The organism is Faecalibacterium sp. Marseille-P9312, assembly GCF_902497445.1.
In the GTDB taxonomy this organism is placed as follows: Bacteria; Bacillota; Clostridia; order Oscillospirales; family Ruminococcaceae; genus Faecalibacterium; species Faecalibacterium longum.
Window position 1 is genome coordinate 57672 of the sequence record NZ_CABVEW010000005.1, and the last position, 57671, is coordinate 115342.

49 protein-coding genes, 2 tRNA genes, 1 pseudogene and 1 riboswitch (2 of these 53 cut by a window edge) are annotated in these 57671 nt (G+C 56.6%); of the genes and pseudogenes, 32 read left to right on the plus strand and 20 right to left on the minus strand.

Features of this window, described 5'->3' with window-relative positions:
- On the plus strand, nt 1-1019 hold the 3' portion of the coding sequence (locus F3G95_RS05015; RefSeq protein WP_149794096.1) for an FAD:protein FMN transferase. 82 nt of this gene lie to the left of the window's left edge; the window shows 1019 of its 1101 coding nt (coding positions 83-1101); its start codon lies off the left edge, out of view; it ends in the stop codon at nt 1017-1019.
- Nucleotides 1020-1112: 93 nt separating this feature from the next.
- On the opposite strand, the gene F3G95_RS05020 is transcribed toward F3G95_RS05015, so the two are convergent.
- From F3G95_RS05020 to F3G95_RS05065, 10 genes are all read right to left on the minus strand, one after another.
- Entirely contained in the window at nt 1113-1889 is a 777-nt protein-coding gene (locus tag F3G95_RS05020) for a YhfC family glutamic-type intramembrane protease (RefSeq protein ID WP_188117512.1), read from the minus strand.
- Between the two features lie 65 nt (nt 1890-1954).
- Nucleotides 1955-2155, minus strand: a complete 201-nt coding sequence (locus F3G95_RS05025) for a hypothetical protein (protein WP_015563606.1) — start codon at nt 2153-2155, stop codon at nt 1955-1957.
- On the minus strand, nt 2155-3156 hold the full coding sequence (locus F3G95_RS05030) for an SPFH domain-containing protein (protein WP_149794098.1): 1002 nt from the start codon (nt 3154-3156) through the stop codon (nt 2155-2157). Before F3G95_RS05030 ends, F3G95_RS05025 begins: the two co-directional genes overlap by 1 nt.
- Before the next feature lie 220 nt (nt 3157-3376).
- The gene (gene atpC, locus F3G95_RS05035; RefSeq protein WP_015563604.1) at nt 3377-3784 is read right to left on the minus strand and encodes an ATP synthase F1 subunit epsilon; all 408 of its coding nucleotides are present in this window, start codon (nt 3782-3784) and stop codon (nt 3377-3379) included.
- Nucleotides 3784-5196 (minus strand): F0F1 ATP synthase subunit beta, encoded by a 1413-nt coding sequence (gene atpD, locus F3G95_RS05040; protein ID WP_015563603.1) that lies wholly within the window; start codon nt 5194-5196, stop codon nt 3784-3786. The genes atpC and atpD overlap by 1 nt, the downstream gene beginning before the upstream one ends.
- Before the next feature lie 161 nt (nt 5197-5357).
- Entirely contained in the window at nt 5358-6239 is an 882-nt protein-coding gene (gene atpG / locus F3G95_RS05045) for an ATP synthase F1 subunit gamma (RefSeq protein WP_149794099.1), read from the minus strand.
- Nucleotides 6226-7980 (minus strand): F0F1 ATP synthase subunit alpha, encoded by a 1755-nt coding sequence (atpA, locus tag F3G95_RS05050; protein ID WP_149794100.1) that lies wholly within the window; start codon nt 7978-7980, stop codon nt 6226-6228. The genes atpG and atpA overlap by 14 nt, the downstream gene beginning before the upstream one ends.
- The gene (gene atpF, locus F3G95_RS05055; protein ID WP_015563600.1) at nt 7970-8461 is read right to left on the minus strand and encodes a F0F1 ATP synthase subunit B; all 492 of its coding nucleotides are present in this window, start codon (nt 8459-8461) and stop codon (nt 7970-7972) included. Before atpF ends, atpA begins: the two co-directional genes overlap by 11 nt.
- A 17-nt stretch (nt 8462-8478) precedes the next feature.
- On the minus strand, nt 8479-8703 hold the full coding sequence (gene atpE / locus F3G95_RS05060; RefSeq protein ID WP_015563599.1) for an ATP synthase F0 subunit C: 225 nt from the start codon (nt 8701-8703) through the stop codon (nt 8479-8481).
- A 230-nt stretch (nt 8704-8933) separates the two neighbouring features.
- Nucleotides 8934-9617 (minus strand): F0F1 ATP synthase subunit A, encoded by a 684-nt coding sequence (locus F3G95_RS05065; RefSeq protein WP_149794101.1) that lies wholly within the window; start codon nt 9615-9617, stop codon nt 8934-8936.
- Nucleotides 9618-11160: 1543 nt separating this feature from the next.
- Here F3G95_RS05065 and F3G95_RS05070 point away from each other — a divergent pair.
- From F3G95_RS05070 to F3G95_RS05120, 11 genes are all read left to right on the plus strand, one after another.
- Entirely contained in the window at nt 11161-12348 is a 1188-nt protein-coding gene (locus F3G95_RS05070) for an iron-containing alcohol dehydrogenase (RefSeq protein ID WP_149794102.1), read from the plus strand.
- Between the two features lie 429 nt (nt 12349-12777).
- Nucleotides 12778-13920 carry a PrpF domain-containing protein gene (locus F3G95_RS05075; RefSeq protein WP_149794103.1) on the plus strand — a complete coding sequence of 381 codons (1143 nt, stop codon included), beginning with the start codon at nt 12778-12780 and terminating at the stop codon, nt 13918-13920.
- 250 nt (nt 13921-14170) lie between these two features.
- Entirely contained in the window at nt 14171-16441 is a 2271-nt protein-coding gene (locus F3G95_RS05080) for a hydratase (protein WP_149794104.1), read from the plus strand.
- Between the two features lie 233 nt (nt 16442-16674).
- On the plus strand, nt 16675-17883 hold the full coding sequence (locus tag F3G95_RS05085; protein WP_207706439.1) for an isocitrate/isopropylmalate family dehydrogenase: 1209 nt from the start codon (nt 16675-16677) through the stop codon (nt 17881-17883).
- Nucleotides 17884-17961: 78 nt separating this feature from the next.
- Nucleotides 17962-18819 (plus strand): LysR family transcriptional regulator, encoded by an 858-nt coding sequence (locus tag F3G95_RS05090; RefSeq protein WP_188117513.1) that lies wholly within the window; start codon nt 17962-17964, stop codon nt 18817-18819.
- Nucleotides 18820-19243: 424 nt separating this feature from the next.
- Entirely contained in the window at nt 19244-20095 is an 852-nt protein-coding gene (locus F3G95_RS05095; RefSeq protein WP_149794106.1) for a DUF6282 family protein, read from the plus strand.
- Between the two features lie 16 nt (nt 20096-20111).
- Nucleotides 20112-21413: a 2-hydroxycarboxylate transporter family protein gene (locus F3G95_RS05100; protein ID WP_207706440.1), complete on the plus strand. Its 1302-nt coding sequence runs from the start codon at nt 20112-20114 to the stop codon at nt 21411-21413.
- Between the two features lie 161 nt (nt 21414-21574).
- Nucleotides 21575-22300, plus strand: coding sequence for a LytTR family DNA-binding domain-containing protein (locus F3G95_RS05105; RefSeq protein ID WP_149794107.1), 726 nt, complete (start codon nt 21575-21577; stop codon nt 22298-22300).
- 20 nt (nt 22301-22320) lie between these two features.
- Complete coding sequence (locus tag F3G95_RS05110; RefSeq protein ID WP_149794108.1) at nt 22321-23637, plus strand: GHKL domain-containing protein; 1317 nt, start codon at nt 22321-22323, stop codon at nt 23635-23637.
- An 84-nt stretch (nt 23638-23721) separates the two neighbouring features.
- Nucleotides 23722-25752, plus strand: a complete 2031-nt coding sequence (locus F3G95_RS05115; RefSeq protein WP_188117514.1) for a hypothetical protein — start codon at nt 23722-23724, stop codon at nt 25750-25752.
- Nucleotides 25753-25779: 27 nt separating this feature from the next.
- A complete protein-coding gene (locus F3G95_RS05120; RefSeq protein WP_149794191.1) occupies nt 25780-27150 on the plus strand; it encodes a DUF1254 domain-containing protein in 1371 nt (456 codons plus the stop codon).
- A 53-nt stretch (nt 27151-27203) separates the two neighbouring features.
- Here F3G95_RS05120 and F3G95_RS05125 read toward each other — a convergent pair whose 3' ends face one another.
- The gene (locus F3G95_RS05125; protein ID WP_149794109.1) at nt 27204-28211 is read right to left on the minus strand and encodes a D-2-hydroxyacid dehydrogenase; all 1008 of its coding nucleotides are present in this window, start codon (nt 28209-28211) and stop codon (nt 27204-27206) included.
- A 191-nt stretch (nt 28212-28402) separates the two neighbouring features.
- Here F3G95_RS05125 and F3G95_RS05130 point away from each other — a divergent pair, with 191 nt between their 5' ends.
- The 6 genes and pseudogenes from F3G95_RS05130 to F3G95_RS05155 all read left to right on the plus strand — a co-directional run bounded on the left by F3G95_RS05130 (nt 28403) and on the right by F3G95_RS05155 (nt 34254).
- Nucleotides 28403-28624: a hypothetical protein gene (locus F3G95_RS05130; RefSeq protein ID WP_149794110.1), complete on the plus strand. Its 222-nt coding sequence runs from the start codon at nt 28403-28405 to the stop codon at nt 28622-28624.
- A 214-nt stretch (nt 28625-28838) separates the two neighbouring features.
- Nucleotides 28839-28952: pseudogene (locus F3G95_RS05135) on the plus strand (helix-turn-helix transcriptional regulator); the annotation flags it as partial.
- A 226-nt stretch (nt 28953-29178) separates the two neighbouring features.
- Nucleotides 29179-29871, plus strand: coding sequence for a response regulator transcription factor (locus tag F3G95_RS05140; protein ID WP_007890426.1), 693 nt, complete (start codon nt 29179-29181; stop codon nt 29869-29871).
- Nucleotides 29868-30899, plus strand: coding sequence for a HAMP domain-containing sensor histidine kinase (locus tag F3G95_RS05145; RefSeq protein WP_115714960.1), 1032 nt, complete (start codon nt 29868-29870; stop codon nt 30897-30899). The genes F3G95_RS05140 and F3G95_RS05145 overlap by 4 nt, the downstream gene beginning before the upstream one ends.
- A gap of 182 nt (nt 30900-31081) precedes the next feature.
- On the plus strand, nt 31082-31747 hold the full coding sequence (locus tag F3G95_RS05150) for an ABC transporter ATP-binding protein (protein WP_115714959.1): 666 nt from the start codon (nt 31082-31084) through the stop codon (nt 31745-31747).
- Between the two features lie 14 nt (nt 31748-31761).
- The gene (locus F3G95_RS05155) at nt 31762-34254 is read left to right on the plus strand and encodes an ABC transporter permease (protein WP_115714958.1); all 2493 of its coding nucleotides are present in this window, start codon (nt 31762-31764) and stop codon (nt 34252-34254) included.
- 256 nt (nt 34255-34510) lie between these two features.
- Here the strand turns inward: F3G95_RS05155 and F3G95_RS05165 are convergent, their stop codons facing one another.
- Nucleotides 34511-35551, minus strand: a complete 1041-nt coding sequence (locus tag F3G95_RS05165) for a DUF6076 domain-containing protein (protein WP_110104246.1) — start codon at nt 35549-35551, stop codon at nt 34511-34513.
- 302 nt (nt 35552-35853) lie between these two features.
- Between F3G95_RS05165 and F3G95_RS05170 the strand changes: the two genes are divergently transcribed.
- The 9 genes from F3G95_RS05170 to F3G95_RS05220 all read left to right on the plus strand — a co-directional run bounded on the left by F3G95_RS05170 (nt 35854) and on the right by F3G95_RS05220 (nt 43957).
- Complete coding sequence (locus F3G95_RS05170) at nt 35854-36078, plus strand: helix-turn-helix domain-containing protein (protein ID WP_110104245.1); 225 nt, start codon at nt 35854-35856, stop codon at nt 36076-36078.
- A gap of 145 nt (nt 36079-36223) precedes the next feature.
- Nucleotides 36224-36427: a hypothetical protein gene (locus tag F3G95_RS05175; RefSeq protein ID WP_004614949.1), complete on the plus strand. Its 204-nt coding sequence runs from the start codon at nt 36224-36226 to the stop codon at nt 36425-36427.
- Nucleotides 36428-36713: 286 nt separating this feature from the next.
- Entirely contained in the window at nt 36714-37031 is a 318-nt protein-coding gene (locus tag F3G95_RS05180; RefSeq protein WP_008816380.1) for a DUF3847 domain-containing protein, read from the plus strand.
- Between the two features lie 59 nt (nt 37032-37090).
- Nucleotides 37091-38506 (plus strand): MobQ family relaxase, encoded by a 1416-nt coding sequence (gene mobQ, locus F3G95_RS05185; RefSeq protein ID WP_085953783.1) that lies wholly within the window; start codon nt 37091-37093, stop codon nt 38504-38506.
- Nucleotides 38507-38553: 47 nt separating this feature from the next.
- Nucleotides 38554-39294: a CHC2 zinc finger domain-containing protein gene (locus F3G95_RS05190; protein ID WP_115714956.1), complete on the plus strand. Its 741-nt coding sequence runs from the start codon at nt 38554-38556 to the stop codon at nt 39292-39294.
- Nucleotides 39179-40519 carry a virulence-associated E family protein gene (locus F3G95_RS05195; protein WP_115714955.1) on the plus strand — a complete coding sequence of 447 codons (1341 nt, stop codon included), beginning with the start codon at nt 39179-39181 and terminating at the stop codon, nt 40517-40519. The genes F3G95_RS05190 and F3G95_RS05195 overlap by 116 nt, the downstream gene beginning before the upstream one ends.
- A 270-nt stretch (nt 40520-40789) precedes the next feature.
- Nucleotides 40790-40975, plus strand: a complete 186-nt coding sequence (locus F3G95_RS05200; RefSeq protein ID WP_004849804.1) for a hypothetical protein — start codon at nt 40790-40792, stop codon at nt 40973-40975.
- 107 nt (nt 40976-41082) lie between these two features.
- The gene (locus tag F3G95_RS05205; RefSeq protein ID WP_008791695.1) at nt 41083-42705 is read left to right on the plus strand and encodes a recombinase family protein; all 1623 of its coding nucleotides are present in this window, start codon (nt 41083-41085) and stop codon (nt 42703-42705) included.
- 946 nt (nt 42706-43651) lie between these two features.
- Nucleotides 43652-43957: a hypothetical protein gene (locus F3G95_RS05220; protein ID WP_149794112.1), complete on the plus strand. Its 306-nt coding sequence runs from the start codon at nt 43652-43654 to the stop codon at nt 43955-43957.
- Between the two features lie 67 nt (nt 43958-44024).
- Here the strand turns inward: F3G95_RS05220 and F3G95_RS05225 are convergent, their stop codons facing one another.
- The 3 genes from F3G95_RS05225 to F3G95_RS05235 are packed head-to-tail and all read right to left on the minus strand — an operon-like array spanning nt 44025 to nt 48412.
- Complete coding sequence (locus F3G95_RS05225; protein WP_149794113.1) at nt 44025-45386, minus strand: D-serine ammonia-lyase; 1362 nt, start codon at nt 45384-45386, stop codon at nt 44025-44027.
- 33 nt (nt 45387-45419) lie between these two features.
- On the minus strand, nt 45420-46772 hold the full coding sequence (locus F3G95_RS05230; RefSeq protein ID WP_149794114.1) for an SLC13 family permease: 1353 nt from the start codon (nt 46770-46772) through the stop codon (nt 45420-45422).
- A 47-nt stretch (nt 46773-46819) separates the two neighbouring features.
- On the minus strand, nt 46820-48412 hold the full coding sequence (locus F3G95_RS05235) for a D-aminoacylase (RefSeq protein ID WP_149794115.1): 1593 nt from the start codon (nt 48410-48412) through the stop codon (nt 46820-46822).
- Between the two features lie 304 nt (nt 48413-48716).
- On the opposite strand from F3G95_RS05235, the gene F3G95_RS05240 reads away from it, so the two are divergent.
- Entirely contained in the window at nt 48717-49271 is a 555-nt protein-coding gene (locus F3G95_RS05240; protein ID WP_149794116.1) for a helix-turn-helix domain-containing protein, read from the plus strand.
- Between the two features lie 137 nt (nt 49272-49408).
- Here F3G95_RS05240 and F3G95_RS05245 read toward each other — a convergent pair.
- Nucleotides 49409-49484 (minus strand) — tRNA-Ala (locus F3G95_RS05245).
- Between the two features lie 141 nt (nt 49485-49625).
- Nucleotides 49626-50198, minus strand: coding sequence for an energy-coupled thiamine transporter ThiT (gene thiT / locus F3G95_RS05250; RefSeq protein WP_149794192.1), 573 nt, complete (start codon nt 50196-50198; stop codon nt 49626-49628).
- Nucleotides 50199-50285: 87 nt separating this feature from the next.
- Nucleotides 50286-50386, minus strand: a riboswitch (TPP riboswitch).
- A 108-nt stretch (nt 50387-50494) separates the two neighbouring features.
- Here thiT and F3G95_RS05255 point away from each other — a divergent pair.
- Nucleotides 50495-50746: a sporulation transcriptional regulator SpoIIID gene (locus tag F3G95_RS05255; protein ID WP_015565655.1), complete on the plus strand. Its 252-nt coding sequence runs from the start codon at nt 50495-50497 to the stop codon at nt 50744-50746.
- Between the two features lie 34 nt (nt 50747-50780).
- Here F3G95_RS05255 and sigG read toward each other — a convergent pair whose 3' ends face one another.
- The 3 genes from sigG to F3G95_RS05270 form a co-directional block, all read right to left on the minus strand.
- A complete protein-coding gene (gene sigG, locus F3G95_RS05260; protein WP_015565656.1) occupies nt 50781-51548 on the minus strand; it encodes an RNA polymerase sporulation sigma factor SigG in 768 nt (255 codons plus the stop codon).
- Between the two features lie 386 nt (nt 51549-51934).
- A complete protein-coding gene (locus F3G95_RS05265) occupies nt 51935-52591 on the minus strand; it encodes a sigma-70 family RNA polymerase sigma factor (protein WP_243130281.1) in 657 nt (218 codons plus the stop codon).
- 69 nt (nt 52592-52660) lie between these two features.
- The gene (locus tag F3G95_RS05270; protein ID WP_149794118.1) at nt 52661-53494 is read right to left on the minus strand and encodes a sigma-E processing peptidase SpoIIGA; all 834 of its coding nucleotides are present in this window, start codon (nt 53492-53494) and stop codon (nt 52661-52663) included.
- An 852-nt stretch (nt 53495-54346) separates the two neighbouring features.
- Here F3G95_RS05270 and F3G95_RS05275 point away from each other — a divergent pair.
- The 3 genes from F3G95_RS05275 to F3G95_RS05285 all read left to right on the plus strand — a co-directional run.
- Nucleotides 54347-54420 (plus strand) — tRNA-Asn (locus F3G95_RS05275).
- A 716-nt stretch (nt 54421-55136) separates the two neighbouring features.
- Entirely contained in the window at nt 55137-55580 is a 444-nt protein-coding gene (locus F3G95_RS05280) for a hypothetical protein (protein WP_149794119.1), read from the plus strand.
- 436 nt (nt 55581-56016) lie between these two features.
- Nucleotides 56017-57671, plus strand: the 5' portion of a protein-coding gene (locus F3G95_RS05285) for a peptidase domain-containing ABC transporter (RefSeq protein ID WP_149794120.1). Its footprint extends 685 nt past the window's final position; only the first 1655 of its 2340 coding nucleotides appear in the window; its start codon is at nt 56017-56019; the stop codon falls past the right edge of the window.

The window sequence follows — 57671 nt, forward strand, 5'->3', positions numbered from 1 at the left end:
AGCCTGCCTCTTCGGGCGTGAGCGCCGACGCCCAGCGGTACAGCACCATCTTCTACGATGCCTTCGACACTGTCACGCAGGTCATCGCCTACTGCGACAGCGAGGAGGAGTTCTCCCGTCAGATGGACGCCCTCCACGCCGATTTGCTGGAATACCACCGTCTCTACGATATCTACAACGATTATGACGGCGTGGTGAATGTCAAGACCATCAACGACAACGCAGGCGTCGCCCCCGTTCAGGTGGATGATAAGATCCTCGGGATGCTGGAACTGGCCCGGCAGATGTACGACACCACAAACGGCAAGCTGAACATCGCCATGGGCAGCGTCCTCCGCATCTGGCACGACTACCGCGAGGCCGCCGAAGCCAACACGAACGAGGCGGACAACAAGCTGCCCGAACAGGAGGCGCTGGATGCCGCCGCCCAGCACTGCGACATCTCCAACCTCGTCATCGACGAAAACGCCAAGACCGTCTATCTCTCCGACCCGGATATGTCCCTCGATGTGGGCAGCGTGGGTAAGGGCTACGCCGTGGAGATGGCGGCACAGGCCGCCGAGGCCCGGGGCCTGAAAAGCGCCCTCATCAGCGTGGGCGGCAACCTCCGCGCCATCGGCACGAAGCCCGACGGCTCCCAGTGGTCGGGCGGCGTGGAGAACCCGTGGAACGCCTCGGACGTCTACACTGCCAGCTCTTCCTACGTCTCCGGTGTCAACATGAGCGACATGGCTCTCGTCACCAGCGGCAACTACCAGCGGTACTACGTCGTGGACGGTGTGCGCTACCATCACCTCATCGACCCGGATACCCTCTGGCCCGCCCGCTACTTTGACAGCGTGAGCGTCCTCTCCCCCGACTCCGGCGCAGCCGACTGCCTCACCACCGGCCTGTTCTGTATGTCCCTTGAGGATGGCCAGAAGCTCATCGAGTCCCTCGACGGTGTGGAGGCCCTCTGGTGTACCCCGGACGGCGAAGTCATCCAGTCCAGCGGCTGGGCCGACCACGAGAAAAAGTAACAGAAAGCGAAAGTCCCCTCTTCGTCACGGTTCTTGCTCCAATGACGAAGAGGGGACTTTTATATACTACATATCAAGAATATTTCCGCGCGTTCACTCTTCCATGCAGGCATACCTTGCCATTAGGACAGCCCCGCCGGTCACGAGTGCAGTGACAAGCTCCACCACCCAGACAGATGCCACTGCACTGAGCAGAACGGACAGCGAGTCGATGACAAAGTGGAACAGGTAGGCCCGCACCAGCTCCATGGGGGCCTTTTTGCGGATGGACTGGAACACCAGAATCGACAGGCTCAGATGGAGCACCACCGCAATGATCCGCTCTACGCCGCCTGCAAAAAACGTCAAGCTCGGTGTCGTCCACAGCGCCGAAAGAGCCGCTGCCGTGTCTGCCGCCTTCTCTGCGTCAAGAGTCGCCAGCTGTGCAGACATGGTGCCGGAATTTATCATCACGGCACTTGCGATGTTGCTGATAGATGCCACGCCGCACAGAAGCATTGCCTCCACGCCGCCGTGTCCGGCACCATACATAAAGGCATTCGGAAAGTCCATCGGCTTCACCAGAAACCTCATGGCAATGTAACGACCGGTCTCTTCAAAAAGAGCTGCCATCAGGCCGCCATAGACTGCGTATAGGATCACGCTTCCGGTCAGCGCTTCTCCGGCCAGCTGGAACACGATGCGATGGATGGCAGCTTCCAGCATCAGCACCATCACGAAGAAAACGCCGCACCCGATAAAGAACGGTGCCGTCTTCGCGCCCAGCTTCTTCTTTGCGTAAACGAAGAGGCCTATGGGAAGTGCGAAGGAGACGACAAGGGAAAACACCATGCCTGCGATGCTTGCCCCGGGTACCATACCTACTGTCATAGTCATCCTCCCTGCCGATATACCATCGGCGTTTTTGCAAGGCCTGCCCCCGGAGGGGAGCAGGGTCATTCAATATCCAGCTCCGGCGGCAGGTCGATCTGATCGGAGACGTACCGGCCGTTCTTTTTGCGCTGACGCACACACTCGGTGAGGAGATACTCGATCTGCCCGTTCACCGAGCGGAAATCGTCCTCAGCCCATGCGGCAAGGGCCTCATAGAGCTTTGCGTTCAGGCGCAGGGGGATCTGCTTTTTGGGCTCTGCCATCAGTACAGGCTGCCGCTGTTCACGATGGGCTGTGCGTCCCGGTTGCCGCAGAGCACCACCAGCAGGTTGGAGACCATGGCCGCTTTCCGTTCGTCATCCAACTCCACCACGTTGTTTTCGCTCAGCCGGTCCAGTGCCATCTCCACCATGCCCACGGCGCCGTCCACGATCATCTTGCGGGCGTCGATGATGGCGCTGGCCTGCTGGCGCTGGAGCATCACTGCGGCGATCTCCGGCGCATAGGCCAGATAGGTGATCCGGGCCTCCACCACCTCGATGCCTGCCTCAGCCACGTTTTTCTGGATCTCGTCCCGGATGCGGGCCGCCACCACCTCCGAGGAACCCCGCAGGCTGCCCTCGTCGGCCACGCCGTCTCCGGTGGTGTCCACGTTGGGGGCCACATCGTAGGGGTACACCCGCACCACGTTCCGCAGGGCGCTGTCACACTGGAGGGAGAGGTACTCCTTGTAGTTGTCCACATTGAACACCGCCTTGGCAGTGTCGGTGACCCGCCAGATCACGGCGATGCCGATCTCCACCGGGTTGCCCAGACAGTCGTTGATCTTCTGCCGGGAGTTGTTGAGGGTCATCATTTTAAGAGAAATTTTCTTGCCCATGCCGTCGCTCTGGGAGACGGCCTTTGCGCCGCCGTCCACGTCGCCGCTCTGGCTCAGTTTGGTGCCTGCCGCCGGGTTGACGGCGGTGCAGAAGGGGCAGACCCAGTAGAAGCCCGGCTCCCGCAGGGTGCCTGCATAGTGGCCGAAGAGGGTGAGCACCAGCGCTTCCTGCGGCTTGAGCACCTTGAAGCCCGGGAGGGCGATAATGCCCGCAATGTAGCCGAGGATGGCGACGACGAGCAGGAAGCCGCCGAGGGCGTTTTCCCCGCGTTCCAGATGACCGATGGCGTACACGAAGAGCGCTGTGCCCGACGCAAAAACGATGAAGCAGAGCGGCAGCATCGAGAAGCCGCTTTTTTTGGCGGTGAGAGCTTTTTCTTCCATGAAGTTCCCTCCTTTGATGGGTGTGGAAGTGATTGATTTGATATTAAAATCATATCACTTTGTGAGATAGGTGTCAAGAGGGAAAAGAAAAACCCTCTCAGTCGCACTTCGTGCGCCAGCTCCACCGAAGGGGGAGCTCATGCAGCGCCTTGGATAAAGGCAGCATGACCTTGCCCTTCGGGAGAGGTGGCATTGCGAAGCAATGACAGAGAGGGTTCTTTTATCGCTTGTATTTGGCAGCAGTCTGCAGACGCTGCATGGCGCGGTCCAGAGCGATCTTGGTCTGGTAATACTCGTGCATGCTCTGCTTATGCTGCAGGCGCTCTTCGGCGCGGATGCGGGCGGCCTCGGCACGGTTCTTGTCGATGTCCTCGGGGCGCTCGGCGCTGTCCACCAGCAGAAGCACGAAGGTGGGCGTCACCTCAGCGATGCCGTCGCCGACCAGAATCTCGCGGGTCTCGCCGTCCACAGTGAACTTGAGCATCCCCATGTGGATAGCCACCAGCACCGGGCTGTGGCCGGCCTGAACACCGTAGACGCCGTCCTTCACGGGCAGCACCATGCTCTCGCAGCTGCCCTGATAGAACTCACCGCTGGAAGCCGTGATGTTGAGGATGAAGCTGTTCATCAGGCCTCACCGCCTTTTTCCTCCGCCAGCTTGTCCGCTGCCTTCTTGCGGGCGTCGTCGAGGGTGCCTACGTTGAAGAAGGCCCACTCGGGCAGGTCGTCGCACTTGCCGTCCACGATGGCGGCAAAGCCCTTGACCGTCTCGGCCAGCGGCACATATTTGCCGGGCAGGCCGGTGAAGTTCTCAGCCACCGAGAAGGGCTGGGACAGGAACTTCTGCAGCTTACGCGCACGGGTGACGGTGAGCTTGTCTTCCTCGCCCAGCTCGTCCATGCCCAGAATGGCGATGATGTCCTGCAGTTCCTGATAGCGCTGCAGCGTTGCCTGCACCTTGCGGGCCACGCGGTAGTGCTCCTCGCCCACGATGTCGGCTTCCAGAATGCGGGAGGTGGAAGCCAGCGGGTCCACGGCGGGATAGATGCCCTGCTCGACGATTTTACGGCTCAGAACGGTGGTTGCGTCCAGATGTGCAAACGTGGTAGCGGGAGCAGGGTCGGTCAGGTCGTCAGCGGGGACGTAGACGGCCTGCACCGAGGTGATGGAGCCGTCGCGGGTGGAGGTGATACGCTCCTGCAGAGCGCCCAGCTCGTTGGCCAGCGTGGGCTGATAGCCGACAGCCGAGGGCATACGGCCCATCAGAGCAGAGACCTCAGAGCCGGCCTGCACGAAACGGAAGATGTTGTCGATGAAAAGCAGCACGTCCTTGTGGGTCTCCTCGCGGAAATACTCGGCCATGGTCAGGCCGGTCTCCGCCACCCGCATACGGGCTCCTGGGGGCTCGTTCATCTGGCCGAAGACCAGCGCGGTCTTGTTCAGGACGCCGGAGGCGTTCATCTCGCCCCAGAGGTCGCAGCCCTCACGGGAGCGCTCGCCGACGCCGGTGAAGATGGAGTAGCCGCCGTGCTCGGTGGCCACGTTGTGGATCAGCTCCTGGATCAGGACGGTCTTGCCGACGCCTGCGCCGCCGAACAGACCGATCTTGCCGCCCTTGGCGTAGGGGGCCAGCAGGTCGATGACCTTGATGCCCGTTTCCAAAATCTCAGTAGCGGGCTTCTGCTCTGCAAAGCTGGGGGCCTTGCGGTGGATGGGCCAATGCGGCACATCGTCCACAGAGCCCTTGCCGTCGATGGGTCGGCCCAGCGGGTCGAACATACGGCCCAGCGTGGCCTCGCCCACCGGGGCAGTCAGGCCGTGGCCGGTGGCGGTGACTTCCATACCCTTGCCCAGACCTTCGCTGGCCGAGAGCATGATGCAGCGCACCGTCGATTCGTTGACGTGCTGCGCCACCTCCATCGTGCGCTCGGTGCCTTCTGCGGTCACGGTCAGCGCTTCCTGCAGGGCAGGCAGTCGGCCTGCGGTGAACTGCACGTCCACCACAGGGCCGGCCACGCGAATAATTTTTCCCTGTATCATAGATTTGCCTCGTATATTTAGATGTGTCAACCTCTCAGTCTCGCATTCGCTCGACAGCTCCCCTACCGAGGGGAGCCTCTGGCGAAGAGATGAAGCTTTGCGGAATGCCAAAGCCTCTCCTCGATAGGAGAGGTGGCAGCGCGCAAGCGCTGACGGAGAGGTTATTCTTGTGATTTCACCGCAGACGCGCCGCCGATGATCTCGGTGATCTCCTGAGTGATGGAGCCCTGGCGGGTGCGGTTGTATTCCAGCTGCAAGTCGCGTATCATATCGTTGGCGCTCTTGGTGGCCGAATCCATGGCGGTCATGCGGGCGCTCTGCTCTGCGCAGAAGCTCTCGGTCATGGCACCGAAGATCATGCCGTGCATATAGATAGGAGCGGTCTGCTCGAACACCGTCCATGCGTCCGGCACCAGCTCAACTTCGCCGCGGGGGTCGCCCAGACCCTTGGGGGCGGGCTGCAGATGCTCGCGGTCCAGCGGCAGCAGACGCACCATGACCGGCTCACTGGTGAGCGCGTTCTGGATCTTGGTGTAGATAAGATAGATCTCATCCAGTTTGCCCGACTTGAAGTCGTCGATGGCGTCCACCGTGATGTCACGGGCGCGCTGCAGCGACGGGGCAGTCGCGCCGTACTGGAACTCCCGCACCAGGCGAGGGTCTTTGCGGAGGGCGCGGTAGCCCACCTGACCGATGACATAGAAACGGTCGTTTCTGTCAGCCTTTTCCAGCAGGAGTTTCAGCACGTTCTGGTTGAAAGAGCCTGCCATGCCCTTGTCTGCCGTCAGCACCAGATAGGCGCGGCGGGGATCGCCGTCCTCTCTCTTCCGCTCGTGGAAGAACGGATGCACCGGCTCATCAGGCAGATGGGGGACGACACGGGAGATGGTGTCTCTCATGCGGGTGAAGTAGGGCAGGACGTTCTGGTAGTTTTTGCGTGCCTTGCGCAGCTTGGAGGAAGAGATCAGATACATCGCGTTCGTGATCTTGCGGGTATCCTGAATGCTCTCGATGCGCTCTTTCAGCAGCTTACTGGACGCCATGACTCTCGCCTCCCTCGTAGGCCTTCCATGCGTTCAGGATGGTGTCGGTCTGCTCGGGAGTGAGCTTGCCGGTGGCCGTGATGGCATCCATCGTGCCGGACACATCTGCATGGAACTGGCGAACAAAGGCAGCGGTGCGCGCCCGCTGCTCAGCGAGAGGCACTTCGTCCAGCATCCCGTGGGAAGCCAGCACAAGGATGACCACCTGCTCGGCGTCGGTCTTGGGCTGATAGAGCGGCTGCTTGAGCATCTCGGTCAGAGCCTTGCCGTGCTCGAGCTGATGGCGGGTCTCGGCGTCCAGATCGGAGCTGAACTGCGCGAAGGACTCCATGTCCTTGTACTGAGCCAGCTCGATACGCAGGTTGGCGTTGGCCTTCTTCATGGCCTTGGTCTGGGCTGCGCCGCCGACACGGGAGACGGACAGGCCCACGTTGACAGCCGGGCGATTGCCGGCGTTGAACAGAGCGCTCTCGAGGAAGATCTGACCGTCGGTGATGGAGATGACGTTGGTGGGGATGTAAGCGGACACGTCGCCTGCCTGAGTCTCAACGATGGGCAGCGCGGTGATGGAGCCGCCGCCCAGTGCATCGCTCATGCGGCAGGAGCGCTCCAGCAGACGGGAGTGCAGATAGAAGACGTCGCCGGGGTAAGCCTCACGGCCCGGAGAGCGGCGGAGCAGCAGGGAGATGGCACGGTATGCCACCGCGTGCTTGGAGAGGTCATCGTAGACGATGAGGACGCTCTTGCCCTGCGCCATGAAATACTCGGCCAGAGCCGTACCGGCGTAAGGTGCGATGTACTGCAGCGGGGCGCTGTCGGAAGCGGTAGCCGCCACGATGGTGGTGTAGCTCATCGCGCCGTGCTTCTTCAGGTCTTCGGCCACGCGGGCGATGGAAGAAGCCTTCTGGCCGATGGCGACGTAGATGCAGAGCACGCCGGTGTCCTTCTGGTTCAGGATGGCATCGGTGGCGATCGAGGTCTTGCCGGTCTGGCGGTCGCCGATGATCAGCTCGCGCTGGCCGCGGCCAATGGGGAACATGGAGTCGATGGCGAGGATGCCGGTGTGGAGCGGCGTATCCACGCTCTGGCGCTCGAGGATGCCGGGGGCCTGCTTCTCGATGGGGTTGTAGCCCACAGCCTCGATGGGGCCTTTGCCGTCGATGGGCTCGCCCAGCGGGTCGATGACGCGGCCAAGGAAGCCGTCGCCCACCGGGATGCCGGCGCGCTTGCCGCTGCGGGTGACCATGGTGCCGACGCCGACGGTCTCAGCGCCGTCGAAGAGCATGATGCCCAGACGGCCCGGCTCGACGCTCTCCACCATGCCCTTGGCGCCATTCTCGAAGGTGACGATCTCGCCGTAGACGGCGCGGTCCATGCCTTCCACTTCCACGATGCCGTCGGCGGAGGAGATGACCACGCCGCCCTCTTCGCTGGTAGCGGCGGGCTTGTAGTCCTCGATGCGGGTCTTGAGGGTGGCCAGAGAGGGCTTGTCGGCCATCATCTGGTCGATGGCGTGGCGGCCGGAGTTATCGAAGACGCGGTCGCCGATCTGCAGCACATAGCCGGAGAGGAGGCTGTCGTCCACCGTGACGTTCAGGATGACCTCGGTGGCGTCGTACAGCTTCGCGACCTCTTTCTTGATGCGCTCCAGGTCCTCCTCGCGGGGGGTGCGGGCGGCACGGAGGTCAGCTTTGACGATGCGGTTGGCCGAGAAGAACTCGGTGCTGAATTCACTTGCCATTTTCAGCCCCCGCTTTCTCCAACAGGTCGTCCAGCAGGCGGGCGTCGTCCTGCTCGTTCAGGTTGCGGGCCAGCAGCTTCTCGCACATGGCGCGGGCCAGTGCAGTGGTCTGGGCGTCAGCCTGACGCAGCTTGTGCTGGCGCTCGGCCTCGGCGGCAGCTTTGCCCTCGGCCAGGATGGCGTCGGCCTGCTGCTGGGCGTCAGCCAGCAGCTGCTGCTTGTCCTTTTCGGCCTGCTGCTCGTAGGCAGTGCGGCGGGCAGCAGCCTCGGTGTCCACATTGCGCAGCTTTGCCTGCGCGTCGTTCAGGGCCGCAGCGGCCTCCTGCTTGGAGGTCTCGGCGGCGTTCAGTGCGTCATCCACCTGCTTCTGGCGCTGTGCGATGATGTTCATGACGGGCTTGTACAGGAACTTGCGCAGCAGCAAAAACAGAACCAGAATGTTGACGACTGTATACAGAAGGTTCAGATTCAGAGTCAGCATTCGTCATGCCTCCGTGATCAACCCAGGAACAGGATGATGAGCAGAGCAACGACGAAGCCGAAAATTGCAGTACCTTCGGCCAGAGCTGCACCCAGCAGCAGGTTGGTCTGGATCTTACCGGAAGCTTCCGGCTGGCGGCTGATGGCCTCCGTTGCCTTGCCGGTGGCAATGCCGATGCCGATGCCGCCGCCGATACCAGTCAGCGCTGCGATGCCAGCGCCCAGAGCTACGAGTCCGTTCATAATTATTTCTCCTTTATAAATCAGTATTCTTCTTGAGGCTCCCCCTCTGGGGGAGCTGGCGCGAATGCGCCTGAGAGGGCAAGCCGCCTTTCCCAGAGCTTCCATACAGCGATAAGAACATTCTTCGTCAGAGCGAGGTCATCGCTGTGTTTTCTGCTTTTTGTCAGCATCCTTGCCCTCTCCGTCATCTTCGATGACACCTCTCCCAAGGGGAGAGGCTTTTGAGATGTTTACTCTTCTCCACCAATACTCTCTTTCATGAACAGCGAGGTGAGGAAGACAAAGACATAGGTCTGGATGAGACCATCGAACAAATCAAAGTACAGGCTGAAGACGGCCGGCACGAACACCGGGACCACCAGCTTGATGAGCTCCATGATGACGAAAGCGCCCAGCACGTTGCCGAACAGTCGCATACACAGGCTGGTGGGGCGGATGGCGATCTCGAGGATGTTCATGGGGGTCATGATGGGGGTGGGGGCGGTGAGGCTCTTGAGGAAGCCCTTGCCACCCCGGGCATGGACGCCGGAATACTCGATGAGGCAGATGCTCATGAGTGCCAGCGCAGCGGTGACATTCAGATCCTTCGTGGGGGGCTTGATGCCGAACACGCCGATGAGGTTCGCACAGGCGATATAGAGAGCCACCGTCATAAGGTAAGGCACATACCGTCTGCCCTGCTCGCCCAGCAGGCCCGTGAAGAAGTTGTCGATCATGGTGACGACCAGCTCAAGGATGGCCTGCCGCCTGGAGATGTGGTCCACCTTGAGGTTCCGGGTGAGCAGGATGGAGACGATGACCAGAAACAGCATGATGCCCCAGCTGACCACCACGGATTCCGGCACCTGCAGGCCGCCGAGGGAGATCATCTCCACATTCAGCTCCTCTTTCAGGGCCGCAGTCAATGCGTTCATCTCTTTGCCTCCTTTCTGAGCAGAGTCTTATCCTGAAGCGTAAAGGTATCGTTCGTTTTCACTCTATCTCCTTTCGTTTCTTTTATTAAAGCAGCTGTGCTGAAAATCAAAGAAGGTGCGTTTGTTTTTATGGAAACACACCCTCTTTCTGCGCTCAGCGCAGCCCTTTTGCGTCTGGTATCATAGCACGATTGGTGCAGTTTGATAAGCCCTTTTGTCGATATTCTACTTTTTGTTATATCTTATTTCACACCTCAGCCGGGGATGTTGTGCATCTTGCTTAATAATGCACAGTCAAACTGTCCATTTTGACCAAATTCTTAGTCATTCCTTAGTGGTTCGTTTCATTTTTGAGGTAAAACGAAACCCTTTCGGCAGAATTATGCATTCCATGTATATCTGATATATAAAATTCATATAGCTGTCAAGTGTGTGATACATGAAATTTTCTTAATCGGCGGCTTATTCTTATTAAGTAATATTACCTGTTTAATAATATAGGCTCACCGGGCGTTCTGTCCACCGCGGCGGAAGATAGCACGGAAGAAGTTTGGCAGTTCTTGCGCAGAGGTTTTCCACAAAAGGCCCTGCGGGCCGTCCAGACTGCGCAGGGAGGCTGTTTCAGTCGTGCGTTTGTATGAACAATACAGTTTTTTTGTCATTTCTTGAAAAAATATATATAATTCATTGTGCATTCTGCGAATGGACAAACCGCGCCCGCGCGTGTATAATAAAGCCAGAAACCAGAGAAGTACAGCAGAAGCTCAAATGAGAGCTAACCCCGCTGACTTTAAGCAGAAAGGAGCGAAGACCGATGGTCGATATGGAACCCGCACAGTACGCACAGACTGTCGGGGTTCGCTGAGAAGCAAAACAGAGGCTCACCACAAACGGGATGCTTCCCCCGTATAAAAACACAACAATAAGAGCCGTTCTTGAGCATCAATAAAGCGAATAACAGAACAGTCTGTGAAATAAAATCCCTCGCGTTCAAATAGATCCGCCGAAGGTGATCCCAATGAAGAAAGCTTTTGCACGGAACGTCTTATTTGAATAACTCCAAAGGAGAAACTCCGATGTACTAAGTAATGACACTCCCTTCGCAAATCTAACTCGAAAGAATGTGGTAATATGAAATTCATCTCTGTGATTCGTATCCCGCACTCCAACAGTTAAGAAAAGGGTCATTCCAATGTACTAAGAAATTCATTCCCCTGCCAATCGTTCTTCACCGTTTCAAAGGAGAATCTTCTATGAAACGTCCGGTACAGACCGAAAAATGAAGAAATCGAGGTCAAGAGGCTATGACTCCGAAGAAGTAAGCATCCTGCCGACTGAGGGCTTGCAACCGCCTCGAGTCGGCAGGTTTTTTGTCTGATGTTTTCCAATGAAGCCTGCATCCTCCCGTTTTCCTGCCGGGAGGATGCGGGTTTTGTTTTGTCCCGGATATTTTGTGGCGGCAGGCGCAGGGCCTGTAGACTTTCGAATCTATTTCGTGTATACTTTTGCTCAGAAAGCAGCACTTACAAGGAGGCAGACCACTATGGCAAGCAATTTCGAGTTCTACTCCCCCACCCGGGTCATCTTCGGCAAAGGCACCGAACAGCGCGTGGGCGCGCTGGTGCGCGAATACGGCGGCACCCGTGTCCTCATCGTCTACGGCGGCAAGAGCGCCGTCCGCTCCGGTGTGCTGGACCGGGCCGAAAATTCTCTGGCCGAGGCCGGCATTTCCAGCTGGACGCTGGGCGGCGTCGTGCCGAACCCCCACCTCGACAAGGTCTACGAGGGCATCCGCATCGGCAAAGAGAACAGCATCGACTTCCTGCTGGCCGTGGGCGGCGGCAGCGTCATCGACACGGCCAAGGCCATCGCCTACGGCCTGGCCGAGCCGGAAAAGGACGTCTGGGAGCTGTACGAGCACACCCGCACGGCCAGGAAGTGCCTGCCGGTGGCCAGCATCCTGACCATCGCGGCGGCGGGCAGCGAAACGTCCAACAGCAGCGTCATCACCCGGGTGGACACCCACCAGAAGCGGGCCTACAACGACGACATCAGCCGCCCGAAGTTCGCCCTCATGGACCCCGAGCTCACCAAGACCCTGCCCGACTATCAGACCGAGTCCGGCTGCGCCGACATCATGATGCACACCATGGAGCGCTATTTCACCAATGGCGGCAATATGGAGTTGACCGACGTGCTGGCCGAGGGCCTGCTGCGCACCGTGATGAAGAACGCGGTCATCCTCCACACCGACCCGGCCAACTACGAGGCCCGGGCCGAGGTGATGTGGGCGGGCAGTCTGTCCCACAACGGCCTGACCGGCTGCGGCATCGCCTGCGGCGACTTTATGTCCCACAAACTCGAGCACGAGATGGGCGGTATGTTCGACGTGACCCATGGCGCGGGCCTCGCCGCCCTCTGGCCCAGCTGGGCGCGGTATGTCTATAAGGACTGCCTGCCCCGCTTCGTCCGCTTTGCCCGGAACGTCATGGGCGTGACCACCGACGGCACCGACGAGGAAATTGCCCTGAAAGGCATCGAGGCCATGGTGGACTTCTACCACAGCATCGGGATGCCCGCCAGCTTCCACGAGCTGGGCATCGACCCCACCGACGCGCAGATCGACGAGATGGCCCGCCGCTGCCTCGAAGCTTGCGGCTCCGCCCTCGGCTCGGCCAAAAAACTCGATCTCAACGACATGATCGCCATCTACCACGCCGCCAACCACTAAGAAACTTTTTCTCATCTCCGCCCGGCACAGAGTATTTTGCTTACTCTGTGCCGGGCATTTCGTTGTCTTTTGTGTGCTTCATCCTGCTTTTTGGCAAAGAAGTGGAAAAGAGATGGGGGAAAAATAAAAGCATTTGCCTGAACTCGAAGTATAAACGAAGCGCATCCCTTCTCCATACAGAAGCAGAAGGGGTGCGCTTTTCTATGTCTGCCGAAAGTTTTCAACAACACAAAACTTCATCCTCTCATCACAAATTTCCATCGTCCTTTTTTTGAGGGCTGTCTGCGAAGCAGACAGAGAGGGCGATCCATTCTTATAAAGAATAGATGTCTATAAAATTTCTATATTTTACAAAGGTTTCGTTTTGTGGTTTGATGGAGCCAGAACGAACGGGATTCCAAAAGCTTCTGAACGAAAGGACGAAGATATATGCGTAAATTTCCTTGTGTATTCATGCGCGGCGGCACGTCGAAGGGCTGCATGTTCCTGGAAAGCGACCTGCCCGCCCGCGACCAGTGGGACGACATTTTTGTGCAGGCCATGGGCAGCCCTGACCCCAAGCAGATCGACGGTATGGGCGGCTGCGTGTCCAGCAACAACAAGATCGTTGTCGTCCGCAAGAGCGACCGCCCCGGCATCGACGTCGATTACATCGTGGGCCAGTCCATCGTGGGCCAGTCCAAGATCGACTACAAGAGCAACTGCGGCAACATGACCGCCGCCACTGCTCCCTACGCCGTGGAGATGGGCCTCGTGGAGAACCTGACCGAGCCCACCACTGTGGTGCATATGTTCAACCTGAACACCAACAAGACCATCGACGTGGAAGTCCCTATCAAGGACGGCCAGTTCAACAACGAAGGCACCTGCTCCATCGCAGGCGTGGACGGCACCGCTGGCGAACTGAAGGTCAACTTCCTCGACCCGGCAGGCGCCAAGACCGGCAGGCTCTTCCCCACCGGCAACGCCAAGGAAATGCTGGATCTGGGCGAGCTTGGCACCATCGAGGCCACCATTCTGGACGTCTCCAACCCCATGGTCCTGGTCCGCGCTGCCGACCTCGGCATCACCGGCACCCAGCTGCCCGCTGAGGTGGACGCCGACAAGGCTCTGGCCGCAAAGCTGGAAGCCATCCGCGGTGCTGCCTGCGTCAAAATGGGCTTCGCCAAAGACCCTGCCGACGCCACCGCCAACAGCCCCGCAGTCCCGAAAGTCGGCTTCGTGACGGCTCCTGTCAGCTTCACCGACATCAGCGGCAAGTCCGTCGATGCCTCCGAGATGGACGTCTGCGCCCGCGTCATCAGCGTGTTCAAGTGCCACAAGGCCTGCCCGCTGACCAGCGCTTCTTCCATCAGCGTGGCCGCATTCGTACCCGGCACTCTGGTCAATGAGCTGGTCGCTCTCAAGCCCGGCCAGCAGACCGTCCGCATCGGCCATCCCTCCGGTGTCATGACCATGTACCCCTATCTGGATGACCCCACCAAGCCCCTGAACGACATCGTCGTCTCCGGCGTGGCCGTCCAGCGCACCGCACGCCGCATCATGGACGGCACCCTGTACATCCGTAAGTAAGCGGCCTGAAGTTACCATCCATCATCTCCTATATCTTCTACATTCTTTTTCTTCTTGCGCAAAGCGGCTCGGAAATTTTTCCGGGCCGCTTTTGCTTTTGGCTATCCATCAACTTTTGGAATGATTCTCAATCGAAATCAAATATTTTACAGAATAACCAGACTGCGGTATCATAGTGCCAGAAGGAAGGCCGACCACCAAGAAAGGCCATGAAAATAAAAAAGAGAGTTCGAGAAAGGAAGCACACATTATGCTCAAACTGTATGACAACGGCATCTACCTCGTTCACGGCGAGACCATCTGCTCCTGCCCCGAAGAGGCAGCTCAGAAGTCCGGCATCACCACTACGAAAGAGGAAGCCGCCAAAGGCACCATGGCCTACGGCATCCTGAAGGCTCACAACCAGAGCGACGACATGGACCAGCTTCGTCTGAAGTTCGACTCCATGACCAGCCACGACATCACTTATGTCGGCATCATCCAGACGGCCCGCGCTTCCGGCATGAAGCGATTCCCCCTGCCCTACGTCCTGACCAACTGCCACAACAGCCTCTGCGCTGTCGGCGGCACCATCAATGAGGACGACCACAAGTTCGCCCTCTCCGCTGCCCACAAGTACGGCGGCATCTACGTCCCTACCAACATGGCAAACATCCACAGCTACAACCGTGAGACCATGGCAGGCGGCGGCCGCATGATCCTCGGCTCCGACTCCCACACTCGTTACGGCGCTCTGGGTACCATGGCTGTCGGCGAGGGCGGCGGCGAGCTGGCAAAGCAGCTGGTGGGCCGCACTTATGACTTCGCCCGTCCCGGCGTCATCGCCATCTATCTGACCGGCAAGCCCCGCCCGGGCATCGGCCCCCACGACGTGGCCCTGAGCATCTGCGGTGCTGTCTACAAGAATGGCTACGTCAAGAACAAGGTCATGGAGTTCGTCGGCCCCGGCGTGGCAAATCTGCCCATCGAGTTCCGCAACGCCATCGACGTCATGACCACCGAGACCACCTGCTGGTCTTCCATCTGGGTGACCGACGAGCAGACCCAGCGCTACTTCATGGTCCATGGCCGTCCCGAGGCTTACAAGAAGCTGGCTCCTGCCGATGTGGCTTACTACGACGGCTGCGTCTACATCGACCTCGACACCGTCGAGTCCACCATTGCAATGCCCATGCACCCCTCCAACACCTACACCATCCACGAGCTGCAGGCCAACGCTGCCGACATCCTCCATGCTGTGCAGGAAGAGGCCAACAAGCAGATCAAGGGCGCTAAGATGGACCTCGACAGCAAGTTCCACGACGGCGCTGTCTGGGTGGACCAGGGCGAGATCGCTGGCTGCGCCGGCGGCACCTTCGACAACATCTGTGCTGCTGCTGACATCCTGCGCGGCAAGAGCTGCGGCAACGGTGTCTTCACTCTGAGCATCTACCCCGGCTCCATGCCCGCACTGGCCGAGCTGTACAAGAATGGCCGTGCAAGCGACCTTGTCAACGCCGGCGCCATCATGCGTGAGTGCTTCTGCGGCCCCTGCTTCGGCGCAGGCGACTGCCCGGCAAACGGCGAGTTCTCCGTCCGCCACACCACCCGCAACTTCCCGAACCGCGAGGGTTCCAAGCCGGGCGAGGGTCAGATGTCCAGCGTGGCACTGATGGACGCACGTTCCATCGCCGCCACCGCAGCCAACGGCGGCAAGCTGACCGCCGCCACCGACCTGGATGTGGAGTACACCAACCCCGAGTACCACTACAACGCTTCCCTGTACGAGAAGCGCGTCTACAACGGCTGGGGCAAGGCTGAGCCGGACGCAGAGCTGCGCTTCGGCCCCAACATCAAGGACTGGCCCGAGATGCCTGCTCTGACCAACGACCTGCTGGTCAAGGTCTGCTCCTACATCACCGACCCCGTCACCACCACCGACGAGCTCATCCCCTCCGGTGAGACTTCTTCCTACCGCTCCAACCCCGAGCGTCTGTCGGAGTTCGCACTGAGCCGCCGTGACCCCCAGTACGTGGGCCGCAGCAAGGTCATGCGCCAGATCGAGCGCGACCGTGAGGCCGGCAAGGCTCTGCCCGAGGAGGTCATGAAGGTCTATGAGGCCCTGACCAAGGCCGGCATCGCCAACGACCCCGCCAACACCGACATCGGCTCCACCATCTTCGCCAACATGCCCGGCGACGGCTCCGCTCGTGAGCAGGCTGCTTCCTGCCAGCGCGTCATGGGTGCTTCTGCCAACTTCGCAAAGCAGTACGCCACCAAGCGCTATCGTTCCAACTGCATCAACTGGGGCATGACTCCCTTCCTCGTGGAGAACCCCGAGGTCTTCGAGCTGGGCGACTACATCTTTGTCCCGAGCATCCGCGAGGCTGTTCTGGAGAACAAGGCAAGCTTCTCTGCTTACGCTGTCAAGCCGGACGGCACCGTCACCGAGTTCCCTGTCTCCACCGGTGCGCTGACCGAGGCTGAGCGCCAGATCATCGCTGATGGTTGCCTCATCAACTACTACCGCAATAATCAGTAATCTCTGCCCGCCGACCCGAGGGGAGTTTCCCAAGCAAATGTCCAGAGAAGTGGGGCCACGGCGCGAATCGTTGGGGCGAAACCGTGGGTCTCAGGTCCCATTTGCAGGGAAACTACCGGAGTGGGCGGCAGTGCAAACTTAAAATATCATCAAACAACTGAGGGCAGGGGCTGTCCCCGCCAAGGCTGCGGGGTGCAGCCCCTGCCCCTTTATTTTTGAAAAGGAGAACACTTATGTCTGAATACATCACGACTGCTCTGCAGGAAGAAGAGATCAAGACCGCACAGGAAAAGCTCGCTGAGCTCATCCGCTCCGACTTCGCCCGCATCGACCGCATGAAGGCTGACGAAGAAGTCACCGACTTCTCCAAGCTCGACACCATCACCATCGGCGTCATGCCCGGCGATGGCATCGGCCCCCTCATCATGACCCAGGCTCTCCGCGTCCTGAACCAGTTGCTGGCTCCCGAGATCGCCAGCGGCAAGGTGAAGATCCGCATCATCGAGGGCATGACCTTCGAGCGCCGCGTGGAGCTGGGCGAGAGCCTGCCCGCCGATGTCCTCGCCGCCTGCAAGGAGTGCAACGTCCTTATCAAGGGACCCTTCACCACGCCCCGCGCCGGTGATAAGTTCCCCGACGGCACCCCGATGCCCAACATGGTCTCCGCCAACAGTCTGCTCCGCCGCAGCCTCGATCTGTTTGCCGCTGTCCGCCCCATCAAGATCCCGGAGAAGAACATCGACTGGTGCTTCTTCCGCGAGAACATCGAGGGCGAGTACATCTGGGGCAACAAGGGCATTCAGGTCAACGATGACCTCGCCATCGACTTCAAGGTGCAGACCAAGCAGGGCAGTGAGCGCATCGCCCGCGCTGCTTTCGAGTACGCCCGCAAGAACGGCAAGCACAATGTGACCGCCATCACCAAGGCCAACATCGTCAAGCTGGCCGACGGCAACTTCCTGAAGGCTGTCCACCACATCGGCGAGACCGAATACCCCGACATCGAGGTGCAGGAGCGTCTGGTGGATGCCATGACCGCCAAGATGGCAGACCCCGAGTTCACCAAGGGCTGCGAAGTCTTTGTCCTGCCGAACCTCTATGGCGACATCGTGACCGACGCTGCTGCTGAGATGCAGGGGGGCTTAGGCAGTGCCTCTTCCTCCAACATCGGCAACAAGTACGCCCTGTTCGAGGCCATCCACGGCACCGCTCCCTTCCTCATCAATCATGGCCGCGGCCAGTACGCGAACCCCTGCTCCCTGATCCGTGCCGCCGGCCAGCTGATGGCCCACATCGGCTACGGCGACCGCACCGCAAAGCTCGAGAAGGCGCTGGACATCTGCTGCAACACCGAAAAGAAGCTCGTCGTCACCACCGACAAGGACGGCGCTACCAGCGAGGAGTTCACCACCTACCTGCTGGATACCCTCAAGTCTCTGTAAATGAGTACGCACGGTCTTGAACTTCCGTCTATAAAACGATATACTGAAAGAAATACCACGAAAAGGACGGAACATCACATGGACGAAAAAGACCTGCAGATCTTCCTGACGCTGGCTGACACCGGCAACCTGACCCGCACAGCGGAAAAACTCTACCTTGCCCAGCCCACCCTGAGCAAACGGCTCCAGAACATGGAGTCGGAGCTTGGCGCGACGCTGTTTCTGCGCAGCAAACAGGGTGTCACCCTGACCCCTGCCGGTGAAGAGGCACAGAAAGTCATCCAGCGCACTGTTCAGGACTTCAGCACTCTGCGGGAACAGTTACAGCTGAGAAAAAACACCATCTGCGGCACCCTGCGCATTGAGGCGTCCATCGACTACTCCAAATACCGCCTGCCGCAGGTGCTGGCCGCCTACACGTCCCAGCACCCGGACGTCACCCTCAAAGTCTCCACTGACCACAGCCGCGACTGCATCAAGAAGCTGCAGGACGGCAAATTCCACCTCGCCATCGTGCGGGGCGAATACGACTGGGACGAGGGCAAAATCCTGCTCGAGCGGGAACCGGTCTGTCTCATCCGCAGCCGGGAGAATGCCGATGTCCCCCTGAACGAGATGCGGTACATCGGCCGGGACGCCAACCCCGAGCATATGAGCATGAAGGCCCGCTGGCTGATGGAGCACAAGATGGAGCCCCGCTCCCAGCTGAATGTGGACGGCCTGTCCACCTGCGTCGCCATGGTGAAGGCGGGCCTCGGCTGGAGCATCGTGCCGGAGATCTGCCTGAACTATTTCGACGGCATCTCGGAGCCTCTTTTCTTTGCCGACGGCACGCCGCTCTCCCGCTCTACTTATCTGCTCTACCGCAAGCGCGAAAGCGAGCTGCCGCAGGTGCGGGAGTTCATCCGCATGGTCTGTACCATGAGCAAACATTAAAGAGATCTATTGATTCTTCCCTTCCGATCGTTCCAAGTCCCCTCTGCACTTCAGGGCGCAGGGGGGACTTTTCTTTACCGTCTCTTTGCTTTTTTGCGACATTTCGATGTTTTTGTGATAACTAACAAAAGCCTGTCGATATTTTCGTCAGTCTGCACAGCGGTTCAAAAGGGGTCCCATATTCCGCAGGATCAGTTCTATCCATTCCGTTTTTCTATGGAAATCTCATCCAATTTCCCGCATTGACTCATTTTTGACGATGTTTTCGTCCTCATGATGCATTTCCTGCATTTTTATCATTCATTTTTGGAATGGCATCAGATACAAACCCGTTATTTAACAAATCATCCATTTTCGATTATCCTAAATACAGGAAAAGTACTCCATGTACAAGAGAGTTTCGTCGAAAGGAAGCTGAAAATCTATGGAAAACGTAATGCAGGGCATCATTGATATGCACATCCATGCAGCCCCGGACGTCCGTGCGCGGAAACTGGACGATCTCGAGCTGATGGAAGCCTCCGTTCAGCGGGGTGTGCGTGCCATTGTGCTCAAGTCCCACAACGTCCCCACTGCGGACCGTGCCTATCTGGTCAACCGCGTAGCAGCTGAAAAGTACCCGGACGTAAAGTTCACCGCATTCGGCGGGCTGTGCCTGAACCGTCCGGTGGGCGGTCTGAACCCCGACGCGGTGGAAACTTCGCTGAAGCTGGGCGCAAAGGTCATCTGGCTGCCCACCAACACCGCCGAGAACCACTACCGCAAAAACGGCAAAGAGCCCTCCAAGGGCGTCGTCGTCACCCGGGACGGCAAGGCCGTGGACGAGCTGCAGGACATTTTCGCCCTCGTCAAGCAATACAACGCTGTGCTGGCCACCGGCCACATCGGTGCAGAAGAGTGCTTCCCGGTCGTGGAAGCTGCCCGCGTCGCAGGCGTGGAGAAGATCGTCATCACCCACCCCGAGTTCTGGGTGGTGGGCATGACTCCCGAGCAGCAGGCCGACATCGTGCGGAAATACGATGTCCTGCTGGAATCCGTCTACGCACAGCCCGTCAACGGCAGCTATAAGATCAACATCCCCGACAACATCGCTGCCATGAAAGCCATCGGCCCGGAGCACTTCGTCATCTCCACCGACAGCGGCCAGACCGTCAACCCCTACTGGTACGAAAGCTACACCACCTACTTCAAGGCGGTGTCTGAGGTATTCACCTCCGAGCAAGTCCGCAAGATGACCCACGACAATCCGGCATGGCTGCTGGATATTGACCAGTAAAACGGAGGAAACAACAATGAAAAAACTGAATTCCATCCAGTTCTATGGAATGCCGCTTCCCATCTATGCGTTTTTCGCCATCATCGTGCTGGCCTGCGCCTACTTCAACATCATCCCCAACCAGATGATCGGCGCGGTCGCCGTCCTGTTCGCCTTCGGCATCCTGATCGGTGAGATCGGCGAGCGCCTGCCCATCTGGAACAAGTTCCTCGGCGGCGGCGCAATGCTCTGCTTCCTCGCTGCCGGTCTGCTCAAGTACTTCAACCTCCTGCCCGAGTGCGTCACCAACGTCTCCGACGGCTGGATCAACGGCTACAGCTTCCTGAACGTCTTCATCACCTTCCTCGTCGTCGGCTCCCTGCTGGGCATCGACCGTGATGTCCTTATCAAATCCGGTTCGCTCTACATCCCCACGCTGCTGTGCTCCCTGCTGGGTGCCTGCGTGTTCGGCGTCGTGGCCGGCCTCATCTTCGGCAACGACCCGCTCTACCTCATCACCTCTTACGTCCTGCCCATCATGGGCGGCGGCGCGGGCGCCGGTGCCGTGCCTATGGCTCAGGTCTACTCCGACGCCACCGGTCAGGACTCCGCAGGCTACCTGAGCTTCTGCATGGCCATCCTCGCTCTGGGCAATATCGTCGCCATCCTGATGGCTGTCGTCATGGACCTCATTGGCCGCGCTTTCCCTAAGATGACCGGCCACGGCGAGCTGCTCCGCGTCAAGAACAAGTCTCTGGAAGTCGAGTCCAAGAACCCCGCTCCCGCTGTCACCGTGGATGACATCGCTGCTGCCATCTTCATCTGCGCAGGCTTCTTCATGCTGGGCCAGCTGGTCTCCAAGAAGATCCTCCCCACCGTGTTCGGTGTTGCCATCCCCAACTTTGCTTACATGATCATCTTCGCTGCTTTGGCCAACATCTTCAACCTCATCCCGGAAAACCTCCGCGAGGCCTGCCGCCGCTGCCAGCACTTCTGCGGCAACAAGCTGGTCTGGATCCAGATGGTTGGCATGGGCATCTCCGCCATCAACTTCTCCACCATGTTCTCCGTGGCAAGCTGGCAGAACGTCGTCATCGTCCTGATGATCGTCATCGGCTGCTGCGTCGGCTCTGCTCTCTTCGGCTGGATCGTTGGCTTCTTCCCTGTCGAGAGCGCCATCACCGCTGGCCTGTGCATGGCAAACATGGGCGGCGCAGGCGACCTGGCCGTTCTGGGTGCCGCAAAGCGGATGGACCTGATGGTCTACGCACAGATCTCCTCCCGCATCGGCGGCGCCATCGTCCTGCTGATCGCTTCCATCCTCTTCGCATTCCTCTAAGATACCACAAGACCTCTTCTCAAAGAGAGACCGGCTTTGCCCAAAGCCGATCTCTCTTTTTTACTGTCAAACCTGCGTGAATGGGGTCGTTTCCTGCGTGAATCGCTGTGTCTAAGCCCCGATGGTTATGTTATAATATGGTCATAAGGGAGGAACTGAGGATGGAGCTTCGATTTGCGGTCGTAGAAGACCGCCTGCCCGACGCTCAGCGGTTGGAGAGCCTTTTGCGGCTGGCTTTCGGCGGCGGGCAACCATTGGTCTGTGACCATTATGAGAGCGGCGACGCCTTTCTGGCGGCGTTCCCCTCAAAAAATTATCAGGTCGTTTTTCTCGACATCTGCATGGAAGGCACCAACGGCATCGAGACGGCGCGCATCCTGCGCCGGGCCGACCCCGACCTGCTGCTGGTGTTCGTGACCTCGTCCCCGGAATACGTATGGGACGCCTTCCCCGTCCACCCCTTCGACTATCTGCTCAAGCCCTACCGGGAAGAAAAGCTCTTCCAGCTGGCCGACGAGCTGCGGCGGGTGCTCTTCCGGGCCGAACCGGAGCTGGAAGTCCGCATCGCACGGCAGCAGGTACATCTCCCCCTGCGGAAGATCCAGTACGCCATGGCCCAGAACCACTACGTCCGCATCGTCAGCGACGACGGCGAGTGCCGGACCGTCTCCACCTTCTCCCAGGTGGAGCAGCTGCTGCGGGCGCAGGAGAACTTCATCGTCTGCAACCGGGGCGTCATCCTGAACATGGACAAGGTGCTCCGGCTGGACAGCGACTGCTTCGAGATGCTGGACGGCACCTGCCTGCCCGTGCGTCAGAAGGATAAGAACACCCTGTTCGCCCAGTTCACACAATATCAGTTCCGCCATATGCGGCGGGAGCTTTGACGCCGAGAGGAGGCCCGACCTTGGACTTTTCTTTATTTGGACGCTATTTTCTGGACCTCGCCGTCTTCTACCCGGGGGCATTCCTCTGTCTCGCGCCCCTGTGGGAGCATGTGAAGGCTCCCCGGCGCACCGCTGTGCTGGCAGCCACTCTCGTCACTGTCATCTGCCTTGCAGCGGCGGCCCTCTGCGCCATCTTCGAGCTGGACAGCAACATCCTGCTTCTGCCCACCCTGCTGGCGGCGTTCTGGCTGCTGCGCTGGCGGGTGGGTCCGGGAGTTTCCGTGAGCCAGACCGCCTTTCTCTTCGCCGTCTCCGGCGTCATGACGGCAGTCTGCTCCCTGCTTTCCGTGGTGCTCAACGCCCGGGCTGAGGTGGGCAACGACGCCCCGGCCTGTCTCGTCTCCACCTCTCTGCTCAAGCTGGGGCTCTCGGCCGTGCTCTGCATTATCTTCTGGTTCACCGCCGTCCAGTGGAGCCGCTGGCTGCTGCGGGAGTACCGGGGCGAAGCCTTCTGGCAGTCGGCGTGGCCGCTGCCCACCATCTACGCGGCTTTCCTCGTCTTCTGCATGCCGCTGGACCCGGCCGTTGTGCTCATCAACCGTCTGATGATCATTGCTGTCCTGGCCGTCACCATCTCTCTGCTGGGCATCTTTTTGCTGCTGTACGAGATGTATCAGGTGGCCCGGGAGTACACCCGCAGCGCCCAGCTCGACCGGGAAAACCAGCTTCTGGCCGTGGAATCCCGCCGCTACACCGAGCTTCGGACCTATATGGAGCAGACGCGGCATCTCCGCCACGACTTCCGCCAGCACCTCCACGTCATCGCCGGACTCACCGAGGCCGGGCAGGTGGATGAGCTGAAAAATTACCTGCACCAGTACGAATCCGAGCTGAGCGAGGAGCGTCCCACCCTCTGCGCGAATCCTGCCGTGGACGCTCTGGCCGGTCACTACGACCACGAGGCCCACAGCCTCGGCGTGCCGGTGGACTGGCGGCTGGAACTGCCCCGCCAGCTGGCCATCCCGGAGGCTGACTTCTGCATGATGCTGGGCAATCTGTTGGAAAATGCTTTCCACGCCAGCCAGAAGCTGCCGCCCGAACAGCGGCAGGTGAAGGTGCTGGCCCGGATGCTGAGCCCCGCCATGCTGGGCCTGCTGGTAGAGAACCGCTATGACGGTGTGCTCAAGCGCCAGCAGGGCATCCTCCACTCCACGAAACACGACGGAATGGGCATCGGCCTCGTCTCCATCCAGACGGCCGTTTCCAGATATGGCGGTTCTATGACCGTCGAGACCGAGAACGGTTTGTTCCGGGTGAATATTTTATTGAACCTTTAACCTCTCCGTCACGCCTGCGGCGTGCCACCTCCCCTACCGAGGGGAGGCTGAGAGGTCATGTTATCAAAAAAGGAGGACTCCACCATGAAAATGACCCGACGCAACTTCCTCAGCGCTTCCGCTCTCACACTGCTGTCCTGCCAGCTGGCCCCTGCCGCCAGGGCAGACTGCCTTCTGTCCGGCCTTTTCCACGGCGCAGACACCGCCCTGCCGCCGAAGCCTCTGACGGCGAAAGTCGTGGACGCCAACCCCTTTATGGGCCGCAGCGAGTCAAACATCCACCACGACTGCTACAACACCGACTCCACCGACGCCGTCCTCCCCGTGGGCATCTGCCCCGAGGTCAACGTGGCAATGGAAAAGACGAACCCCAACGCCTCCCCGGCCATCTTCTTCGACAACTTCGATAACCCCGTCAGCCCGTTCCTGGGCGGTCTGGCCATCCGCGACCTCGACGCAGAAGAAGTCCGCACCATCGGCTTTTTCTCTCCCGCCAAGCACGACGGCGGCGGTTATCTCATCCAAAGCTCCTATTCCTTTGTGGACGGGCGCAACCTCATCGTCTGCCCCACCAGCCACAACCATGTGCTGATGCTTCGCGCCACCGACGAGAAGGGTACGCCTCTGCCGGTTTTCGAAAAGGTACTGGACATCAACATCAAAGAGGCCGCCGAGCGGGTGCTTGGCCGCAGCCTCGAGCAGAATCTGCTCTCCATCGTCTTCGACTACGACGGCAACCTCTGGTTCGTCACCGGCGGCTTCCGCATCTACCCCAGCCGCGGCCAGCAGGGCGCGATGGGCTACATCTCCCACAATGCCATCGAAGCCATCCTTGCCGGCGGCACCGCCGACCTCGACCACGAAGTCCATGTCTACGCTCCCGCTCCGGGCGAGGGCGCTGAAAACGGCATTGCCTCCTGCCGGGAGGGTGCGGTCATCCTGACGAACCTTGCCTGCTACCTGCTGCGCGCCAACGGCGGCGTTGAAGTCGTCTGGCGCACCCCCTACGACAGCGTGGGCGCAAAAGACAGCCGCGAAGGCGCTGCCACCACCGGCGGCGGTCTGGCATGGGGCGGCGGCTGCTCGCCCTCTCTGAGCCGGGAGCTGGTCTTCTTCACCGACAACCTCGAGACCGTCAGCCTGATGGCCGTGGACATCCGCACCGGCGAAGTCGCCGCCAGCCACCCGGTCATCGACGAGCTGCCCGCCAACATGCCGGTGTCGGTGGAAAATTCGGCCATCGTCTACGACCACGGCAATGGCCGGGTCAGCACCATCGTCTGCAACTGGTTCGGCGCAGGCAGCCCCAACCTCGCAAAGCCCGACAGTGACTCTTCCATCCAGAGCTACGAGAACATCTACGACCGCAACTGGCTGCTCAAGGGCAACTGCATGATCATGCCCGGCGTCGAACGGGTGGACACCATCCGCACCGCCGACGGCTGGACCATGAAGAGCGTCTGGTGCCGCGACGACCTCAGCGACACTTCCATGATGAAGCTCTCCACCGCCACCGGCTACATCTACGGCTTCGTACAGGACGTGGACAGCGGCATGTGGCAGTACATCGTGCTGGACTTCGACACCGGAAAGACCGTCCTCACTGTGGACGTCGCCTCCCTCTACGGCTACAACAACATGGCCATCGGCATGTACGCGGGCCGTGACGGCAACAAGCTCTACTGCCCCACCGGCTACAAAGAGCTGCTCCGCCTGCAGGACCGCTTCGTCTTCCTGCCCGAGATGCCCTACCGCAAAGTCGATCTGGACAAGACCTCCCGCCGGGTGCTTTCGGCGGCAGAGTTCCAGGCCGCTGGAGGCGCCGGCACCCCCGCAAGCTGGCTCCACACCGCCACCCTCGACAACCTCCACCCCGCGACGACTGTTTCTTTCCGCATCAACGGCCTGACTGGAAATGCCGCCGACTATAAGCTCTTCGCCCTCGGCACGGATGGCCGCTACCACGAGGTGTCCGACTGGCACTTCGACGATGCCCCGGCCCGTCTCAGCGCGAAGAAGGTCTACACGATCTGCCTCACCGCACAGGACGGCGGCAGCTTCGACCTCTCGCCCGACGCCAAGGAAGTCACCCTTTCCATCGTTCTGGCCCGCTGAATCTGACAAAGCAGGAGGACTCCCGCCATGAAAATGACCCGCCGCGATTTCCTCAAGCTCTCCTCTGCCGCTGCCGCCGCCTGCGGCGTCACGCTGCTGCCGGCCCAGAAAGCCGATGCGGCTTCTGCCATCCAGACCCTGCTGGAAGAAGCTTATCTCTACGCCTTCCCGCTGGTGCTCGTGGACGCCACCAAGACCGTCTCCACCAACACGAAGACCGCTTCCGCCAGCCGCGCCCCCGTCAACCAGTTCATCCACGCCCGGAAGCTGCTGGACGCTTCCAGCCGCACGGTCGTCAGCCCCAATGTGGACACCATCTACACGCAGGCGTGGCTGGACGTCAGCGCCGAGCCTCAAATCTACGTCGTGCCGGAGGCCGACCGCTTTTTCAACGTGCAGGTACTGGACGCATGGACGAACACCGCCGCCGTGCTGGAAGCACCCGGGGCCTACGCCATCGCCTACTCGAGCTGGGAGGGCACGCTGCCCGAGGGCGTCCGGCGCATCGACATTCCCACCCGGACGGTCTGGACCATCGCCCGCATCATGCTCTCCGGGCCGGACGACCTGCCGAACGTGGCGGCGCTTCAGGGCCGGATGCAGCTGATGCCCCTCTCGGCCTACCCCGCCGGGCTGGCCGCTGCGCCGGAAGGGAGCTATTCTCCGGAGAACGATTTCGTCCCGGTGCAGAAGGTACTCGCCATGACGCCGCAGGAGTTTTTCGACACCGCCAACCGGCTGATGGAGACAGACCCGCCCGCCGAGGCGGACGCGCCTCTTCTCCGCAGCCTCGCGGCCCTTTCCGTCGGCCCGGGCCAGCAGTTCGACGCCTCCGCCCTCGGCCCTCTCGGCGGGCTGCGCTGGAAGCGGCTGCTCCTTCAGCTCAAGAGCAGCCTCCGGGCACAGGCAGCACGCTATTCCCGCCAGATGGGCCAGTGGATCTACTATGGCGACCCCATCGGCAATTTCGGCACCGCCTACGACTACCGGACGATGGTCGCCCTGATGGGCCTCGGGGCCAACACCACCGACATCGCCATCTACCCGCGCACCTCCACCGACAGCGCCGGGGCCGACCTTACGGGCCAAAAGACCTACACGCTCCACTTCGACGCCCTCCCGCCCACAGTGGGCAACGGCTTCTGGTCGGTGACGGCCTACGGCGAGGACAACTTCCTCATCGACAACCCCATCAGCCGCTACTGCGTGAACGATCGTTCCGGCCTCCATCGGAACGCCGACGGCTCGGTGGACGTCACCCTCTCCAAGGACGCGCCCGAGGACACTACCAACTGGCTCCCCGTCTCGGACGAAAAATTCCACCTTTTCCTCCGCATCTATAAGCCCGACTGGACGGCGCTGGACAGCTTCCCGCCGCCGGTCATCTCTGTGAAGTAGCAAAAACGCCATCTGCGTCTCGGCGCAGATGGCGTTTTCATCGTTACAGCGTTTTACAGGGTGCTCAGCAGGCGGTGGCCGCCGTTCTGGTCGGCGGCATAGAGGGTGGTGCGGTTGACCTGATTGTCCAGCGGCAGACCCTCAGCGTAGCGCTTGAGGTTGTGGATGAAGATGTCCACGATGTTGTCCAGCGTCTTGGGCAGGCTGAACTTGCCAGAGTTGTGGGGCGTGATGATAGCGCCCGGCTCACCCCACAGCGGGTGGTCGGCGGGCAGAGGCTCCGGATCGGTGACGTCGAGGCCCGCACCGAAAATTTTGCCGCTGCGTAGGGCCTCCACGAGGGCGTCGCTGTCCACGGTGGTGCCGCGGCCCACGTTGATGAGGATGGCACCATCCTTGCATTTGGCGAAGCGCTCGGCGTTGAACAGCTTGTTGGTCTCAGGGGTGCCGGGCAGGCTCAGGGCGATGAGGTCGGCCTCGGGCAGCTCCTCGTCCAGCTGGCTCTGGGCCACCACACGCAGGCAGTAGTCCGGGCAGGGCGTGTCGGGGTGGACCGTGCGGCGGACGCCCACCACCTCAGCACCCAGCATATGGGCGCGGCGGGCGAAGTTGGAGCCGATGTCGCCCATGCCGACGCAGAGCACCCGCGCCCCGGTGATGCCCCTCACGGGGCGGTCAATGGGAGCCCACTGGCGCTGGTTCTGACGGTCGCGGTAGAGGAACATATCCTTCTGGATGCCCAGCCACATGGCCAGCATCCACTCGCTGATGGCCAGACCGTAGGCACCGGTGGCGTTGGTCACCATGCAGTTTTCGGGCAGGACACCGGGCTTCAGGTAGGCGTCGGGGCCGGCGGAGTTGGACTGGAACCACTCGATGTGCTTGTTCTGGCGGAGCATCGACACCGGTGCGTTGCCCAGCACGATGTCGGCCCAGAGCACATCTTCGGCGTGGACGTCGTCCAGCGCGTTGAAACGGAATTCAAATTCCGGCACGGATGCCTCCAGCGCGGCGCGGTGGGCGTCGTTCAGGGGCAGACATACCAAAACTTTTTTGTGCATAGGGATACCCTCACTTCCTGTGTATTCTTCTATAAGGATACTCTCCCCCGCCCCGCTCCGCAAGAGGCAAAAGGACCGCTTTCTTAAGAATTCCTTAGGATCTTATCCCACAAATCCCAAGAAGTATGTGATAAACTGTCCACAATGCAGAAAATCTGCTATACTGATGCTATGCACGGAGATTTTGAACTATGGGTGAACGCGTGGCATGGAGCCGAGAGGATATTATCGTTGCCTATGCGCTGTATTGCATTACGCCGCTGAACGATATTCGCCCCTCAAACAAATTGATACAGCAGGTCGCTTGTGGCTTTTCCCACTCTGTCAGTTCTCTTGTTATGCGTATGAAAAATTTTGCAGCTATCGACCCCAATTCAATGCTCATGTGCGATAAAGTAACACAACTAAAATAAAGAAAGACAGCCCACTATTCCGTAAAATAATGGAGAGTAATAGAGAAAACGTTTTTTCTATGCTAAAATAGGCACATAAAGTAGAATGACAATCAAGATATACAAGAAAACGCTTAAACTCCACCGTTTGTCATGTAATTGTATAGCTCACTTGCTGGAGTGCAAATGAGTATTTTGATAAGATTTATACACAAAATCAAAAGGAGGAACGCATATGGAGTTCGCAGAAAAACTTATAGCACTACGCAAAAGTAGAGAATTAACACAGGAACAACTGGCTGAGCAGCTTAATGTTTCAAGACAGTCTATTTCAAAATGGGAAAGTGGAGTTTCCCATAGTTAAAGATACCACACCAAATATGATGAACCCACGCTTATACACTACCAGCTATAATAAACCGCAAGGACAGCAATTTGATGATACTGCTGTCCTTTCTTTTATAAAATTGCAGTACACATAAAAAAGCTGTAAAATGATAAATATATTTGTCCTTGTAACATTTCACGGACATTTGCCTGTTATACTATCTGCAAAAAGCAAAGGAAGTGAGGATATGAAGCAGATTTTAATTGTCGAGGACGACAGTTTTTTGAATAAGATGTTGGCCTATAACCTGACAGCAGACGGCTACGGCGTGACTTCTGCCCTAAATGCCAGAACCGCAGCCGAAGCCATCCGCCAGCGGGAATTTAATTTAGTGCTGCTGGACATCAACCTGCCGGACGGGAACGGTTTTGAACTGTGCAAGCTGATAAAGCCCCAGCACCCGGATACCATCGTGATTTTCCTGACCGCCAACGATCAGGAAAGCGACCAGATACGGGGCTATGAGGTGGGCGCGGTGGACTACATCACAAAGCCCTTTGTGATCGGGGCCTTGCAGCGGAAAATCAAAGCCATGTTCGCCATGCTGGAACACCACAAACCGGCCAAGGACATTTACGACGACGGGCGGCTGTTTCTGGACTTCTCGGAACAGACGGCTTCCTTAAATGGCAAGCCCCTGACCCTATCCCCGATGGAGTACAAAATGCTGAACCTGTTCCGCAAAAATCCCCGGCAAGTGCTGACCCGTGGGCAGCTTTTGGAAAAGCTGTGGGATATAGACGAAAGGTTTGTAGACGAACACACCCTGACAACTTCTATCAGCCGGATTCGCAGCAAGATTGAATCCGACGGCGGCGCGCCCTACATCAAGACCGTTTACGGCATGGGCTATCAATGGACGGGAGGCGAGGCAAAATGAAGTTTCAAAACCTCTCGGTAAAGCGGCTGTTTGGCCGGGTGGCAATAGGGTTTGCCCTCTCCATGTCCGGGATCACCATAGCCCTTTTTCTTGTGACAAAACAGACGGCGGTGCTGCTGACGGGCGGGGCGCTGCTGTTGTGCGCCCTTGTAGGGATTTTTGTACTGACGCAGGCGTTTGGAAAACGGTTATCACAGTTTACCGCTGACCTGTGCCAGACCTTAGACCACATGATTGCCGGAAATGAAGCGCCCCAGCGGCCAGAGGACAGCGAAACCCAGCTTGCCAGAATCGGACACCGGCTGGCAAGGCTTTACCAGATCATGCAGGAGAACCGCCGCCGGGTGGACGAGGAACGGCAGGAGTTACAGACCCTTGTATCGGATATTTCCCATCAGGTGAAAACGCCGGTAAGCAATCTGAAAATGGCGACGGACACCCTGCTGGAAAAGCCTATGGCCGAGGCAGAGCGCACCGACTTTATCCGGGGAATCCGCAGCCAGACGGATAAGCTGGACTTTCTCTTTCAGGCCCTTGTGAAAACCTCCCGTCTGGAAACAGGCGTGATCCAGTTGGACAAGAAACCGGGCCGCCTCTTTGATACCGTGGCACAGGCCATGAGTGGGATCGTGTATGCAGCGGAGAAAAAGGAAATCGCCGTGTCCGTGGACTGCCCGGAGGATTTGACCGTTTCCCATGACAGCAAGTGGACATCGGAAGCCCTCTTTAACCTGCTGGACAATGCGGTGAAGTACACCCCGGCAGGCGGGAAAATCACTGTGTCTGTGGTGCTGTGGGAAATGTATGTGGAAATCAAAGTGACCGACACTGGCAAGGGCATTTCCGAAAGCAATCAGGCCGCTATCTTCCAGCGCTTCTATCGTGAGGAAGAAGTACACGAACAGCAGGGTGTGGGCATTGGCCTGTATCTGGCCCGCGAGATCGTAACGCGGCAGGGTGGCTATATCAAAGTGGTTTCGGAGCCGGGCAAGGGTTCGGAATTTTCCATTATGCTTCCCTTGCGTTGAGAGAAACTTTCTGCTTCGGGTCAAGTTGGCCCGAAGTGCAGAGATAAAATGAAATGTCCGAGCGTTGTAACATTTCACCTCAATTTTCAATGAATTTTTTTAGCCGCTGTAACATTTCGCGGACATTTGGGTTTTACAATACACTCATCAACAGGTAGGAAACCTTGAAAGGAGTTTTGAATATGAGCGTTTTACAGACGATTGACCTGAAAAAGTATTACGGTACAGAACCGAACATTACCCGCGCCCTTGACGGCGTGAACTTCTCCGTAAATGACGGTGAGTTTGTGGCCGTTGTGGGAACCTCCGGCAGCGGCAAGTCCACCCTGCTTCACATGATGGGCGGGCTGGACACTCCCACCAGCGGAACAGTGATTGTCCGAGGCGAAGAACTGGCAAAGAAGAACGACGAGCAGCTTACCATCTTTCGCCGCCGCAACATCGGCTTTATCTTCCAGAACTATAACCTTGTTCCGATCCTGAATGTGTATGAGAACATCGTCCTGCCGGTGGAGCTGGACGGGGACACGGTGGATCAGAAGTTTTTGGACGAAATCGTTCACCTGCTGGGGCTGGAAGATAAACTGAAAAATATGCCGAACAATCTTTCCGGCGGCCAGCAGCAGCGTGTGGCTATCGCCCGCGCCTTGATTACCAAACCGGCTATTGTGCTGGCCGACGAGCCGACCGGCAACCTTGACAGCAAGACCAGCGCCGAGGTGCTGGGACTTATCAAGCGTACCAGTGCGGAGTTTCGGCAAACTGTTGTGATGATTACCCACAACAACGACATTGCCCGCCTTGCAGATCGGATTGTCCGCATTGAGGACGGCAGGATTGTGGAATAAGGAGGTGGCAAGCTATGACATGGCCTTTTGAAAATGATACCAGTGACATTGAAAAGAAGCTGGCAAAGCGCAGTTTGCATCGTGAACGGCAGCGTAATTTATTTGCAATCATTGCTCTTGTGCTAACTGCATTTATGATAACTGCGACATTCAGTATTGGTTTTAGTTACTTTGAAACCTACCAAATGCAACAAATTCGGTTAATGGGAACTACCGCTGATGTCGGAATCACAAATGTAACAGAAAATCAGTTGGTTGACATTTCAAAATCAAACCTTGTCCTTGACGTAGGTATACAGCAGCGTTTAGGCAGTGTTGATACAGAGCAACTGCAAAATGCGAGATTAGGTATAGTTTGGATAGATGATACCGAGTGGGAACACCACCGTCTTCCTACTATATCAGGTGTTGTAGGAAATTACCCATCAAGTAAAAACGAAATTATGCTACCTACATGGGTGCTTGAACAGATGGGCATTTCTGATCCGCAAATAGGGATGGAGATTGTGTTGTCGTACCAAATTGGCGATAGCTATAATTATGTCTCAGACACCTTTTTGCTGTCGGGCTACTATACGGACTACATTCCAATGCGCACAAATAATCGTGGTTATGTTTATGTTTCATCCGCTTTTAAGGATAGCTTAAATGTATCACTGGATAATAGTGTTACGGCAATGATCCGTTTTCAAGGCAATGATAATGCTGACAAAAACTGTGAAAGATTGCGGCGTGAGATTGACTTTACAGAAGGGCAAACATTTGAAATTGCACCATTAGAACAGGCAAATGGTGGAACTATTATTTTAGCTGTAATAATTTTAGCAGTTTTTATATCCTTTAGCGGCTATCTGCTGATTTATAATATTCTTTATGTCTCTGTCGTAAAAGATGTGCAATTCTATGGCCGTCTTAAAACGATTGGAACGACCCAAAGGCAGATAAAAAGAATTATCTATAAGCAGGCAATCAGAATCTCTTGTATTGGTATTCCGATTGGTCTGTTACTTGGTGCGGTTGTTTCCTTTGGCATTGTTCCTTACTTCCTGAATATGATGTATTCAACAAATTCTGATGTGGGAACAAAAGTATCTTTTTCGCCGTTTATTTTCATAGGATCGGCCATATTTACGTTCATTACCGTTATGATTGCAAGCATGAAGCCCGCCAAAATTGCCGGAAGTGTTTCACCAATAGCAGCACTCCAATATACAGCAGCCAGCACAAAGAGCAGCGCCAGAAATTGTAGCAAAATGAAGTTGTCCAGAATGGCATGGAACAATGTCTTTCGTAATGCTAAGAGTACAACCCTTGTTTTTGCATCGCTTTTTTTCGGCCTTTCCTTGTTCCTTGTCGTCACAGGGCTATTACATGGTTTAAGCCCGGAGAATTATGTGAGCCAATGGGGAGTAAGCGATTTTGCACTCACATATAGTATCCACGAAAGAGAAGATTTAATTTCCAGCGAAATGGTTTCAGAGATTGGTCAGCTTGACGGCATTGAGAATTTGAGGTTGACCTATGCACCTTATCCTCAAGTAGCAGCAGATGTTGTATATGACGATGCTGTATTTCACGAGTTTCTTGCGTCATTAGACGGAGTAAACGGCATTGATTTTTCTGATCCGGCAAAATTAGAAAATTATCAGCAAAACTTTTTTAGCGGGGTTTTTGGAATTGACAGTGCATATTTGGAAGAAATCAATAAAACCTTAAACTTGCCTATTGACACGTCTGCCTTTGAACAAGGAAAGGTTGTGCTGCTGTCCAAAACAGTAGAAGGCCTTATTCAGCCGGGGCAGGAAATAACAATCCAGACGCAGAACGGACAGCATTCCTTTATTGTAGCGAACGGTTATTTGAATGAAGGGTTTCGAGCAGGTGGAGACAATGAGAGAGGGACGGCTCCTGATTTGTATATTAGTCAAACAGCTTTGAAAGAACTCTTTCCGCAATATAGAGTGTTCCGCGTGGCCTTTGATACGGATGGTCAACATGACGAAAGTATACTGCAAGAATTAAAGCAAATCACCGCATCACAAGCTAACATTGATATTATATCCCGATATGAACGGCGAGAAGAAATGCAGGAATATCTCATTACAGCAAAGGTTTTAGGAACAGGGTTGTCCGTGATCCTGCTGCTTGTTGGTGTCATGAACTTTGTCAATACAATGGTTGTCAATGTAAATACTCGGCGCTATGAATTAGCTGTTCTTGAAAGCATTGGAATGACAAAGCGACAAATCAAACGAATGCTATTTATGGAAGGTTTCTATTATTGGGGCGTTTCCCTTTCCCTTGCAGTCACCATTGGAACAGCAATCTTCATCTTGCTATATATGGTTTTTAGTAAAGTGGCCTATTATGCTGTTTTCTCCTATCCATTTATCCCACTGGTGCTGGTGTCTGGACTGGTGTTGCTAATCTGCCTTATTGTGCCTATATGGGTCTACAAAACTGACGTTAACCTTCCAGTTGTGGAACGATTGCGGTTGACAGAGTGAGTTTTATCAAATAGCAAAACATCCTTAGATCAATCATATCGAAGCGGAGCAGATTTTAGCTGCTCCGCTTCTTTAGTATTTTTCAAAAAATTCTTTTGAAATGTCCGAGCTTTGTAACAATTCAGCCTGTTTTTCTGTCGAAATCAAAGGCACCTCGGACATTTATAGTTCTTCCAAAAGTTTGATGATAATATTACCATTCATGGAAGAAGCAATCTGTTATTGCAATAATGCGAAATTGACGATAGAAAGTTTTTCATATCTCGGTCAGCTCAACAATTACATTACTCTGCTGATACAGCCAGTCCGCAAATTCTTTCGGGCTGGCCATTCCTGTTTTTACAGCTTTTTTTCTCTGTAAGGCTTCTTTCTTAAAGTCAGCAAAGGCAGCCTGTATTTTTTCCAGACGGTCAGCCGGAAAGCCTGCGGTATTTTTTACCCGGTTTATTTTGTTGCGCCAGTTCTGGCATTCATTTTTATAAAGCAGGTCATAGTTATTTTCTCTTGCCCTCTCGTCAAATTCCCGCTTGTTTTGAAGCGCCTGTGCTTTTCGGCATTTGTCACTGCACAGCTCATATCGCTGGCTCTTTGCCAGAAAATATTTCCCGCAGACCTTGCACTGCCGGAAACAAAGCCCCCAGTCATTCAGCCTGTTCAGATAATAGGTAATCAACGGGTAGAGGGACGCATAGGCAGACACACATTCTTCTGTGCGCCGGTTGTCCGGGAACCAGAGGTCAAGCCGGGTATCTTCTGACGGTGCGCCTTTGAAATAAAGGCTGCCAGCTTGAAAATGTTTCGGTTTTCCTGTCTCCCTGTCAAAGCTCATGGTTTCGTTTTGGAATACCCCGGTCAGTCTGCTCATTTTATCCATGAAGCGGTCACAGGCAGCGTTACGGTCACGGGGTTCTCTGGCAAGCAGATAGCTGTTCCAGATACGGAACGCCACATACATTTTCAGAGGGTCATTGCTAAGATATTTTCCCCAGAGAAATTCGCTTGCCGTCTGCTCCAGCTCCGGCTGTTTCCATCGGTTGGAGCGGAGGGCTTGCCGCAGCGGAGAAAGCCCGTATAAGTTCCAATCTCTGTCCGTGTCACGCTCAAAGTTTATCAAAAAAGTCCCCAGCGGGCGTTTCATATCACAAAGCACCTCGGCGTTTTGGCTCCCGTTCAGCTGGAAGCGGATCTGCTGTTCTTCCCCAATCAAAATCCGCTCTTTCATTTTCTTCCTGTCCAGCGTCAGGACAAACAAAATCCTCTCAAAACATGGCTCATGCCGTATAAACTGATTCTCCATCCCTATCCCCTGCCTTTGTCTATGGTAATTATATAATTTAGTTATATCCGTTACACTCATGGTAACGCAGAAGCATTGTTTTGTCAATGATGGTCCGCTATGATGATTGTAGTTGGTAATTTCGTACCACACAGTACCTTGACAAGTGAATGACCGTCCAAAAGGGATATGACCGGCAGGAGAAGTGACGCATCCGGCGCACCAATGCAGGGAAACACCGCAGGAATGGGGCAGGAAAACGGCTTTGGGGGAGAACGGCAACAGGAAGCATTTTAACCTATTTGATTTATGGGAGGAACAGAATGAACGATAAAAAGAGATTGAACAGCTACGAGGATTTACCTCTGGTTCTGGATGTGGCGGACATCCAGCGGATTATGGGAATTTCAAGAGCGAGCGCCTATGAGCTGGTACACACCCCCAGCTTTCCGGCGTTCCGCAGGGGCAGGCTTATCAAGGTCAGCAAAATTGCTTTCTTTGAATGGATGGCAAAAGGCTCTGAAACCGTACCGGGAAGCGACAAATAAGCGTGAGGTATTATCCCCTGACTGCAATACCGCCGCACTTTCCAAAGGGGCATACAGAGGGAAAAACCTTAAAAATGATACCGAAACGCTACGCCAAAACAGCCTATCTGCGTACATCAGATAGAAACGGAGGAAGGAGCCGGTTATGGCAAGAATGAGCAACAAGCGGCGGCTGGAATGGTCTTTCTTCTTAAATGACCGCAGCCGTATCACTTACAACGAACTGTGCCGGAAATGCCAGCACGAATGTAAACAGAGCTTCCGGGCGGTTGTGGTTGACTGCCCGAAGTATCTTTCCAAGCGTTCCAAGAAAAAGGACAAGACTGCCGGAAACGGCAAAATCCCTTAGGAACTAAGGGCGCACTTCTATACATAGTCTAAAGACCATGTATCGTGCGTCCTGCGGAGCTTACCTCTGCCGCTGATAAAATCAGCAATCCGAGGTCTGCGTTCGCTTCGCTCCGACAAGGTGGCTACACCCCCTTGCGCCGCTAAAGCGGCTATCCCCTGTGTACCCGCCGCAAAGAGAAATCCGCTCTGCGGTTTTCCCTTTTCATCGGGTTTTATAGAAGCACTGACACACGGACTGTCTGCGGATGGTCTTTCTTTATCTTATCAGCAAAGGATGTGAGAACATGGAAAAATCTTTGGAACAGTTGAAGCAGGAATATGAAAAAACCACTGTCCTGCTGGAACAGGAAAAACGGAAAATGCAGCGTTTGAAAAACCGGCAGGCGTATCTGGAAAGCGGTTCCCGGAAACAGAGGACGCACCGGCTGATTACCCGTGGGGCAGCTATTGAGAGCATTGCACCACAGACAAAGGAGCTATCCGAAGCGGAATTTTATTCCCTCATGGAAAGCATTTTGAATCTGCCGCAGGCGGAGCATTTCATCCGGTCTGCCACAGAGAACCACGCCCGTATTTCCGGGCAGGAGAAAGGCGGTGACTAAGGATAGCACTTTATCATTTTTCAATCGCACAGATCAAGCGCAGCGCCGGTCAGAGCGCCATTGCCAGCGCAGCCTATCGAGCCGGGGAGCGTCTTTACAGCAGCTACTATGGAGAAGTCAGCGACTACACCAAAAAGGGCGGCGTGATCGCTTCGGAAATCATGCTGCCGCCCCATGCGCCGGAAATATATCTTGACCGGGCGACCCTCTGGAATGCTGTGGAGAACTGCGAGAAACATCCAAAAGCACAGCTTGCCTATTCCTTTGATATTGCCATGCAGAATGAATTGACGCTGGAAGAAAACATGGAGCTGGCGAGGAAGTTCGTACAGGAGCAGTTTGTGACAAAAGGCATGATTGCCGACCTTGCTTTTCACAGCCCGGAGAAAGAGGACGGCGGCATCCCTAACCCGCATTTTCATGTGATGACAACCATGCGCCCTTTGAACCCGGATGGCACATGGGGACAAAAACAGCGTCGGGAATATCTTCTTGATGAAGATGGAAACCGAATCCGGGATAAAAACGGCGATTATATGTTTAACGCTGTCCATACAACAGACTGGCATGAGCCGGAAACGCTGGAACACTGGCGGGAGCAGTGGGCGGCTGCCGTTAATACAAAATTTGAGGAAAAAGGGCTGGATGTGCGTATCGACCACCGTTCCTATGTGCGGCAGGGGCTTGACCTGATACCTACTGTCCACGAGGGAGCTAATGTCCGGCAGATGGAAGCAAAGGGCATCCGCACCGAGAAAGGGGAACTGAACCGCTGGATTAAAGCCACCAACCGGCTCATGCAGGATGTGAGGAAGAAGATCAAAGCCCTGTTTGTCTGGATGGCAGAGGTAAAAGAAGAACTTTCCAAACCGCAGACACCGAGCCTTGCCGACCTGTTGATCGCTTATTACAACCAGCGCAACGCAGGGGCATGGAGCAATAAAGCCAGAACCGGAAACTTAAAGCAGTTTGCCGAAGCCGTCAATTATCTGACGGAAAACAAGCTGCTCACATTAGAGGATTTGCAGGAGCGTCTTTCCTCTGTCAACGAAGAATTTGAAGCGTTAAGCGACTCCATGAAAAAGAAATCTGCCCGGATAAAGGAATTGCAGGAATTGATACGGGAGGGCGAGAATTACCAGCGGCTAAAACCTGTTCATACGGAATTGAACAATATCAAGTTTAAGAAACAGAGGGAGAAATTTGAAACATCCCACGATGCGGAGTTACGGCTGTTTTATGCCGCCCGCCGTATTTTGAAAGAAAAACTGGACGGAAAACCCATTGCCCTGAAAGCATGGAAACAGGAATACGCACAGTTAAAAACAGAGTATGCCGAACTGTCTCCGCAGCACAAGCCACTCCGGGAGGAAGTCATACGGCTACGGCAGGTGCAGAACGCCGTAGATACCGCACTGCGCCGGAGGGAGCAGCCACAGGCAGTACAGAGAAAGAAACATGAGATGGAGCTATGATATAACCGGCAGCTTTACCGCTACCAGTATTTTTATGGAGGGAGCATTTGAATGTATTTGAAGCGGTGAAACAGTCTGTTACCACCCGGCAGGCTGCTTCATTCTATGGAATCCGGGTGGGGAGAAACGGCATGGTCTGCTGTCCATTCCACAATGACCGCACGCCCAGCATGAAAGTGGACAGCCGCTTTTACTGCTTCGGCTGCGGGGCTTCCGGGGATGTGATCGACTTTGCCGCTTTGCTGCATGGATTGGGGAAACGGGAAGCTGCGGTCAGGCTTGCGGAGAACTTCGGCGTTTCCTATGAGAAATCCGGCAATGCGCCGCCAGATAGGAAGCGTCACAACAGGTCACAGCCCCGACAAAAATCAGCGGAGCAGAGATTTCAGGAAACGGAACGGTATTGTTTCCGGGTGCTATGCGATTATCTGCGCCTGCTGGAGCATTGGAAAACAGCACACGCCCCACAGCCGCAGGATGCCATCTGGCATCCTCTTTTTGTGGAAGCGTTGCAGAGGATAAGCTACACAGAATACCTTTTGGATATTTTGTTATACGGAGAAATAGAAGAAAAAGCGGCATTGATCGCCGCACAGGGAAAGGAGGTGTTGCGGCTTGAACAGCGAATTTCAGAGCTTGCCGCCGGAAACGCAGGAAGCGGTCAAAAGGACGATGGACACAATGGAACCGGCGCAGACACCGGCAGAAATCCGGGAAACATTAGAGGGGACGCAGAAAGGCGGCGTGAAGAACAGCATCCGAAACTGCCTGACGGTGTTCCAGCGTGACCCTCTGTTTCGCGGGGCGCTGCGCCTGAACCTTTTGACGGAGCAGATTGACATTGTGAAGCCGCTGGGCTGGGAGCGCACCAGTACCACGCTGACCGACATGGACATGAACTACCTGCTTTTGTATCTGGAAGAAAATTACGGGCTTACCAGCGAGAAAAAGGTGCAGAGCGCCATCAAGATTGTTGCCAATGAAAACCGCTACCATCCAGTCAGGGATTACCTGAACAGCCTGCAATGGGACGGCACAGAGCGCATCCGTTACGCCCTGCATCACTTTCTGGGAGCCGATACGGACGAATACACCTATGAAGCCTTGAAACTGTTCCTGATGGGAGCCATCCGGCGGGTATTCAGACCGGGGAGCAAGTTTGAGGTCATGCTCTGTCTGGTTGGTGGTCAGGGAGCCGGGAAATCTACCTTTTTCCGGCTGCTGGCAGGCAGGGACGAATGGTTTTCAGACGATTTGAAAAAGCTGGACGATGAAAATGTGTACCGCAAGCTGCAAGGGCATTGGATTATCGAGATGTCGGAGATGATTGCCACAGCCAACGCCAAGAGTATTGAGGAAATCAAGTCATTCTTAAGCCGCCAGAAAGAAACCTACAAAGTGCCGTATGAGACACATCCGGCAGACCGGCTGCGGCAATGTGTATTTGGAGGGACGACCAACCGGCAGGACTTTTTGCCCCGTGACCGCACCGGCAACCGGCGCTTTCTCCCCGTGACGGTGTACCCGGAACGGGCGGAGGTTCACATACTGGACGATGAAGCGGCGGCGAGGGCGTATATCGAACAGATGTGGGCGGAAGCCATGACGGTTTATCGCAGTGGGAAGTATAAGCTGTCATTCAGCATAGAAATGAACCGATACCTGAACGCCCACCAGCAGGACTTTATGCAGGAAGACACACAGGCCGGCATGATCTACGCCTATTTGGAGGACTACACCGGCGACAGGGTATGTTCCAAGCAGCTTTATGAGGAAGCGCTGGGGAACTTAAATTCCCCGGCAGACTGGGAGACACGGGCAATCTGCGAGATTATGAATACCGGCATTGCGGGCGGCATCATACAGGGCTGGGTAGCCTACAAAAGCCCGAAGCGGTATAAGAAATACGGTTCTCAAAAAGGCTGGGAGCGTGTCAACCAAGCTCCGCCGGAGGGGGACGGTTTTCAGGAAATCACGGAAGAAGAAGCCCGGCAAATGGAACTTCCATTCTGAAAAGCCACCGGTTGACAGTTTGGTTGACGCTTTGGTTGACAGCCGGTTGACGGGGAAAAGCCTGATATTTGGGGCATTTCTCTCCTTTGTCAACCATGTCAACCAAGAAATCAAAGAAAAAGTAAAAAGTAATAATAGAGCGCCTATGGATTGTTTTCAAAGTCTTTTCTGCCGGTTGACACGGTTTGGTTGACACGGAGACAGTCTGCGGCTGTACACCTGTCTGACATTCCCTTGTCGGGCATATTTCATTTATGGAGGTAACTGCCTATGGCAAAAAGCAAAAACGAGAGCAATAACAAAAACAGCGGCACCCTGCTTACCGAAAAAGACGGCACCCAGTATTTTGTCATGGGGAAAGTCCGTATCAAGGTATCGGAGCATTTCGCACAGGATGGGAAGCCGCTTGACAGCCTGCTGGAAGATGTGATCCAGCACGCTGCCGCCGCTTCCTGAAAAAATACGGAATAACGACTGTCAATCAGCCCACGCTTATGATATACTTGTACCAGCGAGTATTGTATAAGCGTGGGTTGTTTCTTTTAGAAGGAGGATTTTTAACCGTGAAACAACCATACAATACAACGATTTATAACACTGCACTATATTTGAGATTGAGCCGTGACGATGAATTACAGGGGGAAAGCGGCAGTATCCAGACCCAGCGCATGATGCTTAGACAGTATGCCGCAGAGCATGGGCTGACCGTTGTAGACGAGTACATTGACGACGGATGGAGTGGGACAAATTTCGAGCGTCCAAGTTTCCAAAGGATGATTGATGACATCGAAGACGGGAAAATCAACTGCGTTGTCACAAAGGACTTATCCCGTCTGGGAAGAAACTATATCCTGACCGGTCAGTACACGGAAATCTATTTCCCCAGCAAGGGAGTACGCTACATTGCCATCAATGACAATGTGGACACCATCAACGGAGAAAGCGAGCTTGCACCGTTCTTAAACATCCTGAATGAAATGCACGCCCGACAGACCAGCAAAAAGGTCAAGGCTGCCATGCACACAAGATTTGCCAATGGCGCACACTATGGAGCCTATGCACCGCTGGGCTATGTAAAAGACCCGGACAAAAAAGGTCATCTTCTGATCGACCCGGAAACACGCTGGATTGTAGAGAAGATTTTTGACCTTGCTGTACACGGGCGTGGAGCCGCCAGCATTACACGGATTCTGGTGGAGGAAAAAGTACCTACCCCCGGCTGGCTGAACTATGAAAGATACGGGACTTTCGCCAATATCTACGCCGGTGCGCCCGCAGAAAAAGCCTATGCGTGGACGATAGCACAGGTCAAGAGCATTTTGAAAGAGGAAACCTACATCGGTCACAGCATTCACAACAAGCAGAGCAACATTTCATTCAAGAACAAGAAAAAGGTGCGGAAGCCGCAGGAAGAATGGTATCGTGTGGAAAATACCCACGAAGCCATCATTTCTGAAGAAGTGTTCCAAAAAGTTCAGGAGCTGATTGCAAGCAGACGCAGGAAACGCAGAAACGGTACGACACAGATTTTCGCAGGATTGATAAAATGTGCAGACTGCGGATGGTCTTTAGCCTATGGGGAAAACAAGCAGAATAAGAACCCATACGGGTACTACCATTGCAGCAAGAACGGGCAGGGATTACGCCAGTGTTCCATGCACTATATCCGCTATGATGTACTGTATGCCTATGTGCTTGCAAGACTGCAATACTGGTCTATGCTGGCACAGAAAGACGAGGACAAGCTGCTGAAACGCCTGCTCAATGCCAGCGACAGGGAAAGAAACTCTGCGAAGAAAAAGCAGGCTGCGGAGCTGAAAAAGGCAGAGAAGCGTAAAGCCGAGGTTGACGGGCTGTTTGCTAAAATGTATGAGGACTGGTCTGCCGGACGCATAACCGAGTATAACTTCAATATGCTGTCCGAGAAGTACCAGAACGAGCAAAAGGAGCTTGAAACAAAAATAAGACAGCTTCACGAAACGATGGAAGCCGCCGTACAGACCGCAGCGGATGCTGAAAAGTGGATTGCCCTGATGAAACAGTATGTCAACCCTGTGGAGCTGACCGCCGAACTTCTGAACACTCTAATTGAAAAAATAACCGTCCACGAAGCTGTCAAGGGCGAGGACGGAAGCCGTGAGCAGGAAGTAGAAATCTACTACCGCTTCATCGGCAAAATCGACTGACCTTTCTTTTTTACCCAACAATATCTTTAATTAAGGGAGACGGGGCAGGTCATACCCGAAGTAGAAAAGATTGTTGAACTAAGCAAAGCATTCGATGTTACCGTGGATTATCTGTTAAAACCATCAGAGATAGATGAATTATCGGTTAAAACAGAAATTCTGGAACAGCAACAGAAACAGATGTTAGTTAGGGAACAGAAACGCACTCAAATTTCCAAAAATATCATGTATTCGATTGGAATTTATTTGATATTTTTTGCAGTCTATTTCATTGGGCATTTCTATTTTGAAATATGGAATGCTTCTGTAATTCTTGCGGAATTACTCATTGCAACTACAATTGTAGTTTTTGTTTGGGTAAAGAGTTTTTCCGACAAATCATAAAGAGATAGAATTTGTAGCAAAACCAGTCGAGCCAGTCAACGGCAAGATGAACGGGCTGCGCCCGCCGTTGACGGCCCCGCCCGTCTTTGCTAAAGGGTAATCAAGGCGGGAAAGCCCTAAAATGGCTTCCCGCCCATTTCAATTTTGAAAAGAAAATCCGTCTGCTTTTTCGTAAGTGTGGCTATCTGTCTGGGACACTTTGTCCCATAGTTCGGCGTAGGACGAGGGACGGGGGCATTCATATACGCCCTGTCTGCTGTTGAAACCGGACCTGTGCTTGCGGCTCCACGCCACGCAAGCACAGTCCTATTTTCCTGCTGCTTAAAATGTGCTTGCCCTCCCCGGCGGCAACGGCATTTTCGCAGCAACGCCGACAGAGCGTATAACAACACTACACTTTGCAAGCAAAGTCGTGTGCCAAGGGACAAGCCCCTTTGGAAACCCCGGACAACAAAACAGGCTGAATACCTCGCACTTTTCCTGTGCTTGGTGTTCAGCCTTAATTTGTTGTCAGCAGCCCGTTTCTCGGTCTGCCTTTTGTGCTCTTGTCCATAATGTTTCGGTGAAGTACCCGGTCCTGGCCGGCGGCATCGCCGTCAGTACCAGCCCCTCCGGCACCGTGAAGTCGATGGTGCAGCTGGTCCCCACCAACATCGACAAGCTGGGCGCAGCCTCGGCCATGAGCGGCTCCAAGCGCTATGAGCTTGCCGACGATATGCAGGTGTACCTGTGGTACAAGGGCCAGTATTACGCCACCACCCTCTCGCAGGTCAATGCCGAAGATTACCACCTCATCGGCTGGTACGACAGCCTCGGCTGTGCAGCAGGTGGAAAGATCCGCGTGCTCATCGCCGTGAAGAACGACTGAACCATAAAACAGCAGCGGGTATCCGGCTCTCACCGGATACCCGCTGCTGTTTTATGGTTCAGGGCATTTATTGGGCTTTTCCCTTCTCGTAGTAGTGCTGCATCTCTTCGCGGGGCACCATGTTGCCGCCCGTGGCCCAGACAAGGTGGATGGCGTTGGCCATTGCCCCTGCGGGGACAGCGCGCTCCGCGTACCCGCCGAGCGCCCGGCCCTGCTGTGTCAGGACCGGGCCATACATCCCGGCGAGGGCGCTCGGCTCGAGGTAGATGCCTTCGGCGTCCGCAAGCTCGGCAAGAAGCTTGTACATCCGCTCATCCTGGATCGAATAGCAGCCGCTCATGAAGGGGCGCATGAGCGCGCCGACGAAACCGGAAGCGCGTCCCACGGCGAGGCCGTCGGCAGCGGTCAGGTTGTCAACGCCAAAATCCTGCACACAGACGTTGTTATTTTCACCTGTCGCCATGCCAAGCATCATACACGGGGAATGCGTGGGCTCTGCAAAGAAACAGTGCGCCGCATTGCCGAACACCATTTTCAGTCCAAAGGCCACGCCGCCGGGTCCACCGCCCACGCCGCAGGGCAGGTAGACGAAGAGCGGATGCTCTTCATCGACGATGATGCCCAGAGCGTCGAACTGCTTTTTCAGTCGGAGCGCGGCCACGGTGTAGCCGAGGAAGAGGGTCTTGGAATTTTCGTCGTCCACAAAATGGCAGTAAGGGTCATCTGCGGCCAGCCTGCGGCCCTCGGCCACGGCGATGCTGTAATCGGACTTGTACTCCACCACCTTGACTCCGCGGCTGCGCAGGAGGTCTTTTTTCCACTGCCGCGCGTCCGCAGACATGTGGACGGTGACTTTGAAGCCGAGTTTTGCGCTCATGATGCCGATGGAGAGGCCGAGGTTGCCGGTGGAGCCGACAGCGATGGAGTAGCGGGAGAACAGCTCCCGGAACGGCTCGGTGTCCAGCACGGCGTAATCGTCCGTCAGGTGGAGCATCCCGCTCTGGAGGGCGATGTCCTCCGCCGTTTTCAGCACCTCATAGATGCCGCCGCGGGCCTTGATGGAGCCGGAGATCGGCAGATGACTGTCCAGCTTTATCCACACCTGCCCGGCGATGGCGGTGTCCGAAGTTTCTTCCAGCACCTTCTGCATCGCGGGGATGGGGCGGACGGCAGACTCGATGATGCCGTGGCTCTCGGCTGTCTCGGGGAAGACCCTGCACAGGTACGGGGCAAAGCGCTCCAAGCGCGCAGCGGCATCCTCGATGTCCGCCATGCCGAGGGGGCAGGCGGCTTTGGCCTGTTCAAACGGCTGCTTGTCGGGGTTGAGCCACGCCGTTTCCTTCAGCTCGCAGATGTCGCCCACGACCGGACAGGAGCTTATCCAGTCGGCAGCAGAGCGCCCTGCGATGATCTTATTTGGTGAGAGCATAATATTTTCCTTTTCCTATTCCTAAAGCGACGTTCAGAACATTCCGGGGAGGACACCGGAGAAGGCGTTGAGCACGACCAGAATGACCATGCCGATGGCACCGGACAGAATGCAGGGGATCGTCGTAGTGGCGAGGCAGTCTTTGGTATCGAGGCCGTTGTAGGTGGACGGAAACCAGAAGGTAACGTCCGTCGGGAAGGTGGCGGCGTTGGCGCCGAGACAGACAGAGAGGCCTGCGATGATGGGCGACATGCCAGAGGCAAGGCACACCGGGCCGGCGATGGCGATGGAGGTGAGCATGGCAGCGGTGGCAGAGCCGACAGCGGCGCGGATGCAGAACGCCAGCAGGAATCCCAGCAGAATGACGGGCATCTTGGTCGCGGACATGATGGCGACGAGGTCGGTGCTCATGGTCGTTGCCCCCAGCATGGAGGCGAAGCATCCACCGGCACCCACGATGAGCAGGACATTGCCGGTGCGGTCTGCATAGGCGTCGATGTACTGCATGACGGTCTTTTCAGGCATATACGGATGCAGAACATAGCCAGTGACGAGCATGGCGATGAAGAGGGCGATGTTGGAGTTGCCGACAAAGTTGATGACGGTGTAGACAGGGCCCTCCGTGACGAACAGCGAGAAGATGGCTGCGAAAACGATGAGGACGATGGGGAACATGACGAGCAGGAAGGCTTTCAGCGCGGAGGGCTTGGTGGGGTCGGGAGCGAGGAGGTCTTCGTCCTCCACGATCTCCTTCATCGCGTCGCGGGCGCGCTGCTTTTCTTCCTTCGAGTTGACGAGGTTCGCATACACCCAGCCCACGAGGAGGCTGGCGGGCAGGCAGACGATGATGCCCCAGATGATGAACCAGCCGACGTTCGCGCCAATCTGGCCTGCGACGGCCAGAGGGCCGGGAGTAGGTGCGACGCAGCTGTGGGTAAGCATCAGGCCGGTAAAGATGGCGATGACATAACCCTTCATGCTCTTTTTGCTGATCTTCTGCAAGGCAGTCACCAGCGGGGCCGTCATGATGTAGGCACAGCCGAAGTAGATGGGGATGGAGAGGATGAAGCCGACGAGGTTCAGCGCAAGGTAATCGTTCTTCTTGCCGAACAGCCGGACCATACCTTTTGCCAGCTCCTCGGTCGCGCCCGAGTTGCCAAGGAAGTCACCGAAGATGCTGCCGAACACGATGAGGAGGCCGATGCTCGTCATCATATTGCCGAAGCCGGCGGGCAGCTTGCTCAGAATATCCGCAGCCGGCATCCCGACCATGAGGCCGAAGATGATGGCGGCGGCAAACAGACCAACAGAGGGGGTGACTTTAAGCTTGATGAGCGCAATGAGCAGGAGCACGAAGACGATCAAAAACGCGATCAATGGAGACATGATCATTTCCCTTTCTGTCGTAGATTTTGTTCGGTGGAAAGACGTATTTATGCGTTGTGGCGCAGCATCTTGCCCGGAGCAGCACCGGTGAACTGCTTGTCCTTATAGACGAGCACGCCGTTCACATAGACGGAGTCGATGCCCTCGGTGATGCTGTTGGAGTTGCTGTAAGTGGCGGTGTCCTGAAGCTTGTCGTAGTCGAAGATGACGAGGTCGGCGTCATAGCCTTCCTTGATGAGGCCCTTGTTTTTGATGCGGAGGTACTCGGCGGTGCGGCCGGTCATCTTGTTGACAGCCTCTTCGAGGGTGAGGATCTTCTTTTCCTTGACGAAGTAAGTGATGACGTGCGGGAAGGTGCCGCTGGCTCTGGGGTGGCCCTTTTCCTTCCAGCTGCGTGTCAGACCGTCGCTGCCCACGATGCAGTAGGGGTCGCGGATGATCTCGCAGACATCCTCGTCGCACATGCTGCTGTAAACGCCGCCCGTCTCACAGTTGTTGGCGACGCACATATCGAAGAATGCCTCCCACGGGTCTTTGCCGATAGAGTCGGCGTACTCTGTGATGAAATGGCCCTCGGCCTCCGGCGTCTTGGATGCCGAATAAACATAGACGCCGCCCCAGCCGCCGGCGTTGAGGTAGTAGTTATCGTAGGGGGTGGCGGGGTCTTCCATCTCGGCCTTGAGCTTTGCGCGGAAGTCCTTGTCCTTCAGCTGGTCGGTCATGGCATGGAAACCGTTTGCGAAGTACCACGGCGGCATACAGGCGTTCAGGGTCGTCATGTTGCAGGTGTAGGGGTACTGGTCGCAGATGACGGGAATGCCCTCGTCGCGGGCCTTGTGCATGAGGGCGAGGGTCTGCTTCTGCTTGCCCCAGTTGGGCTTGCCGAGCATCTTGTGGTGGGAGATGTCCACGAGGACGCCCGCCTGACGGCCGACGTTGATGGTCTCTTCCACGGCCTCGACGATCTTGTCGCTCTCGTTGCGCATATGGCTGGCGTAGATGCCGTTGAAGGGGGCGATGACCTTGGCCAGTTCAATGATCTCCTTTTCCTCGGCGTAGCAGCTGGGCGTATAGATGAGGCCGGTGGAGAAGCCGGCTGCGCCGTCTTCCATCGCCTCGCGCAGGATGCCCTTCATCCGGTCAAGCTCCGCATCTGTTGCGGGGCGGTTGGCCATGCCCATCACGGCGATGCGTAGGCTGCTGTGGCCGATGTACATCTTGGCGTTTGCCGTGAGCTTCTGCTGGTCGGCGTACTCGAGGAAGCGTGCGAAGCTGCTCCAGTTCTTCATGTCGTCTGGGAACCATGTCGTTCCCATCGAGAGCATGTTCTGGACGGCGGCCAGATTCTCCGGCATGACCGGTGCCATCGACAGGCCGCACTGGCCGGTCAGCTCGGTCGTGACGCCCTGCGTGGTCTTGAAGAGGTGCGCATCTTCCGAGCCAAGAATGAGGTCGCCGTGGGAGTGGGCGTCTATCCAGCCGGGGCTGACGTACTTGCCGCTGGCGTCGATGATAGCGGTGGCTTCCTCACTGCCGTCTGCCATGACCAGCTTTCCGCCGGAAATACCGATGCTGCCCTTATAGGTCGGCTTTCCGGTGCCATCGATGATATTCGCATTCTTGATCAACACATCCAACATATTATATGCTCCTTTCCATTCTGTTCATTTTCACTTAACGAATTGTTAAGTTCCATTGGCATCAATATAAATGTTTTTTCTGTGTCTGTCAACGGAAAACCCGCATTTTTCAACGCGTTCAGTGCGTTTTCGTCTATTTTTACAAAAGCAGGCTCCCGTTTTTAGGCAACATTACGTCATTCATGTGTTCAGTGTAAATGAACAAAATGCATTTTCAGAGTTTTCGCAGTACTCTCAGCTTCTCCCTTGATAAAGTCACGAAAATCCGATATAATACAAATGAAATACATTCAGGAGAAGAACAGTGGAAGAATTGAATCTCGGCAAAAAGCTTCAGGCTATCCGCACCAGCAAAAAAATCAGCGTGCGCAAGCTTGCCGCCATGACGAACCTGACGGCCTCCATGATAAGCCAAATCGAAAACGGTGCGGTCAACCCGTCCATTCCCACTCTCCGCACCATCAGCTCGGCGTTGGAAACGCCCATCTATTACTTTTTCAAAGACGAAGACAATGCCTCTGTCGTCGTCACCCAGAGCACCCGTATGGTGCTGGGCAACAAGCAGGAGCCTTCCGTCGTGTACGAACTGCTGACACCGGACACCCGCGGCGAGATTGAGTTCTGCATGATGGTCATCCCGCCCAAGGCCTACTCCTGCCGTGAGCCGAAGGGCCACTTCGGCGAAGAGGTTGCCTTCTTCTACTCCGGCGAGGAAGTCCAGCTCGAGATAGACGGCGACAGCTATACGCTGCACCACGAGGACAGCATCCGCATCCCCGGAGGGGCCATGCACCGATGGTATAACCCCACGGACGAAACCGTGCAGGTCATCTTCGCCGTCTCGCCGCCCTCTTTCTGATACTCAATAAGCACAAAACCGCCCTTCCCGAACGGGAAAGGCGGTTTCTTCGTTTATTTTACTGCATCTACTGCATCAGGCTGGACTAACAAAAGTGCAAAAAAGAAAGACACCGCACAAACTATGCAGTGTCTTTTTGGTGGAGAATAGCGGGATCGAACCGCTGACCTCTTGCATGCCATGCAAGCGCTCTCCCAGCTGAGCTAATCCCCCATAGCTGGCGTGTCGTCCCTGACGACGTGTGTTATTATACCAGCTGAAAGGAGCGTTGTCAACAGCTTTTTTCAAATTCGTGCAAAAAAAAGTCCCGCCGGGGACATTTCTGCCTCCGGCGGGACTTGCGTTCAGGAGAACTCAGGCTTTGGTGTACTGACGGTCGAAGATCTGGGGTGCTGCCTTGATGAGCAGCACAGCGCCCACCACAGTGATGAGCGTCTCCGGCAGCATGTAGCTGGCGTTGTACACGAGGCTGTAGGTCCAGGCGCTCAGACCCTCATTCAGGTTGCCCCAGACGAGGACGCCGGACAGGAAGCTGCACATGAAGCGCAGGAAGCCTGCGATGGCGGTACCGACGGCCACGCCGACCATCCGGTTCTTGAAGGGGCGGGCGAAGAACTCTGCGGTACCCAGAGCCATAAAGGCCACCAGATAGTCCAGCAGGATCTCACCGAGGAAGTAGATGAAGGTGGGCGTCGGGGGAGCCCAGAAGCCCAGCAGCATCTGCAGGCAGCCGTTCACCAGACCGGTGAACAGGCCCCACTTGACGCCGTGGCGGAAGGAGACGAGCACGAAGGGCAGCATACTCAGCAGAGTGACGCTGCCGCCGTTGGGCATGGTGAAGATCTTGATGTTGGCCAGCACGGTGCCGATCGCCACCATCAGCGCGCACTCCACCAGCACCCGGGTCTTGGAGTAGGATTTCGACATGAGGATTCCTCTTCTCATAATAATAGTACACAAAAACAAAAATACGCCTGCTTTTGCTGGCAGGCGCACGGGCTGTTTGTGAAAATCGGGACCTTTCCGCAAACTACCTACGCCGGCATTACCCGGATCAGGTTCAAGGGTCTCTGCTTCCAGCAGATCTCAGCCTCACGGCGCCCCTGTTTTCATGTCCGCTTTCAGTATAGCCGCTCTCCGCCAAAAGTCAAGCCCCCGGCGGTATATCGGCCCACCGGGTCACATATTCTGGAACAAGCACACTTTGGCGGGAGGGAGCAGTCATGAAAGGTGATCCGGAACAGCGGGCGCTGCTGCTGGGAGAGTACATCGTGGAGCATGGGGCCACCGTGCGGGCGGCGGCGCGGGCCTTCGGCTGCAGCAAGTCCACCGTACACAAAGACGTATCGGTGCGGCTGCGGACGGTAGGCCCGGAGCTGTTCCGGCAGGTGCAGATGGTGCTGGCCCGGAACAAGGCCGAGCGCCATCTGCGGGGCGGCGCGGCCACCCGGGAAAAATACCACAAGCCTCGTTAACGGAAAGCGGCGGTGTCCAGGCACCGCCGCTTTGTCATGTCATCTGGTGGAACTGCTCCAGCGCCGCCTTTTCCAGCCGGCTCACCTGTGCCTGGCTGATGCCGATCTCCCGGGCCACCTCCATCTGGGTCTTGCCTTTGAGGTAGCGCAGTTCCATGATGCGCTTTTCGCGCGGGGTGAGGCCCGCCACGGTCTGGCGGAACTGCAGGCCGCTGATCCAGCTGTCCTCGCCGTCGGGGTCACGCACCTGGTCGATGACGTACACCGCATCGCCGCCGTCGGCGTAGACCGGTTCCTCAAGACTCAGCGGCTCCACCACCGATTCCAGCGCCGCCGACACCTCGCGGCGAGACAGACCGGTCTTCTGGGCGATCTCGTCCACGGTGGGTTCACGGCCCAGCTGCTTTTCCAGCTCCTCGCGGGACTGCATGGCCCGGTAGGCCGTGTCCCGGAGGCTGCGGCTCACCCGCAGGGCGTTGTTGTCCCGCAGGAACCGCCGTATCTCGCCGATGATCATCGGCACGCCGTAGGTGGAGAACCGCACCTGCTGGGCCGGGTCGAAGTTGTCGATGGCCTTGATGAGCCCGATGCACCCCACCTGAAACAGGTCGTCCATGTTCTCGCCCCGCTGCGAAAAGCGCTGCACCACGCTGAGCACCAGCCGCAGATTGCCCTCTATCATGCTCTGGCGGGCCTTTTTGTCCCCGGCCCGCGCCCGGGTGAGCAGGTCGCGCTTCTCCTGCTCGGACAGTATCGGCAGTTCGGCGGTGTTCACGCCGCACAGCTCAACCTTGTTGTACATCCCCTACCCTCCGGTTTCGTTTCAGTTTCACCGGAAGTATGGCCGCAGGGGCAGGTTAACATTCATTCCAAATTCAGGGACAGCTTGAGCCTCTCCCTTTGGGAGAGGTGTCACCGAAGGTGACGGAGAGGGCAAGCCCGTAGTGAAAGAGACTCACACGCAGCGATAGGCAGACTTTTTTGTTAGGGTGAAATTATCGCTGTGTAGGTGCTTTACTTTCAGCATCCTTGCCCTCTCAGGCGCTTCGCGCCCATGCCGGGTTGCGGCTCCCGGCATCCGCTTCGCTTGCGCTTGCGTCTTGCTGGCCGCGGCCCCAACAGCGACTCCCTGTTTCCGCCACTGGCGGCGGTCGTCGCCGTTGCCCCCAAAGGGGGAGCCTTATAGCGTCACTCCCCTAATTGTTCTCTTAATTGCCGTATGATCCTCTTTTCCAGCCTCGAAATATAGCTCTGGCTGATGCCGATGGCGTCTGCCACCTCCTTCTGGGTCCGCTCCACGCCGTCCAGCAGGCCGAAGCGCAGCTCCATGATCTGCCGCTCCCGGGGCGAGAGCTGCTCCACCGACCGGCGGAGGCTGGCCCGCTCGGCGTCCTGCTCGAGACGCTGTCCCACCTGATCCGCCTCGCTGCTCAGCACGTCCGACAGCAGCAGCTCGTTGCCGTCGCCGTCGATGTTCAGCGGCTCGTCGATGCTGGCCTCCTGCCGCCGGTTGGAGCTTTTGCGCAGATACATCAATATCTCGTTGCCGATGCAGCGGCTGGCGTAAGTCGCCAGCTTGATGCTCCGCTCGGGCGTGAAGGTGTTCACAGCCTTGATGAGCCCGATGGTGCCGATGGACACCATATCCTCCGAGGGGACGCCGCTGCCCTCGTATTTCTTCGCAAGGTACACCACCAGCCGCAGGTTATGGGTGATGAGCTCATCCCGGGCGGCGGGGTCGCCGTCGGCCATCCGGGCCAGAAGGGCTTTTTCCTCCTCCGGGGTCAGGGGCGGCGGCAGACCCGGCCCGCCGTTCAGATAATGTGCGCCGCCCGTCCAGCTCAGTCTGGCCCAGAGGCGCTGCAAAAGATTTACAAATCGTTGAAACACAGGTGCATTCCTCCCACTGTATTGTCATTTACCCAGCAGCGCCGCCGTTTCCGCGCTGACGAGAGCCGTCCAGCCCCCCGGCGGAGGCGGCATATCGCAAAACGCTGCGTATATTCCGTCCTGTTTTCTACCGTTTGACCCAAGCGCGGCAGGCAGGGCGGGCAGCAGACAGTGTCCCGCGACGGTCTGACAGGGTACGAACCGCACGCCCCACTCCGGGCGGGGCTCTGCGCCGACGCCCGCGAGGCAGGCGTCCAGATACGCCCTCACCTCGGCGGGCAGAGACACGGCATCCAGCCGCACCAGCACCACCGCCCGGCCCGAAAGCGGCTCCTGCAGATGGAAGCCGGTGTCGCAGAAGACGCTCAGCGGGACGACCCGCCCGGCCACCGACAGCCCCGCCCCAAAGCAGGCCGGGCCGCTGCGGCCCAGAACGTGCAGCACCCCCTCCACCACGCCGCAGACCCCCGCCGTGGACGCCAGCAGCAGCCCCGGCGACACCGGCAGATAGAAGCTGAGGTTGTTGCAGGCCGCACCGGGCAGGAAAAGCGCCCCCGTGAGGGTCAGATTGAGCAGGACGAACCACGCCGTGAGCCGGGCAGTGTTCCGCGCCCCCTGCCAGCCGTAGGCAGCGGCTACGCAGAGGGCGGCGGACGTACCTTTATAAGTAAGGGCCAGCGGCCAGGGGGCGGGGGGGGCCAGCAGGGCCAGCGACGACACTGCCGCCGCTCCCGCGCCGCCCACCAGCCGCAGCGGCGAACAGCACGCCCCGCACAGCAGCCCCGCCGCCAGCAGGAACGCCGCCCCCACCACGAAATTCACCAGAAGCAGCACATCGAGATAGATGACCGTCCGCACAAACCCCACCCCCTCTTTCTAGGGTAGCAGAGGGGCGGGAGGAAAAGGGTCGGTGTGGGGCGTAAGGCTCCCCCTTTGGGGGAGCTGGCGAGCGAAAGCGAGACTGAGAGGGCAAGCCCGGCATGAAAGGACCGCCCATGCAGCGATAAGCAGGCTCTTTGTCAGCGCGATGCTATCGCTGCGCCTTCGAATCACCGTCAGCATCCTTGCCCTCTCAGTCACCTTCGGTGACAGCTCCCCCAAAGGGGGAGCCTCTGGCGTGCCGGTCAGGCCCACGCGGGACGAGCAAAGTCTGATTTTTTCGGGAACGGTAGTGCTCCGCTGTCTAGGCCAGCAACAGCTTGACAAGGTGCGCTTGTCCAGAAGCCGCTGTCCCCGTAAGCAAGGCCCGCCCTTTTGCGCCATATCGGGCTTTAGGCGTCCAGTAGAAAGTGACCCAGCCTGCCAATGGCTCCCCCTCTGGGGGAGCTGGCGAGCGAAAGCGAGACTGAGAGGGCAAGCCCGGCGCGAAAGGACCGCCCATGCAGCGATAAGCAGGCTCTTTGTCAGAGCGATGCTATCGCTGCGCCCTCAAATCACCGTCAGCATCCTTGCCCTCTCCGTCACCTTCGGTGACACTGCCCGGGTTGCGGCTCCCAGCGTCTGCTTCGCTGTCGCTTGCATCCTGCTGGCCGCGGCCCCAACAGCTCCTCCCTGTTTCCGCCGCTGGCGGCGGTCGTCGCCGTTGCTCCCAGAGGGAGAGGCTTTGTCAGAACCGGAAAGGTGTGCAAAAAATTGCAAAACCCCCTTGCAAACTTCCCCGAGATGCGGTATAATACATCTCGCGGCAAGTCCGCTGAGAATCGAATATCTGCCTCTTTAGCTCAGTCGGTTAGAGCACCTGACTGTTAATCAGGGTGTCGCCTGTTCGAGTCAGGCAAGAGGCGCTTTTTGCGGCGAAGAGTTTTCTTCGCCGTTTTTTTTTCAATGGCTCTCCCAAGGGGAGAGGCTTTAGATATTCCGCAGGGCCTTCCCTCTTCGACGAAAGGCTCCCCCTTTGGGGGAGCTGGCGCGAAGCGCCTGAGAGGGCAAGCCCGGCACGAAAGAACCGTCCATGCAGCGATAAGCAGACTCTTTGTCAGAGCGATGCTATCGCTGCGCCCTCGAATCACCGTCAGCATCCTTGCCCTCTCCGTCACCTTCGGTGACACCTCTCCCAGAGGGAGAGGCATTTCCGCCTCGGCAAGCCCCCTCTCATGTAACCAAACTGTAGCCTTTTTCACATTATTTTCAAAAATCAAAGGCAAATTAAAAAATGTCCTCTTGAAGAAATGGCGTATTTGTGTTACACTACATCCAAGCTGTAATGGTATTTTTGGAGATTCTGGCGTTTTTTCCCCAGTGTTTTATGGCTCTGGGGGGCGGCGGCAGAGTGATTCCTACGCATTTTTTCTACTTTTTTGCCCATTTTGGCTGTTTTCTGGCCATTTAGCCTTGTGGCAAGGGGGAAAGTATGGTAAAATAGTGTAAAGATGCCAAAATGGCAGCTTACTTAATTCGTGATGTTGCCGAGTGCGCACTCGGTTGCATAGGTTTTCCCGGTTGCGCAACCGGGAGGGGACCGATTATATTCGTTTTATTCATTTGAAGGGAGTAATTCATTATGATGATGCCTGCAAACTTCTCTGCTGTGAATGCAGAGGTCGTCTACGGCGGCGCTGTGGCTGATTACCTGCCCAGCGCATGGACTGCTGAGAGCGTCAAGCGTTTCAACAGCAACATTATCACTCTGGTCAGCAACAGCTTCACCGGCCATCTGCTGAAGGCTACCCTGGGCACCATGTTCAGCGGCAACTGGGGCAGCGACGGCGTGACGCTGTTCGGCGACGACGGCAGCCTCACCGCTCTGTACAAGGTCGGCCGTGTTCCCACTGGTGACAGCCAGACCTTCGGCAACAAGATCATGACCACTCTGGGTCTGGCTTCTGTTGTCTACACTCTGGGCATGAAGGACGCTGCTGTCCTGACTGTCAAGAAGGTCACCAACAGCAACGGCCAGGTCTGGGGTGATCTGCCCAACAACGGCGGCAGTGGCTGGGTCGGCTAATCTCATTATCTGAGACTTCCCCCAAAGGGCTATTGAAAGAGCGGCGAATCGAAAGATTCGCCGCTCTTTTTTGCTGCCTTTCTGTTACCAAACTGAGACTTTTTTCACATTTTTTTCAAAATTTAAGGGTTTATTAAAAATTGTCCTCTTGAACAAGCCGACAGAATGTGTTATACTATGCCCAAGGTTTAGGAGACGGTACGTCAAAATCCCCTCTCCGGGCCGGTCAAAATGATCAAAGGGTAGGCGCTCCCTTCTTTTGATAGCAGCTGCTCTCTGCTCCGTCTGGCCGCAGGGCGGGGCGAGGCAGAGAGCTGTATGCTGCTTTATTGGAGAAGCGGGTAAGGCGTCCGAAATGGAAGCCCTTTCTTCTTCGCCAAATCGTCCTCAGCCGCAAGGCGGGCGTTTTGAAATAGAAACCACAAAGGAAGCATCTATGCGTTATACCTACGTCCGGCAGCACGACACCACAGACTGCGCTGCCGCCTGTCTCGCAATGGTGTGCCTCCATTACAAAAAGGAGATCACCATCACCCGCCTGCGGGACATGATGGGTACCGACCTAAAAGGCACAAATCTGACCGGTATGGAAAAGGCGGCGCAGGAGCTGGGCTTCAGCACCGCCGCCGTCCGGGTAGACCGGGAAAACTTCCTCAGCGAATTCACTACTCCCTGTATTGCACAGGTCATCACCGACGAGGGTCTGGCCCACTTTGTGACGGTCTTCAAGAAGACCACCATCAAGGACGACGGCGAGCGGCGTCGGCACATGGTCCGGCAGGAAGAGGAGCGCAAGAAGTGCGCTGACGAAGGCAAGAAGTTCAAATGCCGCGACTACGTCATCATCGGCGACCCGGCAAAAGAGCTGAAAAAGATCTCCCTCGACGAGTTCTACAAGAACTTTACCGGCGTTCTGCTCCTGATGACCCCGACCTCGGAGTTCAAGACAGGCAAGCAGAAGCAGGGCAGCATGGTCAAGCGTTTTCTCGACCTGCTGTGGCCCCAGAAGAAGCTCTTCTTCTACGCCATCCTCAGCTCGGTCATCCTGACCATCATCGGGATCGCATCCTCGATGTACAACAAGATCCTGATGGATGAGATCCTCCCCTACGGGCTGAAGAGCCTGCTGGTGGCCGTCATTCTGGTGTTCAGCATCGTCAATGTCACCAGCGCACTCATCAGCATGGTGCGGCAGTGGGTGCTCATCTATCTGTCCATCAAGGTCGATATCCCCCTGATGCTGGGCTACTTCGGGCATGTTTTCAAACTGCCCATGAAGTTCTTCGCCACCCGCAAGACCGGCGAGATCACCACCCGCTACTCCGACGCCAGCACCATCAAATCGGTGTTCACCAGCATCGCGCTGAGCGTCGTGATGGATATTGTGATGGCCTGCGCCACCGGCGTCATCCTCTTCCGGATGAATGCCACCCTCTTCTCCATTTCGATTTTCACCACCCTGCTGAGCATCCTGCTGGTGTTCATCTTCAAGCAGCCCTTCAAGCGGATCAACGAAGAGACCATGCAGCAGTCTGCTATCCTCAACAGCCAGATGATCGAGAGCCTCCGGGGCATCGAGACCGTCAAGTGCAACGCCGAAGAGGACCGTGAGCTGGAGGCTCTGGAGCGGGAATACATCAAGAGCCTGAAGATCAGCCTGCGCTCCAGCAAGATCAGCACGGTGCAGTCCCTGATCTCCACCCTCATCACCACCATCCTCGGCATGGTCACCTCTTATGTGGGCATCATGCAGGTGCTGAACGGTGAGATGACGCTGGGCGGCTATATGGCCTTCAGCACCCTTTCCTCTTACTTTACGAACCCGGTCAGCGAGCTGGTCGGCCTGCAGATGTCCATCCAGCAGGCCCAGATCTCCATCAAGCGTCTGACCGAGATCATGGATTACGAGTCCGAGCAGGATGAGACCCGCGAATACACCGAGATGGAAAAAATCGACGGTGACATTGAGTTCAAGGATGTCTCCTTCCGCTACGGCAGCCGTTCCCCGGCCCTGAGCCACGTCTCCTTCACCATTCCCTATGGCAAGAAGGTGGCCCTCGTGGGCAGCAGCGGCAGCGGCAAATCCACCAT

Bases quoted from the DNA above. Each gene is read 5' to 3' on its own strand.
- F3G95_RS05020 (WP_188117512.1), bottom strand. From the start codon at position 1,889: ATGACAGTAGGTATGGTACCCGGGGCAAGCATCGCAGGCATGGTGTTT.
- F3G95_RS05025 (WP_015563606.1), bottom strand. From the start codon at position 2,155: ATGGCAGAGCCCAAAAAGCAGATCCCCCTGCGCCTGAACGCAAAGCTC.
- F3G95_RS05030 (WP_149794098.1), bottom strand. From the start codon at position 3,156: ATGGAAGAAAAAGCTCTCACCGCCAAAAAAAGCGGCTTCTCGATGCTG.
- atpC (WP_015563604.1), bottom strand. From the start codon at position 3,784: ATGAACAGCTTCATCCTCAACATCACGGCTTCCAGCGGTGAGTTCTAT.
- atpD (WP_015563603.1), bottom strand. From the start codon at position 5,196: ATGATACAGGGAAAAATTATTCGCGTGGCCGGCCCTGTGGTGGACGTG.
- atpG (WP_149794099.1), bottom strand. From the start codon at position 6,239: ATGGCGTCCAGTAAGCTGCTGAAAGAGCGCATCGAGAGCATTCAGGAT.
- atpA (WP_149794100.1), bottom strand. From the start codon at position 7,980: ATGGCAAGTGAATTCAGCACCGAGTTCTTCTCGGCCAACCGCATCGTC.
- atpF (WP_015563600.1), bottom strand. From the start codon at position 8,461: ATGCTGACTCTGAATCTGAACCTTCTGTATACAGTCGTCAACATTCTG.
- atpE (WP_015563599.1), bottom strand. From the start codon at position 8,703: ATGAACGGACTCGTAGCTCTGGGCGCTGGCATCGCAGCGCTGACTGGT.
- F3G95_RS05065 (WP_149794101.1), bottom strand. From the start codon at position 9,617: ATGAACGCATTGACTGCGGCCCTGAAAGAGGAGCTGAATGTGGAGATG.
- F3G95_RS05070 (WP_149794102.1), top strand. From the start codon at position 11,161: ATGGCAAGCAATTTCGAGTTCTACTCCCCCACCCGGGTCATCTTCGGC.
- F3G95_RS05075 (WP_149794103.1), top strand. From the start codon at position 12,778: ATGCGTAAATTTCCTTGTGTATTCATGCGCGGCGGCACGTCGAAGGGC.
- F3G95_RS05080 (WP_149794104.1), top strand. From the start codon at position 14,171: ATGCTCAAACTGTATGACAACGGCATCTACCTCGTTCACGGCGAGACC.
- F3G95_RS05085 (WP_207706439.1), top strand. From the start codon at position 16,675: ATGTCTGAATACATCACGACTGCTCTGCAGGAAGAAGAGATCAAGACC.
- F3G95_RS05090 (WP_188117513.1), top strand. From the start codon at position 17,962: ATGGACGAAAAAGACCTGCAGATCTTCCTGACGCTGGCTGACACCGGC.
- F3G95_RS05095 (WP_149794106.1), top strand. From the start codon at position 19,244: ATGGAAAACGTAATGCAGGGCATCATTGATATGCACATCCATGCAGCC.
- F3G95_RS05100 (WP_207706440.1), top strand. From the start codon at position 20,112: ATGAAAAAACTGAATTCCATCCAGTTCTATGGAATGCCGCTTCCCATC.
- F3G95_RS05105 (WP_149794107.1), top strand. From the start codon at position 21,575: ATGGAGCTTCGATTTGCGGTCGTAGAAGACCGCCTGCCCGACGCTCAG.
- F3G95_RS05115 (WP_188117514.1), top strand. From the start codon at position 23,722: ATGAAAATGACCCGACGCAACTTCCTCAGCGCTTCCGCTCTCACACTG.
- F3G95_RS05120 (WP_149794191.1), top strand. From the start codon at position 25,780: ATGAAAATGACCCGCCGCGATTTCCTCAAGCTCTCCTCTGCCGCTGCC.
- F3G95_RS05125 (WP_149794109.1), bottom strand. From the start codon at position 28,211: ATGCACAAAAAAGTTTTGGTATGTCTGCCCCTGAACGACGCCCACCGC.
- F3G95_RS05130 (WP_149794110.1), top strand. From the start codon at position 28,403: ATGGGTGAACGCGTGGCATGGAGCCGAGAGGATATTATCGTTGCCTAT.
- F3G95_RS05140 (WP_007890426.1), top strand. From the start codon at position 29,179: ATGAAGCAGATTTTAATTGTCGAGGACGACAGTTTTTTGAATAAGATG.
- F3G95_RS05145 (WP_115714960.1), top strand. From the start codon at position 29,868: ATGAAGTTTCAAAACCTCTCGGTAAAGCGGCTGTTTGGCCGGGTGGCA.
- F3G95_RS05150 (WP_115714959.1), top strand. From the start codon at position 31,082: ATGAGCGTTTTACAGACGATTGACCTGAAAAAGTATTACGGTACAGAA.
- F3G95_RS05155 (WP_115714958.1), top strand. From the start codon at position 31,762: ATGACATGGCCTTTTGAAAATGATACCAGTGACATTGAAAAGAAGCTG.
- F3G95_RS05165 (WP_110104246.1), bottom strand. From the start codon at position 35,551: ATGGAGAATCAGTTTATACGGCATGAGCCATGTTTTGAGAGGATTTTG.
- F3G95_RS05170 (WP_110104245.1), top strand. From the start codon at position 35,854: ATGAACGATAAAAAGAGATTGAACAGCTACGAGGATTTACCTCTGGTT.
- F3G95_RS05175 (WP_004614949.1), top strand. From the start codon at position 36,224: ATGGCAAGAATGAGCAACAAGCGGCGGCTGGAATGGTCTTTCTTCTTA.
- F3G95_RS05180 (WP_008816380.1), top strand. From the start codon at position 36,714: ATGGAAAAATCTTTGGAACAGTTGAAGCAGGAATATGAAAAAACCACT.
- F3G95_RS05195 (WP_115714955.1), top strand. From the start codon at position 39,179: ATGGACACAATGGAACCGGCGCAGACACCGGCAGAAATCCGGGAAACA.
- F3G95_RS05200 (WP_004849804.1), top strand. From the start codon at position 40,790: ATGGCAAAAAGCAAAAACGAGAGCAATAACAAAAACAGCGGCACCCTG.
- F3G95_RS05225 (WP_149794113.1), bottom strand. From the start codon at position 45,386: ATGCTCTCACCAAATAAGATCATCGCAGGGCGCTCTGCTGCCGACTGG.
- F3G95_RS05230 (WP_149794114.1), bottom strand. From the start codon at position 46,772: ATGTCTCCATTGATCGCGTTTTTGATCGTCTTCGTGCTCCTGCTCATT.
- F3G95_RS05235 (WP_149794115.1), bottom strand. From the start codon at position 48,412: ATGTTGGATGTGTTGATCAAGAATGCGAATATCATCGATGGCACCGGA.
- thiT (WP_149794192.1), bottom strand. From the start codon at position 50,198: ATGTCGAAATCCTACTCCAAGACCCGGGTGCTGGTGGAGTGCGCGCTG.
- F3G95_RS05255 (WP_015565655.1), top strand. From the start codon at position 50,495: ATGAAAGGTGATCCGGAACAGCGGGCGCTGCTGCTGGGAGAGTACATC.
- sigG (WP_015565656.1), bottom strand. From the start codon at position 51,548: ATGTACAACAAGGTTGAGCTGTGCGGCGTGAACACCGCCGAACTGCCG.
- F3G95_RS05280 (WP_149794119.1), top strand. From the start codon at position 55,137: ATGATGATGCCTGCAAACTTCTCTGCTGTGAATGCAGAGGTCGTCTAC.